The sequence below is a fragment of the Wolbachia endosymbiont (group B) of Villa cingulata genome (genome assembly GCF_964028285.1).
GTDB lineage: Bacteria > Pseudomonadota > Alphaproteobacteria > Rickettsiales > Anaplasmataceae > Wolbachia.
In genome coordinates, this window is record NZ_OZ034766.1 from 230,686 (window position 1) to 288,356 (window position 57,671).

Consider the following 57,671-nt stretch of genomic DNA (forward strand, 5'->3'; position numbering starts at 1 on the left):
AACCTCATGTTATAGGTGAAGTTTTTAATCGTCAGGCTATTGAAAATTTAGGCAAGTTTCTGGATAAACATAAGAATAGTCGGGATCTCAAAATGATTTTCATTGTTCAGGATAGAGTAGGTATGTCAAAAGTACTTAGTTATGCTAGAGCTACTTGCAAAGAAGCAGTGGATTTACTTCTAAAGGCAGGAGCAACTGATCCTAAAAAAGATGCAAATATGTGCAATAAGAAGAAAAAGTGTTTGCTTCCACCTAGGACTTTATGGAGTATCCCAAACCAACAGATAGTGCTAGGTGGATTTTTAAATGACATATCTCAAGTTGAAAGTATGGATCAACTGGAAAAAGTTGTAGATAGAGCTATAGATTTCGGAGTAATGTTAAATTTCGCTAAAAAATCTTCTCAAGGTGAAAAGTACAACTTTACAGATTATGTAATAAAAGAAATTAGTAGATTAGAAAAGAATCCTAAAGTTGCAAGTGATATAGTATGTAAGTTGGTATCGTGGGGAGCAGCGTGCTATACTAAAAACAGTATAGATGTAATTGGCGAACTGGAATTAGAATTTAAAGATCACAAAGCTAATATGATAAAAGCTCATGAAAAGTATGTTAATTGTACTCAGAAATTCCTGAAAATCGCAAAAAATGCGACCAACGGCAAGTTAAATCGTGCAAAAATGGATAACGCTACTTTTTACTTAGAATATTCAGAGGACAGTACAATAGATGTTGCACAAATTACAGATGGAACAAGGGATTTAGGGCTAACCCATGGAGATGTAAAGTGTGGAAGAAATATAGTAAAGATCGGTAATAGTGAAGTAGAGATTATCACAAAAGATGGTGTAAGGAATTACACAGATCTTACAGAAGGTGGTGATATAGTATTAACTTTCTATACCATTCAGGGGGAACTAGAGGTTAGGTTATATCCTGATACACAAAATAAAGATCTAATAAGAGTAGAGGTGAACGATCAAGATTTACTGGAGGAATTAAAAAATTGTAACGAAAAAATAGGTAAGAATTGCTTACTAGGGGGGTTACCAGTTGATCAAGCCATAGAACGAGGTTTCTTTACTAGATCAGGAAAACTTTGTCAATATTCCGAAACAGTTAGTTCAGCTGCTCAAACTGTAAATGAAAAGCAACAACTATTACAGGATTTACGCTATATTGAGTCTAATATTGTAAAAAAGGAGAAGAATTTTGACATAAAAACTCACCTGGTAGAAATCTTTAAAACTTTATCTAGATTCTGTGAAGAAAAAGGGGATATTTCTAAAACAGACTTAGCTAAAGCAGCAGAAAAGGAAAGTAAAAAATTGGGGTTAGAAGGTAAATATAACTGGAGTAAGATTTTTGGTTTAGAGAAAGGAGTTATTGAAAAAGCAGAAAAACAAGGTGATAAAGAACAAAAATCAAACATACCTGATAATTTCTATTTAGGACAAGCAATTGAAGATGGAAACTGTTTTTTTGATTCGTTTAGACAAGAACTAGAACAACAATTAGGAATAAAAGCTACTGTTGAGCAATTGCGACAATATTGTAAAGAGTTTGCACGAAATAACCCACCAGAATGGTTCATAAATGCTATTACTAACAGTCATGATAATAATGGCGTGGTGCGTAGGGAAACTCCAGATTTTTATGCAAAAAATATTCTAAATAACAATAGATGGGGTGATCCTGAGGTTGAAGGTAGAATACTTTGCGGAAAGTATGGTGTAAAATTGCATGTTGTAGAGAGTAATCCATTACATGCTACTGATGAACAACAAGATCCATCCTTGCATCAACTAATAGATAGTTTAGGATCAAGAAGTACAGGTGAGTATAATATGATAGATTATGATGACAATAATGTCTTACATATAGTAAATAAGGGACATGATCATTTTGAACCACTGTTTAATAGTAATAAAATCTTGGCAAAATGCTATTCAAGCTTACCAAGGTGTAGTATGGACGAGTTAAAGATAGAATCTCACCAACATAAGTCACTACTTGTAAGTGGATCATAGCTCCGTATATGACTTGTTACACAGCAATGATGGAGGAAGTTTATTTAGATGGTTAAAAAAGAATTTACTTAGCACTTATGAATTTTCAAGTACGCTTTCAGGTTCAAAGGAAGCTGTAGATTAGTCCACATGTACTACTTTCTCGAGTTGTATGCTGGGATTTAGAGTATTGTACGTTGCATTTTTCGATTTCTATAGAATTTTTCCCCAGATCTATTATTAAAATGTGCAGCTAAAATTCGATACATTTTCTGCCATTGTCGTATCTAGCATGCTAAAATCTTCGTCATTTATATTGATATTTTTGCATAATTGAGTGTCAGCTTTTATAACATTGATTTGCTTTTTTACATCAATCTTGACTTCCTCAACATCTTTTGGCATGGCCCTTCGTATCAGCTCCTTCTGGCACGTACTCTTTCTGTTACTTTTGTAAATTAAGACGCCATTCCTTACAATTTTTCCATCTGCTCACTCCACAACACCGGTATTTCCCTCAAATCAGCTAACCTCAAGCCACTTGGGTGTCTCCCATTTACTGTATCTTCTTTAATCTTTGGTGCTAAATAATTTCACCTTTTCTTTCCCTATTAAGAACTTCACAAACTCAAGATTTTCATGGTTATAACTGACAGCATGGTGCACAGCCATCTTCTCGACGTACATAATTAACATTAGCCCCTTTATCAAGTTGAGCTTCTACTCCACTGCGGTCTTTTCTCTTGACAGCATCAAGAAGTAATTCATTTCTTAGTAAACTTTCAACTTCTTCATGTCCTCCATCATTTGCAAGTTCCAATGGTGATCTATTATTGGAATTTTTAATATCAATTCTTGCTCCTTTTTCTATGAGAAACTCTACAGCTGATAAATGTCCTTCCTTGGCAGCATAGTAGACTGATCTGTGGTTTTAGAATTAATAAATGATTCTTGTTGTTGCTTTTCTATTAGAAGCTTTACAATCCCTAGATATCCTTTATTGGTAGCATAATGCAAAGGAGTCCAATTGTTTTTACCTTTTGTACCAACTTCTACTCCCTTATTAAGAGAAAACTTTACAATATCGATATTTCAAAAATCAGCTGCAATATGAATAGGCTTGTTTTCGTCATTAGTTTTAGTGTTAAAACCTACACCTTTATTATTTACTAAAAATTTTGTTACTTCTAAGCTATCAAACTTAGCTGGATGGTGCACAGCCATCTTGACCAAAAAATCATCCCCCTATCGCGTTCTTATCATTATGCCTTATACCCTGTATTACACCTTCAGATATAGTCATTTCTAACCTCCAACATCCTTGCTAATAAACCCTTACTAAAACTGCTGAAAAGACTTTATAAGTTAATATTCTAAATCTCAATATTTTATGGTGCAAGTTTTTATTTTTAAAACATTATACTTTGTGTAGGGTATAACTACACGCATCAAAGTTAAAGAAAATCGAAAGCAAAATGATGAAGAAAATGAAAGTTTAAGTTTTATTCAACAAGTCAAGGAGAGAATTTACCCATTTGTGCTTTAAAGCCTGTGTTAGCAAGAGCCTTAATCACTAAATGAACAATGTCACGCAAAGTTTCATCTTGAATTTTTCTATACTCTCTTACTAATCTTGATATTTCTTCGCTGCCCACATCGCTACGGAAGGCTTTATCATGCAAGTCTTCAGAGGCTTTGGTAAAAAAATATGACATATCAACAGACAAAGCTTCTGCTAAATTATACAATCTATCAACTACAAGCCTTACCTCTCCAGTTTCATATCCTTGTATATGCTGAAATGAAATTCCAAGCTTTTTTCCTAAATCTCTTTGAGTAAAGCCACACATTAACCTTCTTTTCCTTATTCTTTCACCTATTTGTTTATCAATAGGGTACTGTTCAGCTTGCACAATCGTTTATTAACATCTTAATTTATATATCAAAGCAATACTAACTCTCATTGTAATTTTGAGAAAAAGATTTTACTAATATATAAACCGCACTACGTAACCTTTTGCTCTTAATCTCATTATATCCTTTGACTAGCTTTAACACCTCTTCATCGTAAACTTCATGTGAGCCGGCATGCACATCAGTAAAAAAGTTAGCAACATCAATCGATAGGGCTTTTGCTAAATCATATAATCTACTAGCCAAAACACAATTTGAGCCATTTTCGTACCTTTGTATCTGTCTATATGAGACACCTATTCTTTTTCCCAATTCGGTCTGCGTTAAACCATGATCTAGCCTTAATTGTTTTATCTTTTTACCTAATTGCACTTTTCACCTCTTGTTCAAATTTACAACAAATTTTATGAAAAAGCTAGCAAAGTAATTGCTTTAATAATTTCTGCCTCTTGCTAATTAAATCGTTTGGTCTTATGTATTTTTTCTCAATCTCCCTCATCTCTTTTTCTCGTTCTGCAATGCTATTTCGTGTTACTTCAGCAGAATATCTACTTTTGCCACTTGCAAACTCCGATCTTAATCTCCTTACCTTATATTCGAGCTCAGCAAATTTTTCATGCTGCTCGAGAAGTTCTATCATGTGACTGATTTTAGAACTTAACTTTTCTTCCTTAACATCTTTCATAATAAAAGAAAGCAGAAGCTTATCTATTTGGTAATCAATATTTGGTTGAACAGCAAATAGATCGATTATGGCCTTTACGTCAGTAGGATTTGCAACTAATAAGTTAAAATTACCACATAAAAAGCTATAGAGCTTTATCGTCTTTACAAGATAATTTTTCATATCTTGTGATAATCGCAATTCTTTGTGAATTCCTGATAACAATATTTTTAATTCTTCCAAGTATTTCGTGTCAAAATTACTTACTTCTTCAGGTAGAAGAATCATGAGCAGCTTTTTTACGAGCTCAACATCATTTGATTTTACTGCATTATAAAGAGCTTTTTCTTTATCTTCTTTTAAATTATAAAGTTCTGATGAGTTATCTATGCTGAACAGATATTCAGTATTTCCCTGAGGAAAGTAGATTAAAATGTCCACTTCTCTTAGCGGGTGATCATCATTAAACTTTTCTAGTAACTGCTTATCAGTGGTTTTCTCTATTGCTACAGCAGCTTTACTGATCTTTTTCAGTTCAGAAACATTATCTCTTGAATTTTCAAGTATGTCTTTAGCCTTGTCTAGCAGCTGCTCATATAGAATTATTTTTTCCTCGTTATCAAGTAGCTGGCAATGCTTCTTCAACTTTTCAGTGGAGTAAGACAGGAGATCCATTTCTTTCAACTTTACAATCACAATACCCCATTTTTGTTGAAACTGAAATAATTTTTACAAGATATGTTTTTGTAGTGTAAGTACCCGTTAAATTTGTTATTATAATTTACAGTAAATCAATAAGTCGTATAACGTTAACAATTAAATAACATTTATCACGATATGATTGAATGTTAATAAGATTAAGTGAGGGTTACAATGAAAAAGATAAAAAGTAAAAAATTGTCTAGTAAAATGTTAAAAGCGGTAGAGCGAATAGCAAAAGAAGGGTTATTACCTAATTTTATAAAAGCTGTTCCAACAGCAAATAAAAAGATTAGTAAATTACCTGTATTGGAATATCCTGAAGAGCTCAATCCATTTCGATCAGCTTTATGCAAGATAAGGCTAAGTGAATATGAAAATATGAAACTAAATGAATTTTTGGAGAAAACCATTGCAGCTAGAAATGTAAACGAGTTAAGTAAAGTTATCGATGAAGCTTTGGACTTAGGGATAAGAATAAATGCTTGCAACAAAGATGGCTTTAGCCTTGCTAACGTTACAATGTTTAAGATGTATCGTGATGAGTTCAAAGGAAATAAACAAGAAGATATAATCAGGAAGTTAGCCTTAAATGGAGCAGATTTTAATGTACAAGTTGATAAGAAAATAACTGAAATTCATCAAAAGGTACAAAAAGAAATTGAGCCACAAATATATAGTAGGCTCAAAAAACTCAGGGAAGTTGGAGAGAACGCTACTATAGAAGGAACTGTTGAAAATGTAGAAATCGATAATAAGACCTTCTATATGGAATTTTCGCATAGCTGCATAGTTGATGTTGCAAAAGTTGTAGAAGGTGCAAAAAATTTGGGTCTAAGCAAAGGAGATTTAAATCTCGGTGGCAATATTATAAAAATAGGTGACGGTGAAGTTGAAGTAAAAACTGGGAAGGACGGCAAAAGAAATTACGTGGATATATCCGATAACAGCGCTTTTACAGTAACACTTTGCACTAGCCTAGGAGAACTAAATTTAATGGTATATCATGACACAGAAGACTATCATCAAGTACAAATTGAGGTAGAAGATGAAGAAATGTGGAATGAGTTGTAAAAAATAGGAGAAATCATAGGACAAGGTTGTTTATTTGGTGGAATGTCTGTTAAAGAAGTAGTGGAAAAAGGCAGCTTTACTAGATGTGGAAGGTGGGGAGACCAAAATTCTAAAAGTAGTGAGACCTTTTCTTGGGTGAGTAAATTAAAAGACAACAAAACGACATCCGTAGGGCGTTCTTGATCGGAGGCTATGTTTTTACATAGCCTTAGCTATTGCGAAGTAAAGTAGTTTTTAACATTCAATCAAGTTTACCATAAATAATTTACTTTAACCAATAATTTTCTTGTAAAGGTGAGTTGGAAATACACTTAGGCATTAGTACTTATTGGCAAGCGCTTTTATTACTGAATGAACTATATTACACAATATTTCATCTTTAATTTTTCTATATTCTCTTACTAATCTTGATATTTCTTTGCTGCCTACATCGCTACGGAAGGCATTATCATGCAAGTCTTCAGAGGCTTTGGTAAAAAAATATGACATATCAACGGACAAAGCTTCTGCCAAATTGTACAGCCTATCAACTATAAGCCTTACCTCTCCAGTTTCATATCCTTGTATATGCTGAAATGAAATTCCAAGCTTTTTTCCTAAGTCCCTTTGGCTAAAACCACACATTAGCCTTCTTTTCCTTATTCTTTCACCTATTTGCTTATCGATAGGATGTTGTATGGTCATTTTACGTATCAGATAATATACTTTGAGAAAAAGATTTTACCAATATATAAACTACACTACGTAACCTTTTGCTCTTAATTTCGTTATATCCTTTGACTAGTTTTAGTATTTCTTCATCATAAGCTTCATGTGAGTCAGTATGCATACCAGTAAAGAAATCAGCAACATCAATTGATAGGGCTTTTGCTAAGTCATATAGCCTACTGGCTAAAATGCAATTTGAACCATTTTCGTACCTTTGTATCTGTCTATATGAAACGCCTATTCTTTTTCCTAATTCAGTTTGTGTCAAACCACAGTATAACCTAAGTTCCTTTATTTTTTTGCCTAATTCCACCTTTCATTACTAATTTTAGCTGTTCAAGCTTACATTGAATTTTGTAATTTATGAAGTAGAAAAAAAAGAAGGAGAGCTAGAGAACTCTCCCTCCGGTCTATAGGTTACAATAAACCACTGTCATAAAAACTAAAGTGGCTCTTCTGTGTTACAATTATATGATCTATCAATTTCATTCCTACATTTTCACAGGTTGCAGCTAATGTAAGTGTGTTATCCTCATCCTCCTTTGACGGTTCTATATCTCCACTTGGATGATTATGTGAAATTGCAACAGATGCTGCGTCAATCAGTAATCCCTGTTTTATTATTTCCCTCACATATAGAGGTACTCTGTCTATAGTTCCACAATCTTGAATATACTCATATATTAAATGACCACTTCGATCTAAGTATACCACTCGTAAGCTTTCCTTTCGTGACTGCCCTATTGCTGCTTTAAAGTATTTTAATAGCTCTTCTCTATTATCAAGAATCGACAGCTTTTTTAACTTACCTTTCAATATCCTATCGAAAATCTCTTTCAGGCAAAAGATACTTGCTATTGCTCCATCGTTCATTCCTGTAACATTTTTTAGCTCATGAAAATCAGCATTAATTATCCTTCCTAAACTACTAAAAAGCTCCATTAGCCTTTTGGCGACTTCTCTTCCTTCTGTACACGCGGATAGATTACGTTCCAGTAGCTCATGGTCAAGTAAAGACCTACCTCTACTTGATAGAATACGAGTTTCTAATTTCTCTTTTCTCTCACTATTATTCATAAAAACCTCCAAGATCAACATTATATACAAATTCAGCGCCAGCTTTCTGACGCAGTAGTTCTCGAGGAATAACCCTTTTGAACTCTAAATTTGCAATGTTGTCCTTGTTGCTTTAAAAGCTGGAATACCATTTGCCATGTGAATTTGTGCATTAACATTTACTGTGCTGGTTCCCTGAAGTGCACCGGTATTTATATTTGCAATCATACTATATTATATAAAGTTATTAATATAATATATTGACAAAGTAACGAAGTAAACAGTAGCTGTTAAAAGTGGTTTAATTTAGCAAAAAAGTGTAGTACTCTATCACTTTGCTGATTATATATGTTTATAAGAATAATCGCTTTTCTTTTGCTATATTCAAGCGCAGTTTTCTGTAGTGATTGTAACTTTAACTTACCATATCGTGGGCTCAGTTGTAATTTGGATCTATCATATAGAAATTTAAGTAATATAAAGAAATTATTGAATAACAAAGATAAGTTTGTTGCACTTACGTTTGATGATGGACCGTCTTATAATAGAGCAGGAGATATTATTAATATTCTGGAGAGCAATAAAACAAAAGCGACATTTTTTGTGCTTGGTGAGCGTATAAATAAAAAAACATCTGAAATAGTAAACAAAATCCATAAAGCAGGTCATGAATTAGGTAATCATTCTTGGTCGCATAGGAAGTTGACATCACTTTCAAGTGAGGAGCAATTGCAAGAACTGGAAAAGACAAATGTGGCAATTAAAAATGCAACAGAACAGAATGTAAAATGGTTTCGTCCACCATATGGATGTCACAATGATAATTTGGTCGAAAATACTAATCGATTAAATATGTGTTCCATACTATGGACAGTTGATTCTCTGGACTGGCAAGGCGATAAATCAGAGATTCTGGTTGAAAGAGTTTTGAGCAATGTACATAATGGAGCGATTATATTGTTCCATGATCACGATAACAAATCAAATACAGTTGAAGCTTTACCTCAGATTATTAAAATACTAAAAAAATGGGGTTATGAGCTTGTTACCTTAAGTGATTGGGAAAAGAGGATTTGTGATGTGGTGAAAGCTAGAAATATGCCAATAAAAGGAGAAGGAGTGCATTCTAAAGGAATTCTATGTGGACAAAAAACAAGGTCTTCAACCGCAGGGCATTCATATTAGGTGGTATTCAGCTTACTATTTCTGCTATTTTTAGTTATAGGTTGTATACTTTACAAGTACGAGATAGACAAAAATATGAAGTGCTATCCAATAATAATAGGATAAAAGTTGTTACTATTGTGCCTAAACGAGGCAGGATTTTGGATAGGAATAGTGTTGAACTCGCAGTAAACAAAATTTCGTATATTGTTTTATTTGATGGGCAAAAAACCTTTACTAGGGAGGTTGATTTGCAGATGTTATCAGAAATTAAACCTGATGCAACAAAATCATCAGATACAAAAATAACTGCTCTTTATAAACGTTATTACCCGTTTGGTTCGATATGTTCTCATATAATCGGATATACAAAAAGACAGCAAGACATAAATGAATCAGGGGTTAGTGGAATTGAATATACATATGATCATGTATTAAAAGGCAAGACCGGAAAATCTGAGCAGGAAATAAATTCTAAGAAGCGTATCATGAGAGAGTTATCTAGCATACCGCAGCAAGACGGACAAGATATACAGCTGACAATTGATGTTGATTTACAGAAGAAAATTGCAGAGATATTTAAAGACCACCAAGGTTCCACAGTGGTAATTGATGTAAATAACGGAGAAATTTTAGCATTATATAATTCACCTTCTTACGATAATAATCTTTTCACTAGCAGATTATCAAGTGAAACTTGGAAAAATTTAAACAATCCTTCATTGCCGCTTGTAAACCGTGCATTATCATATCAAATTCCACCTGGTTCAATATTTAAAATAATAGATGCGCTTGCGGGTTTAAAAGATGGAATAATAACACCAGAAGAAAAGTTCTCGTGTAGGGGCTATATGAAAATAGGTGAACGAAAATTTCGTTGCCTAAAAAGCAAAGTCCATGGATATGTATCTTTAAACGAGGCAATGTCCTTCTCATGCAACACTTACTTTTATAATATAGGAAAAAAAATAAATGTAGATTCTCTACTAGAAATGGCTAGCAAATTTGGTATAGGAAGTGGACCATTAATTGGAATGTTTAAGGAAGAAGCTCCGGGATTGTTGCCTGATGTGGATTGGCGTGCACGCAAGCTATATTCAGAGTGGTATTTAGGTGATACCATTAACTTAGTTATAGGACAAGGGTATTTACTTACAACACCACTACAGCTTGCGGTTCTTGCAGCGAGGGTTGCAACAGGAAAGGAGGTAATTCCCCACATTGAGATGAGTAAACCAGGGCAAGACTTTCTTGATATTGATGTGAATCATGAGCATCTTAGTGTGGTTCGAAAAGCTATGTTTGACGTGGTGAATTCTAACTATAGAAAAGGACTAGGCAGTATACAAATTGCTGGCAAAACCGGTACACCAGAGATAAACTCTAAAGGTGAAAGTCATAAATTGTTTATCGCTTATGGCCCCTACCATGATCCGCGCTATGCAATCTCAGTGTTTATAGAACATGGCAAAACTCCACGCCAAGATGTTGCAATTGCTAGTGAGATATTGCAATATATGCTTGAAAAATGAACTTATGAAATTGCCATATATGTTACTTGTAATTTATGTATTCAAATCAGAGCTTTAAGGTTAAAAAAAAAGAAACGAAAATTGCATAAACCTTTTCAATTTAGTGCTTTAATGTTTCTAACGCAGAGAAGGTACTATCTTTATTTTCTATGGAGGAAGGTAGACTATTTTGACTATCACCATCAATTGAAGTAATAGGGCGAGTTAAAGCAATTTTTATAACTTCATCAATATTCTTAACAAAAATTACGTTGATCCCTTCTTTAATATTTGCGGGAATCTCCTGCATATCTTTCTCATTTTCACTTGGTATAATCACAGTTTTGATTGATCCTCTTAGCGCAGCAAGCAATTTTTCTCTCAAGCCCCCGATAGCCAAAACTCTACCGCGCAATGTTACTTCGCCTGTCATAGCAACACTTTTGTTAACTGATATATTTGTCATGAGAGAAACAATAGACGTACATACTGCACTGCCAGCAGAGGGACCATCTTTTGGCACAGCACCTTCAGGTACATGCAAATGTATATCATTATTTTGGAATTTTTCGGGCTTTATACCGAAAAATAAACAATTTGATCGCACATAACTATACGCAGCTTTTATAGACTCTTGCATAACTTCTCCAAGCTTTCCTGTATATTTTATCTCCCCCTTACCAGGAATTAGGACTGACTCTATCATCAAAATATCACCACCTGTTTCAGTATAGGCAAGACCAGTTACTATCCCTACCAAACTCTCATTTTCTGCAATGCCAAAGGTATACTTACGTACCCCTAGATAATCTTGTAAATTACCAATCTCTACGGATATTTTATTATTTTTATCAGTTAATATTGCTTTAACTGCTTTTCTCATGAGTTTTGCAAGTTCCCTTTCCATGCTTCGCACGCCGCTTTCACGTGTATATAAACGTATCAACTCGTATAATGCTTCATTGGTTATTCCCCACTCCTTCTGATGCAAACCATGCTCTTTTTTTAATTTTGGAATAAGGTGATGTGTAGCAATACTGATCTTCTCGTCTTCGGTATACCCAGATAATTGTATAATTTCCATCCTATCACGCAAAGGATGCGGTAAATTTAAGCTATTTGCTGTGGCTACAAACATTACACTTGAAAGATCAAACTCAACTTCCAAGTAATGATCTGTAAAATGTTTATTGTGCTCAGTATCCAAAACCTCAAGTAATGCAGATGCAGGATCACCACGCGAATCAGAACCCATCTTATCTATTTCATCAAGAAGGAAAAGCGGGTTGCATGAATTAGCTTTTTTCATGTGTTGAATGATTTTACCAGGCATTGAGCCAATATAAGTTTTCCTGTGTCCTCGTATTTCAGACTCATCACGTATACCACCAAGAGATATGCGAACAAAATCTCTTCCTACTGCTTTTGCCATAGACTTAGCTAAAGAAGTTTTACCAACACCAGGTGGTCCAACTAAGCAAAGTATAGGACCTTTTATCTCTTTTACTCTCTTTAATACTGCTAAAAATTCTATTATTCTATCTTTTACTTTCTCTATGCCATAATGATTTTCATCTAAGATTTTTTTAGCCGCATTTAAGTTAATTTTTGCACCTTTGTACTTTCCCCATGGCAAATCAAGCAACCAATGCAAGTAACTAGATATAACTGTTGCTTCAGGAGAAATGGGATTCATTTTCTTATATCTCTTTAAGTCAGTTATGGCTTTCTCTTTTGCTTCCTCAGAAAGCTTTGTTTCATTTATCTTTTTTTCAAATTCATTGAGTATATTCCCTTCATCTCCATTTTCAAACTCACCTAATTCTTTCTGTATAGCTTTTAATTGCTCATTAAGGTAGTAAACTTTTTGAGTACTTTCAATCTGTGATTTAATTGTCTTATACAAGCGGTTTTGTGCACTCAAAATACTTATTTCTCTCTCAATAAGAGCAAAAACTTTTTTTAAACGCTCTTTTGGGTTATAAACTTCAAGTATGTTTTGCTTATCTGATACCTTTATATTTAAGTGCGAAGCTATCATATCTACAATTTGATTAACCTCTTTAACTTGATCAATGGGGTCAATAATAATCTCGGGCCGACTTTTCTTGCTTAGTTTACACCAATTGTCGAATGCATCTATAACAGAACGCCTTAAAGCTTCTAAATCAATATTATCTTCATTTTCTCCATACTCATAATGACCATCCAACGCTACTCTGGCCTCTAACAAAGTGTGAGAGCTAATATATTCTATAACTCTTCCCCTTCTTACCCCATGAATCATGACTTTTACTGCATTGTCAGGCAGTTTTATTAATGGTTGTATAATATTTGCTAACACGCCTACTTCATAAAGATTCTCTGGCTCTGGATTATCAATAGAACCATCTTTTTGTGCTATGAGAAAAATCTCGTTTTGGTGACTACTGCTACTTATTGCATACTCTAGTGCATGAACAGATTTTTCTCTACCTACGAATAAAGGCAACATTATATTTGGAAAAATTACTACATCTCTTAGAGGTAATACTGGTAATACAGTAGAATTAAAGTTTACAGCACGTCCAATACTCATAATATATGCCTCAAATTAATCATTAACCGTTATAACACTACCCTTATTATTATGATTAATCGTCGCTTTGCCTAATTCTACCATTTTCTTAGTAACCGTTATAGTGCTACCTTCAAAACCTCCGTTGCCGGATATATACATAACATCAAGCAAAAGTGACTCTAAGATAGCACGTAACATCCTTGCGCCTGTTTTATAGCTTATAGCTTTTTTAGCAATAGCTGATATTGCTTCATCTGAAAACTCAAGGTTTACTTTACTAAATGCAAGCAATGCTTTATATTGTTTTACTAGCGCATTTCTTGGCTCTGTCAACACATGTATTAAATCCTCGTGATCCAGCTCATCTAGAACAGCAGTTATTGGAACCCGTCCTACAAATTCGGGTATCAAACCGAATTTGATTAAGTCCTCAGGTTGAGCATCGCGTAAAGCATTTTTTTTCTTTTGTGCTTTAGACTGACTTATATCCGCCCCAAAGCCAACTGATGTTCCCTTTTTTCTTGCCTCAATAATTTTATTTAGGCCTTCAAAAGCTCCTCCACAAATAAATAGTATGTTACTAGTGTCTACTTGTATAAACTCTTGTTGCGGGTGTTTTCGCCCTCCTTGTGGAGGAACATAAGCAACCGTACCTTCCATGATTTTTAGTAGAGCTTGTTGGACCCCTTCACCTGAAACATCACGGGTTATTGAAGCGCTTTCAGACTTTCTTGTGATCTTGTCTATTTCATCGATAAACACTATACCATGCTGTGCCTTTGCAACATCATAATTTGCAGCTTGTAATAGACGTGACAACACGCTTTCTACATCATCACCTACATAACCTGCCTCAGTCAAAGTTGTCGCATCGGCCATAGCAAATGGCACATCTGAAACTTTAGCAAGTGTTTTTGCTAGCAAAGTCTTACCAGAACCAGTAGGGCCAATAAGCATTATATTTGACTTCTCAATTTCAATATCACTTATAGAATGAAGTTGCACCATGGATTGACAATGGTTATACATAGCCACAGATAAAACGTGTTGCGCATGTTCCTGACCTACAACATGCTTACTAAGAAAATTTTTTATATCTTCAGGTTTCTTTAGTAATAGCTTCATATCAGATATATGATCTGAATTAAAAGCTCTCTCTTTCTTTTGACTTATTGCTTTATGGGATAACTCTATGCATTCATTACAAATGAACACCTTTAAACCATCTGAAGAGTTAGTAATCAATTTATCTACTTCGTTTTGTGCCTTGTTACAAAAAGAACAGTAGTGTAAATCATTATTGTTATCCATTAAACTACCTTTTGTTTAACTTTAATATTTTCAATCTTCATATCTTTACGCTCAGCTATTACTCTGTCAATTAAGCCAGTTTTCATTGCTTCTTCAGGATCCATGAATTTATCTCTTTCCATCATTTCTTCAATTTTCTTTAGTGAATTTCCAGTATGTTTTTCATAAATTTGATTTAATTTTTTCTTAACTCGCAAAATTTCATTAGCATGTATTTCTATATCAGTTGCTTGCCCATGATAACCACCAGATGGCTGATGTATCATAATTCTTGAATGAGGTAGCGAGTAACGTTTACCCTCCGCACCAGCTGTAAGCAACAAAGAACCCATAGATGCAGCTTGACCTATACACAAAGTTGAAACGTCTGGATTTATATACTGCATTGTATCGTAGATCGACAAACCAGCAGTTACAACACCACCTGGTGAGTTAATATACATACAAATGTCTTTATCGGGATTTTCCGATTCTAAAAATAAAAGCTGTGCTACTATTACGCTGGCCATGTTGTCTTCAATAGGGCCAGTTACGAAAATTATTCTTTCTTTTACTAGCCTTGAATATATGTCATAAGCCCGCTCACCGCGACTAGTTTGTTCAACTACAATTGGTATAAGAGTCATACCTTTTCCTATCAAATATTATCAAATAATTCCTTTAATTCTTTCACAGAAACAATCTGTTCTTCTTTACTAGCTTTTTCTATCATATAATCTGTCACTTTATACTCAAGTGCTTGCCCTCTAACTAATTCCTGAAATTGTCCGTCTGATTTAAAATGTTTAAATACTCTGTCAAATGATACATCTTTACTGACATATTGATTTACAATAACATTCATAATATCACTTTGAGTTAATGATATTTCATGTTCTTTACTGAACTCCATAAATAGCATTGCAAGCTTTACGCGTCTTTCAGCTTCTTTACAAGAATCATCTTTAGCATTCAACTCTCTTTCCACTCTCTGCTGTTCCTGTTTTACTACTTCTATAGGCAAATCAAAACTATAACTAGCATCCAAACAATCAAATAGCTCTTTCTTAATTAAGAGATCTCCCATTTCTTTACACTGATTATCAATTACTTCTTTTACATGATTTATTAGCGAAGAATGATCTTCAAAACCAATTCTCCTAGCTATTTCATTATCACTTTGCAAATCTTTGGCAATCTGAATATCATTAACTCGAACAGAAAAAGCAGCCTCCTGCCCCGCAAGGGAAATTACCTGGTAATCTTCAGGAAATCTCAACTTAAAGCTTTTTGTTTCCCCTTTTTTCATGCCAATTAATTGATCTTCAAAACCATTTATAAATGTTCCAGATCCTAAATTAACAGTAAAATTTTTGCCACTTCCACCTTGAAAGAGCTTATTTCTAATTCGCCCTTCAAAGTCAATTATCAGTTTATCCTCGTTTTTTGCTTGATAAGAAGCATCATTAACAGAGACAAAGTTAGGAAATTTTGTTTTTATAGAATCAATAAATTCTTTTATGTCTCCCTCTTTGATTTTTGCCTTAACTTTCTTCAAATTTATTTTATCAAGATCTATTACTGGCACTTTTGGCATCGATTCAAAAGATAATTTGTACAGAAAGTTGCCTTTTTCATCCTTTTTATCCAGGTTTGGTAATGACATAATATCAACCTTAGGATGGATGTGAGACTTAACTTCGATTTTTTTCATTAAATCACTTGAGCAATAGTCAATCGTATCTTTTATCACATATTCCAAAGCTTCGTTTTTATAATTTGTAACAACAAGATCGTAAGGCATCTTTCCGGATCTAAATCCAGGCAGTTTTGCATCCTTCGCTATTTCTTGTAATCTAGAGTTTATCTTTTGTTCTATATAATCACTACTAACTGTGATTTCATACTCATACTTTAGTTTATCTACACTAAGTTCCTTATAGGTATATATATTACTTAATGTATCTGCTTTGACTGCATTTTGAGTTATATTACTAGACATTACAACCTGTTATCAATATTTTATTTATGTTTTAATAAAGCCATTTTACCAGAATTTAAGTTAAATACAATCCTTAAGAACAGGTTCTTATACAAACAAAAGTGTACTTAGTAATTATAAATTTTCTCTTAAAACCTGAGTTACATGACTTTAAGTGCGGATAGAGGGACTTGAACCCCCACGAGCAAGCTCACCAGGACCTAAACCTGGCACGTCTACCAATTTCGCCATATCCGCAAGAACCCTTCATTAACTTATAGATAACCACTTCTGTCATCTTATGCAATTTAAAGATTAGATTTTAATACCACAGACTGAACTTATAATACTGGTTAACTCCACTATGAATCTAAGCCTGAATTACTTTAACTAACATTATTAAGATAAGTACTGTCTTAGAAATATTCAAGGCTTATTCAATTTATAGTATTTACACAATAAAAAAAGCTTATTAATATTCTTTAATTAAAGCTCTAAACTCTGGAAATTAATAATGAGATTAATAGCAAGCTTCTTACTCGCAATTTTTCTGATTACACAGAGTGGCTGTACGACTCTTGTGAGTGGTATAGTGGTAACAGCAACTGCAGCGGCTACAGCAATAACAATGCAAGATAAATCCTTGGGAAACATTATTGATGATACAACTATAGTAATAAGAATCAATAAGGGACTCTTAAAACACGGACTGTTCTCATCTATAAAAGTTAAAGTGAGTGAAGGAAGAGTATTACTCATTGGAAATGTTGATAATCATGAAAAGCAACTCACGGCAGAGAAAATAGCTTGGCAGCAAAAAGAGATTAAAGAAGTGATAAATGAAATAAGAGTCACACCAATTAAAATGGCTTCTATGCTAGATGTTACTGTGGATGGTATGATAACAGCAGAGATAAGCACGAGACTTCTGGGAAAAAGAAATATTAAATCAATTAATTATAGCGTTAATACAGTTGATAGAGTCGTTTATTTGATGGGTATAGCTCAAAATAAGGCGGAATTAAAAGCTGTAATAGCAATTGCAAGAAAAGTAAAAGGAGTAAAGCAAGTTGTAAGCTATGTGAGATATAGACATAGCAAATTGCGTCATTGATGAAAATTTACTTGAGTGTTAGTATCATGTAGCTAAGCCATAAAACTCCTTTACAAATTTCGTCAGTTCACTCTTATGGTATGTATAACAATGTTACAAAAAATAATATCATAGAATTCAATAGAATAATTCCTAGAAAATCTCTACATACTAAAAAAAGTAAAATGCTATTTAAATAAGCTTAAGAATAAATAGCAAACATCTATATCTTGTGCGATATGGCGTTTTATTCCTGAGATTTTTTTACCAGCGTCATAGCCTTTTTCTTCATCAGTGTCTGCGTTCTTTACACTCTGAGCGTCAATTATGCAAAAGCTGGTTTTTTCTTTCCAAACATTGTTTTGTCGGACCACACTAACTATTTTTTTAACATGCACTCCAAAATACTTTTTTTTTATTTCCTTTTACTTTTTCACTCCATTTTTGAAATAATCATAACAATTGCGCCGTTTTGGAAACTCTTTTGGTAGCATCCTCCACTGATAACCACTTTTTAGGGCGTACAACACTCCGCAAAATATATCATACAAATCAAGTTTTCTTGGTTTTGTTTTTTCCACAAGACTCCAGATCTGGTGAAATAATCTCAAACTTCTCTCGACTTATGTCACTTGGGTATACACTCCTCATATATCCTAATTTATACACTCTATTTCTTACTTTATGCCTTTCTTGAGATTATGAACAGGTTCTTAGAAAGCTAGCGTTCTACTAGTCATGTTCTTTATCTTGCTTTACAACAATGCATCTTTTCATTCCAGCCAAGTCGTATACGTATTCCTGAAAAGCCAGTCCATATAAGGGTATTGTTTTGTCAATATTGCTTTGATCTTCGCCTATTTCCAGTATCGCAAACCCATCTTTTTTAAGGCACTTTTTCAATATTGGAAAAATACTCAGGTAACAGCTCAATCCATCGATACCACCATCAAGAGCAATTCTTGGCTCTTTTTGCACTTCAGCTTGCAGATCTTTTAACTTACTTCTTTTAATATATGGAGGATTGCTTATTATGAGATCAAATAAATCTCTACATTCTGTCCACGAATTTGGAAATATTTTAGCTCTGTTGAGAAGATTATGTTTCTTTGTGTTCTGGCAGGTAATTTTGTATGCTTCCAGGCTTTTTTCAAAACCAACTCCAATAGCATATTCATACTCACTAAGTATGGAGATCAACAAACAGCCTGTGCCTGTGCCAAAATCTGCGATTTTTATTTTTTGCTTCTTATTTTGGTAATATTTTAACACTGTTGAAATTACTGTCTCACTATCTGGTCTTGGATCTAGAACATGTTGGTTAACTATAAAATTTTTACTCCAGAATTCACGATTACCTATTATTTGCGATATTGGATATCTTTCTGCTCTTTTTTTTGTTAATTTCCAGAATAGAAGTTCTTTGTTTCTTGGTACCTGATTGGTGTGATTCATTATTGTGAATGATCTTTCTACTCCAAGTACGTACTGCATGATGATTTCACAATCCAAATATGGTGATTCAATTCTATGTGATGATAGTAGCTTTGACCCTTCTTTAATTAAAGCGCTGATTGTTTTCATTATTCTAAAAACGTGTTCCTTGTATGCAAGAACAGCAAAATTAAGTATAGAATTTTGAACTTAGGGTAGCTGCATTAAATCTAAGTGTCAAGAGTAGGATTGTAAAAATCATCTGGCTTTACTGGTAATTCGGTTAGTTCGGTTGGTATTTTTGCATTAATGTTAGAAGCTCTTGGCTCTATTATAAGGATTATTTTCTGCATATTCTTTGATAGCCATCACAGTATATTACTTGTTCCATATCTATATTAATTCGACCACAGCAAGTGATAATTTCTTAATATTAAAACCAATATGCGCTTTAGCATATAATTATCAGTAGCTTTCAAAGCAATTAGGCTGAGATTATTAGAGTAGTAATGTTTATTTTATATTGACTATTGAGGTTTATTATTTTATAATTAAGACTTAGTTATTTTTAGAGTTTTAAATTTACAGTATATGCCTACGATAAATCAATTAATATGTAAAGGTAGATCAGGGTTAACTCGCAAGAAGAAGGTGCCAGCTTTGGGAAAATGCAATCCTCAAAGAAGGGGTGTTTGCACTAAGGTATATACTACAACTCCTAGAAAGCCTAATTCAGCACTACGTAAGGTAGCTAGAGTAAAGATTAGTGGATACGGTGAAGTGACGGCTTATATACCTGGCGAAGGTCATAATTTACAGGAGCATTCCGTTGTTTTAATACGTGGTGGGCGAGTTAAGGATTTGCCGGGTGTACGTTATCACATAATAAGAGGTGCTCTTGATCTACGTGGTGTGCAAAATCGAAAGAAAGCTCGTTCAAAATATGGTGTAAAGAAATCTGGTTAAAATTTATGGCACGTCGTAATAAAGCAAAAAAAAGAACAAGCCCTGACTCTCGTTATGGTAGTGTCTTGCTTATGCGTTTTATTAATATAATTATGAAATGTGGTAAAAAATCTATTGCAGAAAAGATTGCTTATAGTGCTTTGTCCTTAGCTGAAAAGAAAATAGGCAAAGATGCCTTATCAATTTTTGAGACAGCAGTAGAAAATGTTACCCCTTCTATAGAAGTACGCTCTCGGCGTATTGGTGGTGCAACTTATCAAGTCCCTGTTGAAATTCGTCAAGATAGAGCAATTTCTTTGGCATTAAGGTGGATTGCTAGAGCAACTTCTGCTGCTCGAAAAAAGAGCGGTAGAACTACTGTTTATTGTTTGCAGTCTGAAATATTAGATGCTTATAATAAATGTGGTGGTGCATTTAAGATGTGTGAAGAAAAGTATAAAATGGCTGAAGCTAATAAGGCATTTTCTCATCTTCGTTTTTAATATTAGCTGATTGATTGTGGTATGGAAGTTTTAATATCTAGGTATAGAAATATAGGGATAATGGCTCATATAGATGCTGGCAAGACCACCACAACAGAGCGTATTTTATTTTATACTGGTAAACAAAATAGGATTGGTGAAGTGCACGATGGTGCAGCTTCTATGGATTGGATGGAGCAAGAGAAGGAGCGTGGCATTACAATTACCTCTGCTGCAACAACATGTTTTTGGAATGATCATAGGATTAATATAATAGATACTCCTGGTCATGTTGACTTCACTATTGAAGTTGAGAGATCTTTGAGGGTTTTGGATGGTGCGGTTGCTGTATTTGATGGAGTTGCTGGAGTTGAGCCTCAGTCTGAGACAGTTTGGCGTCAAGCTGATAAATATACCGTTCCTCGTATCTGCTTTGTTAATAAAATGGATAGAATCGGGGCAAATTTTTATCGATGTGTCGATATGATAAAAACGAAGCTTGGCGCATCACCTTTAGTTATTCAGTTGCCAATAGGAAGTGAGAAAGATTTTAAAGGCATAATCGATCTTATTTCTATGAAAGCTATTATATGGCAAGAAGAAACATTAGGCGCTAAATTTTCTTATGAAGATATTCCTTCTGATTTGCTTGATAAGGCTCAAGAGTATCGAAATCTTTTATTAGATGCTGCAGCTGAAATGGATGATGAGGCGATAAATACTTACTTTGAATCTAACAATCTGCCAATTGATTTATTGAAAAAGTGTGTGAGAAGCGGGACCATTAAAGGAAAATTTGTCCCTGTATTATGTGGGTCAGCTTTTAAAAACAAAGGCGTGCAATCACTTTTAGATGGTGTGGTTGATTTTTTACCCTCTCCTATTGATGTTGATGTAATTATTGGAACTGATCCTAAAGATTCAGAAAAGAAAATTGAGATCAAACCTTCAGAAAAAGAGAAATTCGTTGCTCTTGCGTTTAAAGTGATGACGGATAAATTTGTAGGTAGCTTGACGTTTATTCGTATTTATTCCGGTAAGTTAAAATCTAAATCTGCTGTGTTAAATGCTGGAAAAAATGAGACTGAAGGAATTGGTAGAATGTTGCTTATGCATGCAAATAACAGAGAAGATATAAACGAAGCTAAAGTTGGTGATATAGTTGCCTTAGTTGGATTAAAGAAAACAATTACTGGTGATACTTTATGTTCATCTGATTTTCCTATACTATTAGAGCGTATGGAATTCCCTGATCCTGTTATTGAAACTGCTATAGAACCGAAAACCACCTCAGATCAGGAAAAATTAGGTGTTGCTTTGAATAGATTGGTTGCAGAAGATCCTTCTTTAAGGATGTCAGTAAATGCGGAGAGTGGGCAGACTATATTGAAAGGTATGGGTGAGCTGCATCTTGAGATTATTATTGATAGAATGAAGCGCGAGTTTAATGTTGAAGCTAACGTTGGTGCGCCTCAAGTTGCATATCGTGAAACTATCACTAAATCTGTTGAAATTGATTACACTCATAAAAAACAATCAGGTGGTGCTGGTCAGTTTGCTAAAGTTAAAATAAAATTCGAACCTCTTGAGCCTGGTTTTGGCTTTCAGTTTGAAAGTAAAATTGTAGGCGGTGCTATTCCAAAAGAGTATATACCTGGAGTGCAAAATGGCTTAGAGTTGATAAAAGAAGGTGGTATAATTTCCGGCTTTCCATTGATTGATTTTAAGGCTACTCTTCTTGATGGTGCTTTTCATGATGTTGATTCTAGTCCTTTGGCTTTTGAACTTGCTGCTAAAGGTGCTTTTAAGGAAATGGCAAATAAAGCTGGTCCAAAAATGCTAGAACCTATAATGAAAGTGGAAATCATTACTCCTGAAGAATATATGGGTGATGTTATGGGTGATATAAATAGTAGAAGAGGCAGTGTTGTTGATATGCTGGATTTAGGTAATAATAGCAAAATAATTACTGCTTCGGTTCCTCTTGCAAATATGTTTGGTTATATAAATGTTTTGCGTTCTATATCTCAGGGAAGAGCTCAGTATAGTATGCATTTTTCTTGTTATGAACAAGTGCCACAATATGTGGTTGATGAGTTAAAGTTAAAGTATAATTAAAGGTTAGTAATTATGACAGCGATAGTAGAAGCATTTGGAAAGCCGCATGTAAACGTGGGAACGATAGGACATGTGGATCATGGGAAGACAACGTTAACAGCGGCGATAACAAAGCATTATGGTAATTTTGTAGCATATGATCAAATAGATAAAGCGCCAGAAGAAAGAAAGAGAGGTATAACAATAGCAACAGCGCATGTTGAATATCAAACAGAAAAGAGACACTATGCACACGTTGATTGCCCTGGACATGCTGATTATGTAAAGAATATGATAGTAGGTGCAGCACAGATGGATGCAGCGATATTGGTAGTGTCAGGGGTTGATGGGCCGATGCCACAAACGAGAGAGCATATATTGCTGGCAAAACAGGTGGGTGTTGGATATATCGTGGTATATATAAATAAAGCTGATGTTGCTGATGCTGATATGATAGATTTGGTAGAAATGGAAGTGAGAGAGTTGCTGAGTAAGTATGGATTTCCAGGTGATGAAGTGCCTATGATAGTTGGGTCTGCGCTAAAAGCATTAGAGGATGATAGTAGTGAGTATGGAAAGAAATCAATAGATAAATTGATGGAGAAGTTAGATGAGTATGTGGCAGTACCTCCAAGGCCTGTAGATTTGCCGTTTTTGTTGCCAATAGAAGATGTATTTTCAATATCGGGCCGAGGGACGGTAGTAACAGGAAGAATAGAGAAGGGGGAGATAAAGACAGGGGATGAGGTAGAGATAATAGGTCTGAAAGCGACGCAAAAGACGATATGTACTGGTGTTGAGATGTTTAAGAAGTTGCTAGATAAGGGAAGTGCAGGACTCAATGTAGGAATACTACTAAGAGGAACAAAGAGAGAAGAAGTGGAGAGAGGGCAAGTATTGGCAAAACCAGGGACAATAACCCCGCATAAGAAATTTAATGCGGAGGTGTATATATTGAAGAAAGAAGAAGGAGGAAGGCATACACCATTTTTTGGAAATTATCAGCCACAGTTTTATTTAAGGACAACGGATGTAACTGGGAGTATAAAATTGCTAGATGGAAAGGAGATGGTAATGCCAGGGGACAATGTAAGTATAGAAGTGGAGTTGCAAGTACCAATAGCAATGGATAAAGGATTGCGTTTTGCGATAAGAGAAGGTGGTAGAACTGTTGGTTCTGGCGTTGTTTCGGAAATTTTAGAGTAAACTTTGAATTATAGGAGTGTAGCTCAATTGGTAGAGCGCTGGTCTCCAAAACCAGAGGTTGTAGGTTCAATTCCTATCGCTCCTGCATTAATATTATGGTAGAAATGTTAAAAAACCTGTATGTTTTTTTTTGCGATATAAAGCAAGAAATAAGGAGAATTGCTTGGATAAAAAAACAGCAGGTATTGTCATCTTTGTTTATTGTAATAATTGTTATATTATGCTTTTCGATTTTCTTTTGCTTCGTAGATTTTATGTCTCTTTACATAATTAAGACTTTATTTGGAATTATTTATGGAATATAAGTATAAATGGTATATCATTAAAGTCGATTACGGGTATGAGAAGGATATATGCGAGTTGGCAATCAATACTGTTTACTTTAAGGAGGTGTTTATTCCTTATCAGACAGTATGTGATGTAAAATCTGATATAAAAGAGTTATGTGAAGTATATATATGTATGCATCTGTGTGATGAAAGCAAAAATATTTTGAATCAAATGACTGGGTTTTGTGGTGATGAGTCTGGTCATTTTGAGATGATTTCAGATGATGAGGTAATTTTAAAACGTAAGGAATTTAATAGGTATAAGTGGTACATTTTAAGAGTTGCCTCTAATTATGAAGAGAAAGTGCGCCAATATATATTAGAAAATTCTATGAGATTGAATATTAATAATTATTTTAATAGGGTTTTTATTCCTTGTGAAGAATTAAGTGAGATGGATTTAAAATCTAAAAAAAATGCTAAACGAAGGAAGTCCTTTCCTGGTTATGTCTTTTTATACATGAATTTATGCGATGAGGTATTAAATTTTATTAATAATATACCAAAATCTCTTAAGGTTTATGGATTTTTGAAAAATGGTAATGTTCCAAAGGTGATTGAGGATAATGAGATTCGTTCAATGTGTAGTGCGCTTTACAATGCTCAAGAAACGAAAAAGTTGAGTTATGGTTATGAGAAAGGTGAAAAAGTAAAAATTAATGATGGTCTTTTTCAAAATTTTACTGGTAAGGTAGATATGGTAAATGATGAGAAAAAAATTATTAATGTTGAAGTATCAATCTTAGGTAAGCCAACAATAATAGAGCTTGATTTGGCTCAAGTAGAGAAAATAGAGGATTAATTATGAGTAATGTAGTTGCTAAGATTAACTTGCTTATGGAAGCTGGAAAAGCAGTTCCAGGACCGAAAATTGCTTCAGTACTTGGCCCGCGTGGTATACCTGTTCCTAAATTTTGTGAAGCTTTTAATAAAGCTACTAGCGCTGCTAACGCTAGTTATAAAGTAGGTGATTTAGTAACAGTGAGAATTTCCATAAAGGATGATCGCTCTCATGATTTTACTGTCAGCGGTCCGCCTGTGGCTTATTTGCTTAAGCAGGAAGCTAAATTAAGTAAAGGTTCTGGTAATTCTGGTAAAGAATTAGTGGCTAAATTATCTATGTCTGCTATCATTAAAGTGGCAAAGTGTAAGATGGTTGATATGAAAGTGGATAATGAAGATTCAGCAGTGAAGATGGTTATAGGCACTGCAAAATCTATGGGTATAGAAGTTGTGGAAGGTTAGGTAAATGAGTACATATAATGATGATTCTAAGCAGTGTTTGGAGAAGATTGTTGAGTCTGCTTCAGCAAAATTTAATGAATCAGTTGATATCGCAGTCAATTTAGGTGTAGATTCACGTAAATCTGAAGAGCAGGTGCGTGGTACAGTAGTGTTGCCTAAAGGTATCGGGAAGAATATTAAAGTAGCTGTTTTTGCTCAAGATAAACATTTATTAGAAGCTGAAAAAGCTGGTGCTGATATTACAGGAGGAGAAGATTTAATTGAAGAGATAAAAAAAGGTAGAAAGTTGAATGTTGATTGGTGCATAACTACTCCTGATTTCATGGCAAAAATCACTCCTATTGCAAAAGTATTGGGTGCTAAAGGGCTGATGCCTAACCCTAAATTTGGTACTGTGACTTCTAATATTGCGGAAGCTACTAAAACCATTAAGTCTGGTCAAATAAAATTCAGGACGGATAAAAATGGGGTTATTCATGGTAAATTAGGAAGTATTAAATTTGATATTGATGATTTGCTGGAAAATTTAAAAGCCTTTCTTAAAGTAATTAGAGACAATAAACCTGCTTCTGTGAAAGGAGTTTACTTTAAAAGCGTTTTTTTAAATTCAACTATGGGTAAAGCTCATAAAATAAACAAAGTAGAAGATATAATTTAAGGGAGCGAAATTGTGAAGCGTAAAGATAAGGATGAATTTATACAAAACATAATGAATGTGTTTGTAAATAATGATTTCTTAATATTGGTAAATTTCAAGTCTATGAATGTTAGCAATTCATTAATTCTTAGGAATAGTCTAAAATCTGTAATGGGTGGGATGTTAGTAGTTAAAAATACTCTAGCTTGCTTGGCTTTGGAAAGGACTGGTAAATTTTCTTATTTATCAGGTAAATTTTCTGGTTCTGTTGCTATTATATATTCTAGTGCTATAGTAGAAGCTGCAAAGTTAATAGTTGATTTTATTAATGCTAACAAAGAAAAAATGTCTGTGATTTGTGCGGCTCATATAAATGAATTGTTAACAGTGGAAGATGTTAACAAATTGGCTAAGCTTCCCTCTCTGGATGAATTGCGTGTTAAAATTATGCGTTTAATATCTTATGATATTCCTGCTCGGTTAGCATTGTCTATTAATTCATCTTCTATGAGGCTTATGAGAGTTTTGGATTACTATAGTTCTAAAAAATAAATTTGTTGTTAAATGGTGGTAAGTATGAATAATGTAACAAGTGATTTGGTTGATAAAATATTATCTTTAAATCTATTAGAAGCTTCTGAACTTGTAAAAGTTCTAGAAGAAAAAATAGGGTTGCCTAGTGGTTCTTTTCTTGGTGGGGCTGTTGGTGCTGGGGTGCCTATTAGTGATAATGCTAATGCTCCTGTTGCTCAAGAAAAAGCTGAATATAAAGTTGTAATCAAAGAGATTGATGCAAGCAAAAAAATAGGAGTGATTAAAGCTATTAGAGAAGTTAATTCTACATTGAATTTAAAAGAAGCGAAAGAATTAGTTGAGTCTTTACCCAAAGATTTGACTGCTAATGTTTCTAAAGACGAAGCAGAAAAAATAAAGCAAAAACTTATTGAAGCAGGAGCAACTAAAGTTGAGCTTGAATAAAATGTTAGTATATTAATTTTATGTTGATATAGCTCTTTTAATTAGTGAAGGTATTTTAATGGTTGATTCTTCTTATATGTGTACTTCTAGTGCTTTTGTTCCTAGAGTTTCTTATTCCAGGTCGATTGATTTAAAAGATTCTTTGTTGGATTTGGTTAAAGTCCAAAAGGGGTCATATAATTCCTTTACTCCTAATAATGAAAGTAATGAAAGACTTGAAGCTATCTTTCATACAATTTTTCCAATATCTGATCCTTTGCATAGGGCTACTATCGAATTTTTGAATTGTAGGGTAGATGATCTTAAGTATAGTGAATCTGAATGTATAAAACGTGGTATAACTTTTTCTGCTCAGGTTATTGCTTCTATACGTCTTGTTATTATGCAGGATGGTGTTTCTCTTGAAAAATATCAAGAGATTAAAGAAGATGATGATCATTCTAAGCTTGCAACTGTTATAAAATCTGCTGAAGAGCAGGAGGTTCGCTTTTGTGAACTGCCTATGATGACTGATAAAGGTACTTTCATCATCAATGGCGTAGAGAAAGTTATCGTTTCACAAATGCATAGATCTCCTGGAGTGTTTTTTGATAGTGATAAGGGAAAAACTTACAATTCTGGCAAATTGATCTATTCTGCTAGAGTTATTCCTTATAGAGGTTCTTGGCTTGATATTGAGTTTGATGTTAAAGATCATTTGTATTTTCGTATTGATAGAAAGAGAAAGTTGCCAATATCAGTTTTATTAAAGGCTTTGGGCTTATCAAATAATGACATACTTAATAAATTTTATGAAAAAATAGAGTATATAAAACATAAAAGTGGCTGGAGAGTACCTTTTTCCCCTGATAAATTCAAGGGAGTGAGGCTTCCTTTTGATTTAAAGAATGTTGAAGGCAATGTGTTACTTAAAGCTAATGTTCGTATTACTTCAAAATTAGCTAAAAATCTATATGATAACGGATTGAAAGAGTATCTAATTCCTTATGATTCTATATGTGGTTTATTTCTTGCAGAAGATTTAATAGATAGTGCTAGTTCTACAAAAGTCTTATCTGCTGGTGAATCTATAAAATTAGAGGATATAAAAAAGCTTGAATTATTATCTATAGATAAAATATCAGTGTTGAACATAGATAATGTTTCTGTTGGACCTTACATATTAAACACACTTTTCTTAGATGAAAACATGTCTTATGAGAACGCTCTATATGAAATATATAAGGTCTTGCGTCCTGGTGAAGTTCCTGTTTTAAAGATAGTAGAGGAGTTTTTTCGCAATCTTTTCTTCAGTCCGGAATATTATGATTTGTCTAACATTGGTAGATTAAAACTTAACTCTTGCCTTGGGTTAAATTATGAGGAAAATTTAACTACTTTAACACATGAAGACATTATTGAAATTATAAGAAAAATAGTATTGTTACGTGATGGTCAAGGATCTGTAGATGATATTGATCATTTAGCAAATAGAAGAGTCCGTTCAGTTGGAGAGTTTATAGAAAATCAATTTAGAACTGGATTATTAAAATTGGGACGGGCAGTAGTTGATTCTATGTCTACTTCTAGTTTAGATAAAGTCTCTCCATCTGATTTTATAAATCCAAAAGTGTTAACCAATGTCTTAAGAGATTTTTTCAACTCTTCCCAATTATCTCAATTTATGGATCAGACTAATCCATTATCTGAAATAACACATAAAAGAAGGTTGTCAGCGTTAGGTCCTGGTGGTTTAACAAGAGAGAGGGCGGGATTTGAAGTGCGTGATGTTCATCCAACTCATTACGGAAGAATTTGCCCTATTGAAACTCCTGAGGGGCAGAATATAGGCTTAATTAACAGCTTAGCTATATACGCTCGTATTAATAAATATGGGTTCATTGAAAGTCCTTATAGGAAAGTAGTTAATAAGGTTGTTACTGATCAAATTGAGTATCTGTCTGCTATAGATGAAGGTTTATATTATATAGCCGATACCAGCGCAAAGCTTGATGAGAACAACTGCTTTGTTGATGATATGTTATACTGTAGGTATGCTGGTACCTTTGTAATGGTAAATAGTAATCAAGTAAGTTACATTGATTTATCTCCTAAGCAGGTAATATCGGTTGCTGCTTCTTTAATTCCATTTTTAGAAAATGATGATGCTAATAGAGCGTTAATGGGTTCAAATATGCAGCGTCAAGCTGTACCTTTATTGAAGCCTACTGCTCCTTTGGTTGCTACTGGCATGGAATCTTTCGTAGCTTCTGGCTCTGGTGCTGTAGTTTTAGCAAAACGTGGTGGCATAGTTGACAGCTCAGATAGTAACTCTATAGTTATACGTGCTTTTGACAAAGGAGGAATTAACTACTTGGATGTAGATATTTATCATCTAAGAAAATTTCAGCGTTCTAACCATAATACTTGTATTAACCAGAAACCACTGGTGCATGTAGGTGATTGTGTTAAGGAAGGTGATGTGATAGCTGATGGTCCTGCTATTAATAACGGTGAATTGGCACTTGGCCAAAACTTGCTAGTCGCTTTTATGTCTTGGCAAGGTTATAATTTTGAAGACTCAATCATTATTTCTAGTGAAGTTGTTAAAAAAGATCTATTTACTTCTATTCATATAGAAGAATTTGAATGTGTTGTACATGATACTCCTTTAGGGTCGGAAAAAATAACTCGTGCCATACCCGGTGTTAATGAAGAAAATCTTTATCACTTGGATGATAGTGGTATAGTAAAGGTTGGTACAAGAGTTGGTCCAGGTTATATTTTGGTGGGGAAAGTTACACCTAAGCATTCTCTTTCATTGCCTCCTGAGACAAAATTGTTAATGACAATTTTTGGTGAAAAGTCATTTGATTGTGTGGATTCCTCTTTATATACATCTCCAGATATTGAAGGGATAGTGATTGATGTGCAGGTCTTTACACGCAGAGGGGAAGAAGAAAACGAAAGGGCGTTTCTTATTAAACAAAAAGAGGCAAACGACTTTGAGAAAGAACGAGACCATATAATCAATGTTATTAATCAATATTTCTATGATGAATTAAGAAAAATTCTTATTAATTCTGGCTCTCAAGATCGAGAAAGTATTAATTTTATTGAACGTGAGGGATGGTGGGATATAGGATTGAAAAACCAATCTATTTCTAAGCAAGTTGAGAGCTTAAAAAAAGATTTTGATGAAAAAGTATCACATGCGATAGCAAACTTTAAGCGAAAAGTAGAAAAATTGCATGAAGGCTATGATCTGCCTCAAGGTGTGTCGATGTCAGTAAAAGTTTTTATTGCTGTAAAACATAGTTTGCAGCCAGGGGATAAAATGGCTGGTAGACATGGAAATAAAGGTGTGATTTCTCGAGTTGTTCCAGTAGAAGATATGCCTTATTTAGAAGATGGTACTCCTATTGATATTATTCTTAACCCTCTTGGCGTTCCTTCGCGAATGAATGTAGGTCAAATATTGGAAACGCATGTAGGTTGGGCTTGTAAAAAATTAGGAGAAAAAGTAGGCAATATTCTTGATGAGATCAATAAAATCAAACGTGCTTTTTGTGAGGCAATTAGATCTCTCAGTGATGATGATTTTGAAAAATTTGCAGCATTATATCTTGATAATAAAAAATTTGAGGATATTAATGATGATGAAATAACGGCTTCTATTTTAGATACGCCTAATAAGGATGAATTAAATAATGAATTGACTACATTAGTAGAGAATTATTTCAACTCTTGTAAAGATGCACACAATAGTTTACGTCACTTCCTGATTGAGGTTTATAGTTGTGGCAGTAATTTATCTATTTGTAATAACATTCGCGATATTAATGATAATCACCTCATTGAATTTGCGTATAAGTTGCGTGATGGCATTCCTGTTACTGCACCTGTATTTGAAGGTCCAAAAGATGAACAAATAGTAAAGCTATTTGAACTTGCTGGATTGGATAACTCTGGGCAAGTTGTATTATATGATGGTTGCTCGGGTGAGAAGTTTGATCGCAAAGTTACAGTTGGTTACATGTACATGCTTAAGTTGCATCACTTAGTAGATGGTAAAATTCATGCGCGTTCAGTAGGACCTTATAGTTTGGTTACTCAACAACCTCTTGGAGGAAAGTCTCATTTTGGTGGTCAGCGTTTTGGTGAAATGGAATGTTGGGCACTGCAAGCCTACGGTGCTGCTTACACTTTGCAGGAAATGTTAACTGTGAAGTCTGATGACATTAATGGCAGGGTTAAGATTTATGAATCGGTAATAAAAGGTGACAGTAACTTTGAATGTGGAATTCCTGAATCCTTTAATGTCATGATAAAAGAGTTGCGTTCCTTGTGTTTTAATGTGGATTTGAAGCAAAATGACATAGTAATTGAAGATATATCTCACACTAATATCGCACAATCTTTTAATGAGGTTAGCATTTCCATTGCTAGCCCTGAAAGTATTAAACGTATGTCTTATGGAGAGATAACAGATGTTTCAACTGCAAACTACCGTACATTCAAAGTTGAGAAAGGTGGATTATTTTGTCCTAAAATTTTTGGTCCTGTCAATGATGATGAATGTTTATGTGGAAAGTACAAAAAAAGAAGACATAGGGGCCGTATATGCGAAAAATGTGGAGTAGAAGTTACATCTTCTAAAGTAAGAAGAGAAAGAATGGGTCATATAGAGCTTGCATCTCCTGTTGCTCATATATGGTTTTTGAAGTCACTTCCTTCAAGAATTGGAGCATTATTAGATATGTCTCTTAGAGATATCGAAAGTATTTTATATAGTGATAATTATGTTGTAATAGATCCCCTTGTTTCCTCTTTTGAAAAAGGTGAAATTATTAGTGAGAAAGCTTATAATGAAGCTAAAGATAGCTATGGGGTCGATAGCTTTATAGCTATGCAAGGTGTTGAAGCTATAAGAGAATTGCTAACACGCCTTGATTTACATGAAATTAGGAAGAATTTAAGACAGGAGTTAGAGTCTGTTGCTTCTGAAATGAGAAGAAAGAAAATTATAAAGAGATTACGTATTGTTGAAAATTTTATCAAGTCTGGAAACAGACCTGAGTGGATGATACTTACAGCTATACCTATTTTACCACCTGACTTGCGTCCCTTGGTATCGCTTGAAAGTGGTCGACCTGCAGTTTCTGATTTAAATCATCATTATAGAACTATTATTAATAGAAATAATAGATTGAGAAAATTGTTAAGTTTAAATCCTCCTGAGATTATGATTCGTAATGAGAAAAGAATGTTACAAGAGGCAGTTGATTCTCTTTTTGATAATAGTCGTCGTAATGCTCTGGTAAATAAAGCTGGCGCTACTGGATATAAAAAGTCTATTAGCGATATGCTGAAAGGAAAGCAAGGTCGTTTCCGTCAGAATCTTTTAGGAAAAAGGGTAGATTACTCTGGACGTTCTGTAATAGTTGTTGGTCCAACTTTGAAACTAAATCAGTGTGGATTACCGAAAAGAATGGCTCTTGAGTTATTCAAACCTTTTGTTTACTCAAGGCTTAAAATATATGGAATGGCTCCAACTATTAAATTTGCTAGTAAGTTAATAAGAGCAGAAAAGCCAGAAGTCTGGGATATGCTTGAAGAAGTAATAAAAGAGCATCCTGTTTTGCTAAATAGAGCGCCTACGCTACATAGGCTTGGTATTCAGGCTTTTGAGCCAGTCCTTATTGAAGGTAAAGCAATACAGCTTCATCCACTTGTTTGTACAGCATTTAACGCTGACTTTGATGGTGATCAAATGGCGGTACATGTGCCAATTTCATTGGAAGCTCAACTTGAAGCTAGAGTGTTGATGATGTCAATTAATAACGTTTTAAGTCCTTCTAATGGAAGACCGATTATAGTTCCTAGTAAAGATATAGTGCTTGGTATATACTACCTAACTTTACAGCAACTTAAGGAGGATGATTTACCACTTTTCTGTGCTTTTTGTGAAGTTGAGCATTCCTTAAACAACGGTACTCTACATATTCATTCTCATATAAAGTACAAAATGGAATACATCAATAGCGATGGAAACATTCAGTATAAAACTATTTTTACAACTCCTGGACGTTTAATATTATGGCAGATTTTTCCTAAACATAAGAATCTAAGCTTCGATTTAATAAATCAGGTATTAACAGTTAAGGAAATAACTAGCATTGTTGATTTAGTATATCGTAGCTGCGGTCAAAGTGCTACAGTGGTATTTTCTGATAAATTGATGACACTTGGCTTTGAGTATGCTACATTTTCTGGTACTTCTTTTAGTCGTTGCGATATGGTCATACCTGAAACTAAAGCTACACACGTTGATTATACAAGGGGTGAAATTAAGAAATTTTCTGCACAGTATCAAGATGGACTAATCACTAAAAGTGAGAGGTATAATAAAGTTATAGATGAGTGGTCTAAGTGCACAGATATAATAGCGAATGATATGTTAAAAGCGATATCTCTGTATGATGAAAATAGTAAGTACAATTCAATATATATGATGGTTAGCTCCGGTGCAAGGGGTTCTACTTCCCAGATGAAGCAGTTAGCAGGAATGCGAGGGTTAATGACCAAACCTTCTGGTGAAATTATAGAAACACCTATAATTTCTAATTTTCGCGAAGGATTAAATGTATTTGAATACTTTAATTCTACTCACGGTGCGCGTAAAGGTTTAGCTGATACTGCACTTAAAACTGCAAACTCTGGATACTTAACTCGTCGCTTGGTTGATGTATCTCAAAATTGCATAGTTACAAAACATGACTGTAAAACGAAAAATGGCCTTATTGTAAGAGCTATAGTTGAAGGTAGTACTATAGTTGCATCTCTAGAGAGTGTTGTACTGGGTAGAACAGCTGCAAATGATATATATAACCCAGTAACCAAAGAGTTATTATTAAAAGCAGGGGAATTAATTGATGAAGATAAAGTAAAGCAAATCAACATTGCAGGTCTTGATGCTATAAAAATTAGATCGCCTTTAACTTGTGAAATAAGTCCTGGTGTGTGTTCTTTGTGTTATGGAAGAGACCTTGCAACTGGTAAAATTGTTTCAATAGGTGAAGCAGTTGGTGTTATCGCTGCTCAATCTGTTGGAGAGCCAGGTACTCAGTTAACGATGCGTACTTTCCATATAGGTGGGGTAATGACTAGAGGTGTTGAATCCTCAAATATTATAGCTTCTATTAATGCTAGAATAAAATTAAACAATAGTAATATAATTATAGATAAAAACGGAAATAAAATTGTGATAAGCCGTTCCTGTGAAGTCGTTTTAATTGATAGCCTTGGTAGTGAAAAATTGAAGCACAGTGTGCCTTATGGTGCTAAACTTTATGTAAATGAGGGTGAGTTAGTAAAAATTGGTGATAAAGTTGCGGAATGGGATCCGTATACATTACCTATTATTACGGAAAAGAGTGGTACAATATCTTACCAGGATTTAAAAGATGGAATTTCAATCACTGAAGTGATGGATGAATCTACAGGAATATCAAATAGAGTAGTAAAAGATTGGAAATTGCACTCTGGTGTAGCTAATTTACGTCCTCGTATTGCATTGCTTGATGATAATGAAAAAGTAATAACACTTTCAAGTGGTGTGGAAGCATGTTACTTTATACCAGTTGGTGCAGTGCTTAATGTACAGGATGGCCAAAAGGTTCATGCAGGTGATGTTATCACAAGAACGCCGAGAGAGTCAGTTAGAACTCGTGATATTACTGGTGGCTTGCCTAAGGTTATAGAATTATTTGAAGCACGTCGTCCTAAAGAGCATGCTATCGTTAGTGAAATAGATGGCTATGTAACGTTCTCTGAAAAAGACCGTAGAGGAAAACGCAGTATAGTAATTAAACCTGTAGATGAGCAAGCTTCTCCAGTTGAGTATTTAGTATCAAGAAATAAGCATGTAATAGTCAATGAAGGTGATTTTGTGCGTAAAGGTGATTTATTGATGGATGGCGATCCTGATCTTCATGATATTCTACGTGTGCTTGGGTTAGAAGCGTTAGCACACTATATGATTTCTGAAATACAGCAAGTTTATAGATTGCAAGGTGTGCGCATAGATAACAAGCATTTGGAAGTGATCTTAAAGCAAATGCTACAAAAAGTAGAAATTACCGATCCTGGTGATACTATGTACTTAATTGGAGAAAATATCGACAGGCTGGAAATTGATAGAGAAAATGATGCTATGAATAACTCTGGAAAACGACCTGCTCATTATCTTCCTATTCTGCAGGGAATTACTAGAGCAAGCCTTGAAACTAATTCCTTTATTTCTGCTGCCTCTTTCCAAGAAACAACAAAAGTACTTACGGAAGCAGCATTTTGTGGAAAGAGTGATCCTTTGAGTGGGTTAAAAGAAAATGTTATAGTAGGAAGATTAATTCCTGCTGGTACGGGTTTGGTTATGAATAAGGTGAAAGCACTTTCGCTTTGTGAAAATATAGATAAATATGAAAAATATTTTGATATTGAGACTTATGACGAAAAATTGCTGAGTGATAATAGTTATCAATTACATTCTGATGAAGAAGAGAGTGTGGTGGTATCGCACTATGATCAGTCAAGTTGAATATAGCTAATGAGGTAGTATGTTTAATCTGTTTTTAACTAAAAAAATCAATTATATTTTCTTTCACCTCTGTGCTGTCTATTATGTTATTTACTCTTACACGAAATTCAGATGAGTTTTGAAGCCCGCTACTGTACCATCCTATATGTTTGCGGGCCATCTTTATTCCTGTATCGCTTCCATAGTACTCAAGAATACTGTCATAATGCTTGAGTATTATGCTTAATCTCTCTGAGGCTGTTGGCTCAGAAACTTTATTTTCACTCAAAAAGTTTATTGCTTGATTAATCAGCCAAGGTTTGCCGTGTAATAGTTTAGACTTAATCTGACAAGCATGAATTATCTGACAGAAGAATCGACGAAGTCAAAACCGATATCAGAATCTGCTTTAATGTTATCAATATTTTTTTGGTAAGCAATATGCATACTGTCAAAAAAGGTCTGCATAGGAGTCTTACCGTAGCAATACTTACCAGAATGAGGTCTAGCTCTATTGTAAGAATGCAACCAATGATCAACATCTAACTGAAGCTCTTCCAAAGTACTATAAATCTTTTTCCTAAAGATAATATTGTAACATTCGTCTTGCATAGTTCTATGAAGCCTTTCACATATACCATTAGTCTGTGGAGAATAAGCTTTGGTTCTAGAGTGATCAATATTTTCTATTCCCAAATATAGCTGGTACGCATGATTCCCTGGTTTGCCACAATACTCCGTACCTCTATCGGTTAAAATGCGTAGCAATGGAACTTTCTGTTCATCAAAAAATGGTATAACTCTATCATTGAGAAGATCTGCAGCTGTTATGGCAGTTTTCTCCGTATAAAGCTTAGCGAAGGCCACTCTAGAGTAGGTATCAATAAAAGTTTGTTGATAAATTCGTCCAATACATTTGATATTGCCTACATAATAGGTATCTTGACTACCTAAGTATCCAGGGTGTTGTGTCTCAATTTCGCCATGTGCCTCTTTTTGTTCCTTAGCTTTTTCTAAAGCAGTAACTTGCTCCTCTGTCAAAATTATACCATCTTGTACTACCTTCGCTTCCAGCGCTTTCAATCTCTTTTTAAAATTTTCAAGATCGTTTCTTTGCCATATTGATCTTATCCCGCTAGCAGATATTAGAATTCCTCTCTTTTTCAGTTCATTTGCTGCTCTTTCTTGTCCATATGCTGGAAATTCTATTGCTATTTCAACTACTGCTTTTTCTATATTCTCTGATACTCTATTTGCATATAATGGCTTACTTTTACTTATCTCATGTAATCCCTCTTCTCCTCCTGTTTCATATAGTTCTTTGAATCGGTAAAATGTATCTCTCGAATATCCCATCACTTTACATGCCTGCGATACATTCCCTAATTGTTTTGCAAGTTCTAGCAATCCTAACTTTGGTTTTAATATTTTTTCTTGTGTTGTACTCATATCTGACACTCCTTTAAAATTTGTTTATATTTTTATCTTACTCTATTCGCTTGTCAGATTAAGTCTAAACTATTATATCTAGACCGCATTCAGGTAAATATTGCTATGCCTATGCAAACCTTTTTTGATAGTATGCATATTGCTTATCAGAAAAATATTGATAGCATTAAACAGGATGCTGATTTTGGTTTTGACTTTGTCAATTCTTCTGTCAGTTAATTCATGCTTGTCAGATCAAGTCTAAACTATTACAAGTTTATCAATTCTAGCAAATTATGAAGGTAAAATCAATATTAGCATTTATATGTAAAAATATTGAGCATTCAAAGCTTTTGAAGTAGAGTAATGATGTTAGTAATAGCACAACATATGCATGATATAGAACATATACGCAAAAACCCTAAAGGATTTGAAAAAGCAATAAAAAGCAGAGGGGTGAAAGAATTTACTGCAAAAGAAATATTAGAGATAGACCATAAAAAAAGATCACTGACTACTAAATTGCAAGCTTTAAATAAGCAACGAAACGAGGTCACGGAAGAAATAAAGAGGCTTAAAATGAACAAAAGCCCATGTGAAGAACAAGTAAAGTTATCAAAAAGCATCACAAGTGAGATAGAGACAATCAGCCTCAAGGAGCAAACAGAAAAAAATAAGTTAGTGGATATTTTATCTAACTTACCAAATATTTCTGCACAAAATGTACCAATAGGTGAAGATGAGAGCTCCAACGTAGAAATCAGAAAATATGGAGAAAAAAGGCAATTTAGTTTTATGCCAAAATTTCATTATGAACTCGGAGAAAGGTTAGGCTTGATGGATTTTGAGCAAGCAGCAAAAATTTCTGGATCAAGGTTTACAATATTAAAAGGACAGTTAGCTAAGCTTGGACGAGCATTAATAAATTTTATGCTGGAAACACATGTTAATGAATTTGCCTATACTGAGGTTTATCACCCAGCCCTGGTAAAAAACGAGGCGATGTATAACGTTGGTCAGCTACCAAAATTTTCTGATGACTCATATTTAACTACCGATAAATTAAGATTAATTCCCACAAGTGAAGTAGTTTTAACAAATTTAGTTGCTGACAAAATAATAGAAGAAAAAGAACTGCCTATTCGTTTTACTGCATATTCAGAATGTTTTCGTAAAGAAGCTGGCAGTGCAGGACGAGATACAAGAGGTATGATAAGGCAACACCAATTTGGTAAAGTGGAGTTGGTAAGCATCACAACTGAAGACCAGTCAAAAGATGAGCTTGAACGCATGACAAATGCTGCTGAGGAAATATTAAAAAAATTAGAACTACCGTATAGAATAATGCTGCTTTGTAGTGGTGATATGGGCTTTGCTGCACAAAAGACTTATGATATAGAGGTATGGTTACCTGAGCAAAATAAGTACAGAGAAATATCAAGCTGCTCAAATTGCGGTACGTTCCAGGCAAGAAGAATGAACACTAAATACTTCTTAGAAACTGACAGAAAAACAAAAAAATACGTTCACACTTTAAACGGCTCAGCTTTAGCCATAGGAAGAACAATTGTTGCCATAATGGAGAACTATCAAAATTCCGATGGGTCAGTTACAATACCAAACGTGTTGCAAAGATACATGAGTAATGATACTGTTATAAGCAAACAATAATTTTGACATATAAAAAAGCGAGGAAATAAAGATGAAGGTTTTGGTTATAGGTTCTGGTGGGCGTGAGCATGCTTTACTTTGGGCTTTAAAGAAGTCTCCTACCTTGACTAAGTTATATGTTACTCCTGGTCGCCCGGCCATGGAGAATTTTGGAGTTCTTGTGAATATAAATATTCAAGATTCAGTGGATGTTACACAATTTTGCAAGAAAGAAAATATAGAGCTAGTGATTATTGGTCCAGAGCAGCCGATAATTAATGGGCTTGCTGATGATTTAACTGCGGAGGGGATAAACGTTTTTGCTCCAAGTCAAGCAGCTGCAAAACTTGAGGCATCAAAGTCTTTTACGAAGGAACTATGTAAACAATATGGTATACCGACCGCCAAGTATGAACGTTTTATTGATGAAAGGTTAGCTAAAAATTTTGTCCGTAGTAATAAAATAAAATTTCCGCTTGTAATTAAAGCAAATGGAATTGCAGCAGGGAAAGGAGTCATAATATGCCACACAGAAAATGAAGCTTTTTCAGCAATAGATTCAATGCTAGTGGAGAAAAATCTTGGTGAGTCAGGTGAAGAAATAATCATAGAAGAGTTTTTAATTGGAGAGGAAGTAAGTTTTTTTGCTCTTATTGATGGGTTGAAGGTAGTAACCCTTGGGTGTGCAAAAGATTACAAGAGAGTTGGTGAAAATAACGAGGGACAAAATACTGGAGGCATGGGGTCATACTCATCACCTTCGATTATAAGTAAGGAGATGGAGCAAAAAATTATCCAAAAAATAATATATCCTACAATTCAAGCACTGACTAACATGGTAACATCCTATAAAGGAGTACTCTTTGCTGGTTTAATGATTTGCAAAGATAGTCCAAAGCTTCTTGAGTATAATGTTAGGTTTGGGGATCCGGAGATACAATCTATTTTACCTAGACTTGATCCAAATTGTGATTTGTTAAAGTTGATGTTGTCAGTTGCAGAAGGCAAGTTAAATACAAAAATGGTGGAGTTTAATCACAAAACTACAGTTTGTGTAGTTGTTGCAAGTAAAGGCTATCCTGGTGATTATCAAAAAGGAGAGGTAATTAAAGGATTGGATAAAATTGAAAACATTCCTGGTGTGCTAGTTTTTCATGCTGGTACTAAGTTGGATGAAAGTGGTAATTGGATTTCCGATGGCGGAAGAGTGCTAAATATAGTAGGAGAAGGAAACACTGTGGAAGAAGCTAAAAGTAAAGTGTACTCAGCGTTAAATTTTCTAGAATGGTCAGGTGGGTTCTTCAGGTATGATATTGGTAGTTAATTTAGCTCATGCAGAAACAAAAAAAGTCACTTTGTAAGCAGTAAACTAAAGAAAAACATGATATCTGTTCAGATTCATGTGAAACCAGTGCTTCTTTTCTTGTCATGAAAGTAGCTGACACTGGGATGGCTTTGTTGCATCACTCTTCGGATAGTAGGTAACGTGGAATAAATTCATGAAGCTATCTCAAATTTAGCCATGCCTATATCAGTAAATTTGTTAAGCAAATAACACTTGAGTAGCAGTTCTCTCTCACGATTAACCTCAGATTTGTTTCTAAAACTAAACCCAAATGTTTGCTTCAGTCGCGAGAAAAAACTTTCTATATAAGATCTCTTCCCATAATTTATCTCTTTTTTCCACCTCTTCATACCATCTTCATCATATGACTTTATGAGCTTGATTGTAGAATTTCTCTCATCCATATAATCCAACTTTGGATGCTCTACTGCATTATTTTGCGGAGGAATCCTTGTCTTTATGTCAAGCTCATCGCACAGTTTGTATAACTTCTTTCGATTATATGCCCTGTCTGCATATAGTGTGCTTATATTATATTTAACATCAATCCTTGCAATAAGATCACATGCTCCATAGTGGTCAGAATAAACTCCGCCACTGTATTTTGCTGCTATAACTTTTTTGCTACCTATCTCTAGCATTACATGCAGTTTTCTTGTTTGCTCATAGCGGCGATACTTTCTATCTGTACCATTTGCCTTGCTATGACCTGGAATATTATTGTAGATGCTTATTCCAGTACTATCTATGGCAATCTCAATATCTTCTGTATTATTTTTATCATGTCTTCGATCATTAATTTTGATGTTAAGTTTTTTAAGCCTTCTTGAGGCCTGGGAATAGCTAATAACTTGCAAGTTTTTCCTTACTTGCTCAAGGTACCCTGCTATAAATCCCGCTGTTTGTCTCAGACCTATTCTAAATAAACAAGTTATTATGTGAACCAGAATCACGACCTTATCGCTATAAATATAGTTGCCACCAGCCATTTTTGGACCTTTTTCGTACCAATTTTCTATGGCATCATTGACGTAATAAAAAATATTTCCCCTCTCTTGGAGAAATTTGTTATATTCATGGCAGTTACTGACTCTCATTTTTTGTGGCATATTTTTCTTTAGTAGGTTAAATGCTTGTCTTATAGTGAATTTTGTCAGTAACTGCCAGTTCTTTTTATTTGACCTATGCAACAAAGCCCACTGGAATCCAGAAATTTTTTGAGAACAAAAGTTATGCTAAGTTTTTGTTGGTAAGAAAGGCTGATGTCTGGGCACTGGGATGAAAGTGGTGTGAAATGGGGCTACTTGAGGATGACAAAAAAGAATGTACTGGGATGACAAGAAATAGGGCAAATGTATAAAAATAAATATTTCTATATTCAGGAAATTGTGGACTTTAATATATCGGAATTTAGTAACTTCAATAAATTGTGATATCTCTCTTACAGATTCATTCAAACTTAATTAAGTGGGAGTATTGTTAATGCGAAAAGGGTTTAATTAAAATGGTATGGCGTGTGAGGAAGACATACATCAATTGGTAGAAAGCGGATTTGATATTAACTCAAAAGATGTAAGCGGAGTCACTCTCTTGCATAAGTTTACAAAAGAAGGCGATTTAGTTGGAGTAAAATCATTATTAGAGCACGAAGCTGACTTTAATGTTGTGGACAATGAAAATAGAAATCCACTGCATTATGCTATTATGCATGGACACAAAAAAATTGCTAAACTTCTTGTTAATCAACTGACAATTAATTCTAGAGATAAAAATGGATTTACTCCACTTCACCTTGCTACACTACAAGATGACACAGAATTAATGGATTTTTTAATAACAAAAGGCGCAAAAATTAATGAAAAAGATGCTGAGGAAGGCTATACTCCTCTTCACATAGCTTCATTATACGGTTCTAAAAAGAGCGTCCAGATTTTAATTGATAGCGGAGCAAATCTTGAATGTGAAGATAACAACTTTCGTACTCCTTTATTTTTGACCATTTATCAATGTACTACACATTATGAAAGTAGAGCAGAGATCATAGAATATCTGATAAAGAAAGGTGCAAACATAGAAGCAAAAGATGCAGAAAATAATACTACGCTTTTTCTAGCAGCATATAACAACAAAATGCAACTGGTAAAGCTTATTGTAAAGCAAGCAAAAGCTAGGTTAAAAGAGTTTATTTGCACAAAAAACAAACATGGTTTTGATGCACTGGATTGCGCTATTAAGCATAATAATAGGCAAATGGTAACATTTCTTGTTTCAAAGGGAATAGAAGCAGATGACCAAGATTGTAGCGGTAACACCAGGTTACATAAAGCTAGCTATAATGGTGATACTAAAGCAGTTAAGTTCTTATTGGAGCTTAAGGTAAACGTTAATGCCGTCACTAGATACAACAGAACTCCTCTGCTACTTGCAGCTAAAAAAGGCCATGTAGAAATTGTAAGAATGTTGTTAGCAGTAAAAGCCAATATGAATATTTGTGATCAACAAGGTTTTTCACCTCTACATCTTACTATTCAAAAGGATTATTTTGATATAGCTCAGCTATTAATAGAAAAAGGGGCAATTAAGTATAGTAAAGATTATACTATAATAGGATTATTTATTGACAAGGCTCATAGCAAAAAAAATATTGAAGAAAATTACAAAAAATTTTGTAGGTTTTTGATGCTTTACTTGAAAGAGCTACATAGTAAACACAAAGCCTTGTGTGTACTTTCAATCCTAGCTCTAAGCTTAACAATTATAGGTTTACCATTTATTTTCAAGCCTATTATTAAATATAGAGAAAGAAGTAAAATATATAAAAAAATTAGGGCTATGCTGATTTATATTTAAGTATAACAGGAGAACTAAGCTAATATATGACAATTATCTGCTCGATAAAAATGGAATTAAATGTATCCGTTTAGCAGAGTGGCAAAATAAAATAGACAAAACCATAAAAATAAATGGTGTCATGCAATTTGAGCTTCGGCATAGATCCCACATAAATTTTTTGGTACATATTTTTTCAACATTAATTTCGTATTCCATTCAAAGAATATTAATATTAGCATATAAGTATGAATATTATGCTAATATAATTACTTTTTAGGTATACATGGCAAATTTATGCCTGGAAACAGTTTTTGGTTATTTCCTACACTTTCTTTATAAAAATCACAGGCGCCTGTTATTAGCTAAAGTAAAGGTCAAGTATCTGGAATTCTGGACATAAAATCCTCCTGTATAAAAAGATTAGAAAAAAAATGCAGCGCACATATGACAGATGTGTGTATACGCTGAAAAAGATACGCTACTTTTTCTGGGTAAGGTCACTACGATGAGTAAGCCTTTAACAGAATTAACAACTAAGATGAGTACGTCATCAGAACCAACGACAGTAGCTGAAACTATTGCGACTTCACAAGCAACTATGATTACTACAATGCCAACTAATGCGCCAACAACAAACTCAGAGAAAACTATACAAACATTGTCCATTATGCCAAGTACTAGAACAAAAGCAACAACTCCTCTGTTCACTACAACTTTACTTCCTCAAACTACTCCTTCACCACAGCCCGCTCAGCTTGCTATAGAGTCTAATAGGGCAGGAATGATAGGTGGGTCTTTGGTTGGAGCGATAATAAGTATTGCTGGAATTATAGGATTCATAGCATACAAATATGTTAAGGGTCGTAATTCTGCCCCTGTGTTAGAACTAACTAATTTCAATGATAGAAGGCGATCATCTTCAAGTGGCAATAGCGATGAAGAAATTTTTATCGCTAATAACAGAATGAGACATATATCTATGCGAACTATGGATCAATCTGAAACAGTGCTAAACAGTATATCGGTGGAGAGTAGTAGTCGGTCAAGAAGTAGCTCATCGTCTTCAAGCGGTGGACCAGGATCTTGACTGACTGAGCTAGAGTCTAAAAGTGAAAAAAGCTTATCTTGGGATAGCGATGATGTACCGGAATATCACCTTTAGCTATTTGTCTGAATGTTTTTAGTATGTAGACTGTTAGGAAATTTTCTTTTGCTTTTGTGATTTTAATGTTAAAGTATAATTTCTAGGTGAAATAAGTAGCTGCTGTTGTGTGATAAACACAGCAGAGGAAAGTCCGAGCTCCAAGAAAAGGTAGTGACGGGTAACGCCCGCCGGAGGTAACTCCAGTTATAGGGCTACAGAAAATTACCGCCTAAAATATTATTAGGCAAGGGTGAAAAGGTGTGGTAAGAGCGCACCATAACAATGGCAACATTGGTAGTCAAGTAACCAACACTAGGAGCAAGATTAAATAGAAGTAGATTTTATGTTTTTCTCATATCTACTCGGGTAAATCGCATGAAGTAAATGGTAACATTTACTCCAGATAAATAGCTACATAAACAGAACTCGGCTTATATTTCACCTAGGTGTAATAGTTTAGACTTAATCTGACAAGCATGAATTATCTGACAGAAGAATCGACGAAGTCAAAACCGATATCAGAATCTGCTTTAATGTTATCAATATTTTTTTGGTAAGCAATATGCATACTGTCAAAAAAGGTCTGCATAGGAGTCTTACCGTAGCAATACTTACCAGAATGAGGTCTAGCTCTATTGTAAGAATGCAACCAATGATCAACATCTAACTGAAGCTCTTCCAAAGTACTATAAATCTTTTTCCTAAAGATAATATTGTAACATTCGTCTTGCATAGTTCTATGAAGCCTTTCACATATACCATTAGTCTGTGGAGAATAAGCTTTGGTTCTAGAGTGATCAATATTTTCTATTCCCAAATATAGCTGGTACGCATGATTCCCTGGTTTGCCACAATACTCCGTACCTCTATCGGTTAAAATGCGTAGCAATGGAACTTTCTGTTCATCAAAAAATGGTATAACTCTATCATTGAGAAGATCTGCAGCTGTTATGGCAGTTTTCTCCGTATAAAGCTTAGCGAAGGCCACTCTAGAGTAGGTATCAATAAAAGTTTGTTGATAAATTCGTCCAATACATTTGATATTGCCTACATAATAGGTATCTTGACTACCTAAGTATCCAGGGTGTTGTGTCTCAATTTCGCCATGTGCCTCTTTTTGTTCCTTAGCTTTTTCTAAAGCAGTAACTTGCTCCTCTGTCAAAATTATACCATCTTGTACTACCTTCGCTTCCAGCGCTTTCAATCTCTTTTTAAAATTTTCAAGATCGTTTCTTTGCCATATTGATCTTATCCCGCTAGCAGATATTAGAATTCCTCTCTTTTTCAGTTCATTTGCTGCTCTTTCTTGTCCATATGCTGGAAATTCTATTGCTATTTCAACTACTGCTTTTTCTATATTCTCTGATACTCTATTTGCATATAATGGCTTACTTTTACTTATCTCATGTAATCCCTCTTCTCCTCCTGTTTCATATAGTTCTTTGAATCGGTAAAATGTATCTCTCGAATATCCCATCACTTTACATGCCTGCGATACATTCCCTAATTGTTTTGCAAGTTCTAGCAATCCTAACTTTGGTTTTAATATTTTTTCTTGTGTTGTACTCATATCTGACACTCCTTTAAAATTTGTTTATATTTTTATCTTACTCTATTCGCTTGTCAGATTAAGTCTAAACTATTACACCTTATTGGGAAGACAAGTAGAACATACGATAAATTAGCTTAAACCTTCGTTTATAGATAGAAAGCGCTCTTTTTTATTTGTCTCATTATCATTGAAAATTGGTATAACATTGTAAGTTTAGAAGTATCTATATAAATTTAAATCAAGGCATATATTGAGACACCTATAGTTAGGCTTTACATTCTTGAGAAAAGTCAAATAATTTACTTAATTAAATTACTATTTAGTGCTAAACTAGGCTAAGCTTATCTATATTGAGGATAAACATGACAAGAGGTAAAATTATTGGTGTTGCAAATCAGCAAGTAGATATTCACTCTTTTCCTGAGAAAGATCAAAATGAAACTCACTACAGTCCTAACACAATAACCAAATTAGAGTTTAAACTTACGCAACATCTACTCATTAAGGTAAAAGCAAACGAAAGTAATAAAGATGCAAATTCTGGTAACCAAGCTTATAAAGACCTACCTAGAATGAGTTTTATAATTAACGATAAACCTATAGATAGTCGTTTTGTTACACAATTATACGATGAACTCAATCAAAATGATAAACGTCAGATTGCAAAACATGTTTTTACAAAAATGTTCGAACATGCTAAAGCAGAAGTTCCAAATGACCATATACTAGAAGAGTTAATTACTCATTGTAATCAAGCGGGATATGAGTTTGCAATGTATGAACAGATGCATTCGATACTTGCCAAGTATAATTTGATACCAATAGTTTCTGAAAAAACAATACATATTTGTGATAGTAATGCAGATTCTGTAAACATTGAGTACCGTAAGATTATACGTGTAGCAGAGTTGAATAATCCAGAGAAAGAAATATGTAGGTCAAATAGCTCACTGAAATTCACACTTAAATTTCAAAGTGATCGAGTAGACTATGAAAATGGCAAAGTAATACTTACTATTCCTAAACAATTAAGCAATTACAAAGCAAACGACAACAGCCTACTTGACGATATTAATAAACATTTCAAAGATGCTGATAATGCAGCTGTTGAGTCCCTCATTGCAAATATTGGTGAAGGTCCTAAGTCGTTCATTGCAGATCAAGAAGATTTAAATAATGATAAAGAATCATCACTTGTTATTATTCCTGAAAATCCAACTCTGGATCTAGAGAGTGCAGTAGAATCAGTAAAAGGAGCAATAAATGTTAAAAATGTTGATGCTTTGAGTGATTGTGTAGATGTTGTTCGGGATAATGTTATTTCTGTATCCCCTCAAAAAGGTTTGAAAGTAGTAGAAAAAATATTAGAAATGGTAGGTAACTTTACTAAAGAACAAGATAAGGCGTGGGTTACTTATCCTACTAACCCTATTATAGGGGTTATATATTCTACCAGCCAGTATTGTTATGGTTATATCTCTCAAGAAGATTATAAAAAAGTTAAAAGCCTTGAGGACATTCTGCGTAAGATCCAGTCTAACCTAATAAAAGGAACGAACAATGACTCCAATAAAGGATTACCTATCATAAATGTTGAAGATGTTTCATTGACTGTAACAAATCAAACTGAATTGTTAAACTTAGTGAATGAGAATTGTTCTGCAAGTTCTATAAATAGTTTTGATAATAGGTTAGTTGATCGAGATTACCATACTACACAGGATTCTCAGTACATTATCGAACAAACAACAGATAAGAAAATTACTCCTATTTCTGCAAATAGTTTATCAGTTTCAGATAAAAAAAGTATGTTCACAGAAAAAAGTGACAGTATGATAAAAATAAGTTGTTCCCAACAGAACCCGGTAAGCGATAGTTACAAGGAGACAAAAATGCCTAATTCCGGTCAATTCATTAAGTTTTCAGATAGAAATAATGAAAACGAGAGCCCAAATATAATGAAGCCAGTGGCTAAACAATCCACTCAAGTAACTAGTAAAAGGAGGATATCTAGGGTGTGTAACTCAAAATTCAATCCTACCTTACCCTCAGAAAATTTAAACAAAGTTTCAAGTTGGAGCAAACCAAATAAAAAGTCCTCTCTTACTCAGGAAAGATTTTCTGCAAGCACTCACGCAACCTCAAATGTAGAAAAAAATATTCATAGGTTAAAGCCGAAGTTGAATAATCCCAGGCAAAGCTTGACCGAAAAAACTAATGAACTTACGAGAGTAAAAGGTCAGCTTACAGAGAAGGAAAAGGAGCCAAACAATGCAAGTCAAAGAGTTTCACAGATAGAGAAAGAAAAGAATTTCGAAAAACAAAAACTAGAAGAACTGAAAAATGGCAAAATCCAAGAGACGCAAGGTAAAATCACCCAATTAATAGTAGTTGAAAGTAAAAATAATGATCTGAAAGCACAAGTGCAGAAATCTGAGAGTACAAATGAACAGTTAGAGAATCAAATCAAGAATCTAGAAAAACAACTAAAAAGTAAAAATAAAGATATCGAAGGCAAAAAAGAAAAAGATCTAACCGTAAGTACTAGGAAAACAAAAGATAAGATAAATTACGCATCCGCGTTTTTCATACTTTCTGTGGTATGTACTGTTGGTGCAAATTTACCAATACCTTACTTAATAATACGTATTACATTTGCTGTAATTGCATCAGCTTCCCTTCTAGTAGGGCTTTACTGTTCATGTAAAGCTAATACAGCTCTTAAAAATGTTGAAGTTGACCAGCAAAGTAATTTAGCAATTGCTTGAAAGTAACCTTTAATAATTTAAGAGTTTTCTCAGGAAGGTATCTTGTTTGGCCTTCTTAAGGTTTATTATCTTTTAAGTATACGCTTTTATGCCATGATCAGTAGAACGATCAATAATGGTACTGTAATAGTTTAGACTTAATCTGACAAGCGAATAGAGTAAGATAAAAATATAAACAAATTTTAAAGGAGTGTCAGATATGAGTACAACACAAGAAAAAATATTAAAACCAAAGTTAGGATTGCTAGAACTTGCAAAACAATTAGGGAATGTATCGCAGGCATGTAAAGTGATGGGATATTCGAGAGATACATTTTACCGATTCAAAGAACTATATGAAACAGGAGGAGAAGAGGGATTACATGAGATAAGTAAAAGTAAGCCATTATATGCAAATAGAGTATCAGAGAATATAGAAAAAGCAGTAGTTGAAATAGCAATAGAATTTCCAGCATATGGACAAGAAAGAGCAGCAAATGAACTGAAAAAGAGAGGAATTCTAATATCTGCTAGCGGGATAAGATCAATATGGCAAAGAAACGATCTTGAAAATTTTAAAAAGAGATTGAAAGCGCTGGAAGCGAAGGTAGTACAAGATGGTATAATTTTGACAGAGGAGCAAGTTACTGCTTTAGAAAAAGCTAAGGAACAAAAAGAGGCACATGGCGAAATTGAGACACAACACCCTGGATACTTAGGTAGTCAAGATACCTATTATGTAGGCAATATCAAATGTATTGGACGAATTTATCAACAAACTTTTATTGATACCTACTCTAGAGTGGCCTTCGCTAAGCTTTATACGGAGAAAACTGCCATAACAGCTGCAGATCTTCTCAATGATAGAGTTATACCATTTTTTGATGAACAGAAAGTTCCATTGCTACGCATTTTAACCGATAGAGGTACGGAGTATTGTGGCAAACCAGGGAATCATGCGTACCAGCTATATTTGGGAATAGAAAATATTGATCACTCTAGAACCAAAGCTTATTCTCCACAGACTAATGGTATATGTGAAAGGCTTCATAGAACTATGCAAGACGAATGTTACAATATTATCTTTAGGAAAAAGATTTATAGTACTTTGGAAGAGCTTCAGTTAGATGTTGATCATTAGTTGCATTCTTACAATAGAGCTAGACCTCATTCTGGTAAGTATTGCTACGGTAAGACTCCTATGCAGACCTTTTTTGACAGTATGCATATTGCTTACCAAAAAAATATTGATAACATTAAAGCAGATTCTGATATCGGTTTTGACTTCGTCGATTCTTCTGTCAGATAATTCATGCTTGTCAGATTAAGTCTAAACTATTACATAAGATCGTAGTCCAGAGCAAACCAAACACAAATTTGCTCGCTTAGTCCAAGTTTGCTATCTATTAAAGAAGGTAGTTCATTATGATTTCTAACTGATGGTAAATCTCCTGAGTACCACATATCATTCATCAGCTCATTTAATAAATGTTCTTTAGATGATAGATGTTCTATAATGGATTCATATTCAATATCATATAATTCTGATTTGGATTTTGGTTGATTGATGATAGATTTCATCATCCCAGTAAAATCACCCATACTTACCCCTCTAAACTAATATATTATATGCAATATATAACATTAAGTCAATACCATAATCTTTTTACTACTCATATCGTTAAGCTCTTGTTAAGTTTTTATGGTGAGTAACAATGGAGTATGTAGATAGGTTAAAAGTTGCTTATGACTGCAAATTTGAGCTAATTTTACTATAAATTAACATGGTTAAGACCTATATTTGATATCACTACTATAAGAGCATGATGGATTATGCTTTAAAGGAGTGGAAAAACTGCTGAAGATTATACAGTAACCTGCGGAGCCACTTCAGCAGAATAAAAAACACATGCCAGTATTAGTAGAGAATTATTTATAAGTCAACTAACTTTTTCAAAAAATACTTTAGTAAAAGTACCATGCTAGTTAGTGTTATAAAGAATTGAATTATTGACTTTCTCCAAAAACATAAAAAACATCGTATATTTGTGAGAACAAGCAGCGTAAAAATAAGGTTATAAAAATAGAATTTTGAAATCTTTGCAACAAAGTTAGGCAAAACAGTTCGTATGTAGATATGGATGAAATGGGCTAATATGGCTAGTTTTAGCGTATAGCAAAATCATTATATTGAAAAGTTCGTATGTTACAGATGGTAGACCAACAGATTCCAAAACGAACAGTTCTCACAATAGCTTGGTTTAGTTGTTGCAAATAGCAAGATTATCAATTTTTTAATAAAATATATTCTAAAATTAAAGAATATCTTAAAAAAGATAGGGATCAATCTGATCATTGTTACTGCTGTCATCTTGGCTAAACAATTGATCACAATCCTGTTGTTGAGGTTCATCAGTCTTTTCGCCAATAAACCAAAACAAACATGAGAAAAGACTACTGAAAAATATTATAAACAATGGAATAGTATGCATAAGCATGCTAAAAAAACTTTCAGAAGTGCTTGTCTGTTCTTCTGTTTGCATAGGTGCATTATACTCTTCAGATGTGCTAATGTAATCTACAGCTGTAGTCTTTACATCAATATCTTCGTAATCTTTCTTTCCTGTATTGTTATCTTGATCATCTCTTTCTGCATAGTTAGTTGATTGTGGAGAATCTTTTGAATTTTTGTCTAATTCAGATTGTGATATATCGATTTGATTATCTACTATTCTAATAGTAAATTTGTCTGCTCCTTTTTTGAGGTGTTTTAGTGATTGATAGTTTTTGTCATCATAATTGATACAGTTTAATAGCCCAAGTTCCTCAGAAGTCTTACCAGGCGTATAAGGGGATAATAAACCCATACCAAAATGTGAATTATTATTAAGTATCTTGTGCAGTATAACATCTATCCCTTGCTCTGTATTCTTAAGAATTGAAATGATATAATCTTTATTACCTATAATATCGTCTTGACCTATAATAAAGTCCCGACCATCATCTAATTTCAGAGGTAATCCATTGTAATATAAAACTATTGTTTGTTTTTCACCGTTCCACTTTAATTTTAAGTCATTACTACTCGGTATTTTTACCCTACCAAGATGTGAATCAATAACATAATTATTATTATCAATAAATGATCTATAATATGGAGTAGGAGTTTGATCCTGGTTATCTTTAACTATAATGGGTTCGTATTCTTTCATAATATTTCTTCTCAAAATTACTTTAACAACTTTTGTTACCTTAAATAGCCAACAATATTATAATTAATGGCACTTAAGCTCCTTGGAGGCGCTATATCACTAATAAAACTTCTTGGCATTTCATTTTCTGTTGATATTTTCTCAGTATCAATACAACCTACTTGTTGTTTATTGTTTTTTAATTCCTCTTTCATACTATCTTCAAAAGTATCCAAAAATTTACCTGTTTGTTTATAGTGTGGAAAAGCTTCTGCTGCAGCTGAACGCAAGAGTTTCAACAACTCATTAAGATTTACATCATTAAGTAGTACCTTACCTAAAATCTTTTTCTCTAGTTTCAATGGATCAAAATTTAAGCTTTTGTTCGCAATCCCACATTTTAAAGCTGTTTCTCCTAATACTTTTTGAAATCTTACCGCAATATCTGCTGCATTTACTATTTTTGCCACTTGATTAAGCTCATGTATTGTATTCTCTATTTTATATTCATCTTGTTTCACCGAAGGGTAAAAGTAATTTATTACTTGTGATATAAATGAAGTTGGTCTGCCTGCTCCACTTGTTGTTGGCAGATTATTTGATTTTTGAATTTCTCTTTTCTTTCTAGTCACATCACAAACTTGATTCACCGATTCTGGCTTACACAAGATATCTTTTACTTGACGATAAAGGGATTCAGTATTGGCCTTGGATACCTGTGCATTGCCTGCAAATTTTTCGGCATCCTTTTTTATGATTTCAGTTATGTTTTTCAACTTTGCTACTTTACTATGTAATTCTATAGTCCTGTTTTCAGCCTCTTGAGCTTTCTGAGCAGATTTTTCAGAAGCATTTTTAGCTACCTCTGCTGCTTTTTGAGCAACCTGAATTTCAATTTTTGTTTTATTGATCTCAAGCAAAAACTCACTGACCAATTCAGAGCCTATTACATCTTCTCCCTTTGGACCTTTAGGGCCAGTTTCTCCTTGTAATCCATCCACACCACGCTCACCTTTTAATCCTTGCAAGCCTTGAATGCCTTGATCACCTTTGTCTCCTTTAGTACCCACTGGACCACGATTACCTGTCTCACCTTTCTCTCCAGGCAATCCAACATCTCCTTTTCTACCTATATCGCCTTTAGTACCTACCAGACCTGTCTCACCTTGATTACCTTTAGGGCCAGTTTCTCCTTGTAATCCATCCACACCACGCTCACCTTTTAATCCTTGCAAGCCTTGAATGCCTTGATCACCTTTGTCTCCTTTAGTACCCACTGGACCACGATTACCTGTCTCACCTTTCTTTCCAGGCAATCCAACATCTCCTTTTCTACCTATATCGCCTTTAGTACCTACCAGACCTGTCTCACCTTGATTACCTTTAGGGCCAGTTTCTCCCTCTTTTCCTTTTTTACCTTGAGAACCAGGGTCACCTTTTTTTCCTTTAGGTCCTAGTTTGCCTTGTAAACCTGCAGGACCTTGCTCACCTCTAGGACCCTGAAGACCTAAGCCTACATCCCCTTTTTCTCCTCTCAACCCTGGTTTTCCCGGTTCACCTTTTGAACCTAGATAACCTCTCTCACCTTTTTCTCCTTGTGGCCCTCGAGGACCAGGCCAACCTGGTAATCCAGGAGAGCCTACTACTTGAGTCAAACTGTCCCTTAATGATTCAAAATCCTTTTTTAAAGTTTTAATCTTTTGTTCTAAGTTCATAAATTCTTTAACCTTCGTCACATTAGCCTCCAAAAAGTTATCAAAATTTTCTAAATTATAGTAATAAGGATATAAACCTGAATTGTTGTCACAGTTATATCCTTCAAACTCAGGTTTAAAATCATAAAAATTTTTACATTTATCATTTTTATCTGATATGCAGCCAACATAGTTATTGCCTAACTTTTCTGTTGTAAAATAGACTTCTCTCAACATTTCCGTTTCAAAAGTAGGGAAAAATTTGAGATTTCCATTTACAACATCAAATGTTGTAGCAACACTATTTAGTATGCCGATTCTATTATTATTGCAATCAAATATTTCAGCTCTTCTATAACCTACATATTCCTTAGTTGAGATTTTTTTTGGAAATATTTTGTTTCCAGGACGTATTGAAGGTGCACAATTATGACGTGCAAGATCTTGCATAATAAGCTTTATGTTTTTACTACTTATTATATCTTTTTGATCTATATAGACATTTGGGGTAAAATAAAGGTTGCATATCTCTTGACTACTTATTATCCCTTCTGGATTTGTGACATTTAAGGTAAAATAGATCTCGCGATTGATATCAGTAAGTTCACTAGGTATGAAATCTCTAGTAGAAATGTTAGTGTTATTGTTAGTTCTTGTCTTCGAATAACAGAGCCATTCGCCATTGTAATAATAATATTCTCTACGATCATTAACTAAAACTAGTTTATCATCGTCTAGCTTTATTTTTAACCCTCTAGGTGAGATTACTTTCCATTTTTGCGGGATAAATGTCAAGTTATATATAAGAAAAACAGGGCCATCAAAAGCATAAAATGTATAGGGCAACTCGATTCCTATTTCTTCATTTATTACAACAGATGCAAATTGCTCTTTCATCTGAGGAAGCATTATAGATGATGTTAAATCAAAACGCATTTTTAACTACTTCTAGATACAGTACTTTAGATGAGTATTTTATAAATATGAATTAATTGTTAATGGTAGTGACATGTTCAGGGTATTTGTGTAGTACAGGACCAATGGATCCCAAAGAAAAATGTTCTCACCACCCTTCGTTTTTAGCGCTGAAAGTAGTTATATTACTTAAGTTATTAGCAGATTATATTGCTAAATTATTAATAATTTATCTAAGAATAGTAACTTATAACAAAAACAGATCTCTATCCATCACGCCCTGAAACTATAATTTTTTCCTTTTGAGTACTTTTTGCTTGCTGATACTATTTTTTTAGTCATATGCTTTACACAACATAAGGGTTAGTTAGGCTGTATAGTGAGTTTACAATTTCTGGTAGCGCTTACGTTAGGTTAAAGGGTATACCTTAGATTAGATTTAGGATAAGGATTGGTAGCATAAATGCATAATGTTAAAACTAGAGTTATAGAAAACGAGTTAAAAAAAACTAGTAGATTCCCTAGTGGATTCCAAGTAGAAGGTAGTAAGCTTATTAAAAACATGAAAATCACAAATGATCTTGCTTTCTGGTCTTTGGCTAGGGAGAAAGAAGCTCATGGAGATATTTTGGCAAAAGAACTAGGGTTACTAAGAGATAAGATTTATTCAAAAATGGGAAAGACCCCTTTCACTATTTGTGAAATAAGTTACTTCTGCAAGAAAAATAATATTAATTTCTCTGAAAATGATTTGCTTCTCCTTATACCGAAAAAAGAATCAAAATATTATATAAACTATGAAGCACATTCAGTGAGAAAGTACGATAGTAGGTATTTAACTAGTAAAGTCAAAGTTGAAGTTTCATACAGGGATACAGATCTAGTTTGTCATCCGGATTATAAAAATTATATAGCAGATGCTACTATATATAAAGCATTCCTGGAATGCAAGTTAGCTATGGGAAAGGGGCTTTCTGCCTGTATTGGTAAGCAATCATCACAAGTAGAAAATGAGTCATTCACTTTTAAGGCTAAGGAAATTGAATATTATCCTATCAATATAGGATATACGAAAATAGAATTTAACTTGTTACTTGAAAAAATCTATAGTAAGCTTTGGTATACTCCTTTTAGCACTGATGAAATCAAGTTAGTGTACTCTAAATATAATATAAAGCCACCAATGGATATTGAGTTTGAATCAATGAAAAGCTTACAAGAGGAAAAAAGATCAATTGAGTTCCATGAGAAAGTGAAAGGTTTACCATCTCAAGGTGTAATCAATATAAAACTTATACAAGAGAGTACCAATAATCAACTTGATTTCAACATTGAGCTATTTCAGAATATGCCTCTTGAAGATTTGACTGATGACAATAAAGATGGTGTTATTAATAACAGGGGGATTTTAAAAGCTCTCAAAAGTACTATAGAACAATTTAATGCGAATTTTGGAATTGCACAGAATAATAGATCACTTCCGGCACATGAAGCAGTTGTTTATTTTAGGTTATTCTTGTTTGATGATAAGGGAAGTTACGAAAACAAAGTACAGTCCAGGAGGAGTGTGGGTGAAACTCAATTCTGTGATCATATCTACATTGCTAACATATACTCCCGTAACGACGATAGAAATTTTGGTGATTATAATAGTGATGGAGAAGTGAATTATAAAGATCGTAACTACGTTATTAAGCATGAGTTTGTACATGGTTTGACGTACTATGCAACTTCTAAATTCAATCTAGGAAAAGTTTTCATGGAAGGCTTAGCAGAATACATTTCAAGTCTAACAGAAGGAAAAAGATCGACTGATTTTGCGGCTCTTGTTAGCAAAACATATTATGAATATAACTTAGAAGAAATAATTGAAGGAGAAATTGATCCTTATAAAACGGGAACAGCAGTTGTTGCATATATACAGGAAATTTACCCCTATTTTATCGGTAATCTTCTTTATTCAGCAAAGGAAGCTCAAGAAACTCTAAATGGTCGTTTTTATTTCCGGCAGATGATACAAAAGCTCTACAATAGTGAAGCGGAGAAAGTAAAGATTGGAGAAGGGTTTGGTTGTTGGCTACAAACCCAATTAAGAGAAAAAGAAGTACCTTCAAATTACAGTAAGTGTGCTAAAGCTTATTCAGTTCAACCCGCTGCAAGTAATGCAAGAAAAGTGTCCTCGTGGATAAATGATTTATTTAGTTGGGTAAGAAGCTCTATAGGTGAGTTATTAAGTTCTAAGCCTGCATTATCTGAGGAAGCATCAAGCACTCCAAGTCCAATCTCACAAGTTGATGCATCAATGGATGTAAATGGTACAATAATGTTACTTGACGTGCTTGTTAGAAAGGTTAAAGGTCAGAAGTATATTTCTACAGCAGATCAGTATATATCTCCACTAGAAGCACAGGGATATGCACTCAATATTACAAAGGGATTTGAGAAAGTAGTAGAGCAAGCTGCAAAGGATAGTAAAATATCAATGCACCGGTTAAATATTGATTTTATGAAAGTGGAGAAAGAGATTACTGGAAAAATTATAGGTGGTAAATTTAATGAGATTGCAGGGGTTTTAAGTTCATATGTAGAGAAAGCATGTCCTGGTAGAGAAGCGGGATGTCCTGGTAAATTAAATCCTAAGAAGTTTGGTAAGTTTATAACTGAATTTAACAACACACTAGATGTAGCATTAAATCAATCAATGCAACAAATATTACACAGCAGAAGTAGTGCGTTAGAAGTTAGTGAAGTAAAAGAACAACAAATAAGCTTAGAACCTAGAAGTTATTTAAATAATACTTCTGTTCAAGGTCATTTAGCTCAAGGTAGAAATTTAAGACTGGGGTAAGATATAATTTTTAGCTTTTTCAAAAGGGCAGAGAAGAAAGTAAGGTGTTTTAAATATGTCAAATGGGAAAAATCTGCAATAGAATTTAAAGTGGTGGTGGTAGAAATAACTGAAAAATTGGGAAGATCAGTAGCAAATTTGAGGATGCTAGATGGATGAAGTAGGAATTAGTAACAAGACTGGAATTGGAAAATAAGTGGCAATGTACTCTCCATATCAAACTTACAGCGTGTAGCTTTGATACGGAAGGTTGAATAGAAGGGTTTCGTTATGATAGTAATTTATATAATTTTATGTGCAATCTTTATAGCTATTTTAGACAGTTCATTAGACTCTTAATTAAGGGGTATGTCTAACTTAGGAAAGATTTTCATAAATGTTAAAAAGTGAAGGGAATAAGTTGTAGTATTTATGTTTTTTCCCTAAGTTGTAAGATTTCAGAGTGAGAAAGGCCAGTAGATTCAGCTATTAAGTTGACAGATACACCTGCTTTTAGCAAGTTTTTTGCAACTTCAATTTTACCTTCAATTTTACCTTTTTCATGGCCGATTTGGATGCCTTCTTGTCTACCTTTTTCTTGACCTACTTTAAGACCCTCATCAAATTTTTGAGCAAAAGCAGCTATCTCATCCATTATGCGTTTCTTCATTTGTTCATATGCTAGTAACTCTTCTTCTGACCAATTAAACTTA

General features: G+C 34.0%; 46 protein-coding genes, 2 tRNA genes, 1 other RNA gene and 5 pseudogenes (2 of these 54 only partly in view). 26 read left to right on the forward strand and 28 right to left on the reverse strand.

Features of this window, described 5'->3' with window-relative positions:
* Positions 1 to 2,030, forward strand: partial view of an ankyrin repeat domain-containing protein gene (locus tag ABWU52_RS01260; RefSeq protein ID WP_353277152.1) — the 3' portion only. Its footprint begins 751 nt before the window's first position; the window shows 2,030 of its 2,781 coding nt (coding positions 752–2,781); the start codon falls outside the window, past its left edge; its stop codon occupies positions 2,028 to 2,030.
* Positions 2,031 to 2,249: 219 nt separating this feature from the next.
* Here the strand turns inward: ABWU52_RS01260 and ABWU52_RS01265 are convergent, their stop codons facing one another.
* The 8 genes and pseudogenes from ABWU52_RS01265 to ABWU52_RS01295 form a co-directional block, all read right to left on the reverse strand.
* A complete protein-coding gene (locus ABWU52_RS01265) occupies positions 2,250 to 2,414 on the reverse strand; it encodes a hypothetical protein (RefSeq protein WP_353277153.1) in 165 nt (54 codons plus the stop codon).
* 68 nt (positions 2,415 to 2,482) lie between these two features.
* A pseudogene (locus tag ABWU52_RS07295) lies at positions 2,483 to 2,602 on the reverse strand (recombinase); the annotation flags it as partial.
* 50 nt (positions 2,603 to 2,652) lie between these two features.
* Positions 2,653 to 2,829: a hypothetical protein gene (locus ABWU52_RS01270; protein ID WP_007552506.1), complete on the reverse strand. Its 177-nt coding sequence runs from the start codon at positions 2,827 to 2,829 to the stop codon at positions 2,653 to 2,655.
* 59 nt (positions 2,830 to 2,888) lie between these two features.
* Complete coding sequence (locus ABWU52_RS01275) at positions 2,889 to 3,098, reverse strand: ankyrin repeat domain-containing protein (RefSeq protein WP_353277675.1); 210 nt, start codon at positions 3,096 to 3,098, stop codon at positions 2,889 to 2,891.
* Positions 3,099 to 3,101: 3 nt separating this feature from the next.
* On the reverse strand, positions 3,102 to 3,242 hold the full coding sequence (locus tag ABWU52_RS01280; protein WP_353277769.1) for a hypothetical protein: 141 nt from the start codon (positions 3,240 to 3,242) through the stop codon (positions 3,102 to 3,104).
* A 281-nt stretch (positions 3,243 to 3,523) separates the two neighbouring features.
* Positions 3,524 to 3,922, reverse strand: coding sequence for a helix-turn-helix domain-containing protein (locus ABWU52_RS01285; protein WP_353277155.1), 399 nt, complete (start codon positions 3,920 to 3,922; stop codon positions 3,524 to 3,526).
* Between the two features lie 40 nt (positions 3,923 to 3,962).
* Positions 3,963 to 4,295, reverse strand: a complete 333-nt coding sequence (locus ABWU52_RS01290) for a helix-turn-helix domain-containing protein (RefSeq protein WP_353277157.1) — start codon at positions 4,293 to 4,295, stop codon at positions 3,963 to 3,965.
* 43 nt (positions 4,296 to 4,338) lie between these two features.
* Entirely contained in the window at positions 4,339 to 5,283 is a 945-nt protein-coding gene (locus ABWU52_RS01295; RefSeq protein WP_353277159.1) for a hypothetical protein, read from the reverse strand.
* Between the two features lie 177 nt (positions 5,284 to 5,460).
* Here ABWU52_RS01295 and ABWU52_RS01300 point away from each other — a divergent pair, with 177 nt between their 5' ends.
* Positions 5,461 to 6,360 carry a hypothetical protein gene (locus ABWU52_RS01300; protein ID WP_353277160.1) on the forward strand — a complete coding sequence of 300 codons (900 nt, stop codon included), beginning with the start codon at positions 5,461 to 5,463 and terminating at the stop codon, positions 6,358 to 6,360.
* A gap of 318 nt (positions 6,361 to 6,678) precedes the next feature.
* Here ABWU52_RS01300 and ABWU52_RS01305 read toward each other — a convergent pair whose 3' ends face one another.
* The 4 genes from ABWU52_RS01305 to ABWU52_RS01320 all read right to left on the reverse strand — a co-directional run bounded on the left by ABWU52_RS01305 (position 6,679) and on the right by ABWU52_RS01320 (position 8,352).
* Entirely contained in the window at positions 6,679 to 7,044 is a 366-nt protein-coding gene (locus tag ABWU52_RS01305) for a helix-turn-helix domain-containing protein (protein WP_353277161.1), read from the reverse strand.
* A 1-nt stretch (position 7,045) separates the two neighbouring features.
* Positions 7,046 to 7,381, reverse strand: coding sequence for a helix-turn-helix domain-containing protein (locus ABWU52_RS01310; protein WP_143689034.1), 336 nt, complete (start codon positions 7,379 to 7,381; stop codon positions 7,046 to 7,048).
* Between the two features lie 104 nt (positions 7,382 to 7,485).
* Positions 7,486 to 8,145 (reverse strand): RadC family protein, encoded by a 660-nt coding sequence (locus tag ABWU52_RS01315; RefSeq protein WP_353277163.1) that lies wholly within the window; start codon positions 8,143 to 8,145, stop codon positions 7,486 to 7,488.
* 84 nt (positions 8,146 to 8,229) lie between these two features.
* Entirely contained in the window at positions 8,230 to 8,352 is a 123-nt protein-coding gene (locus ABWU52_RS01320; protein WP_353277165.1) for a hypothetical protein, read from the reverse strand.
* A 120-nt stretch (positions 8,353 to 8,472) separates the two neighbouring features.
* Between ABWU52_RS01320 and ABWU52_RS01325 the strand changes: the two genes are divergently transcribed.
* Complete coding sequence (locus ABWU52_RS01325) at positions 8,473 to 9,309, forward strand: polysaccharide deacetylase family protein (RefSeq protein ID WP_353277167.1); 837 nt, start codon at positions 8,473 to 8,475, stop codon at positions 9,307 to 9,309.
* Positions 9,264 to 10,820 carry a penicillin-binding transpeptidase domain-containing protein gene (locus ABWU52_RS01330; RefSeq protein WP_353277169.1) on the forward strand — a complete coding sequence of 519 codons (1,557 nt, stop codon included), beginning with the start codon at positions 9,264 to 9,266 and terminating at the stop codon, positions 10,818 to 10,820. The genes ABWU52_RS01325 and ABWU52_RS01330 overlap by 46 nt, the downstream gene beginning before the upstream one ends.
* A gap of 100 nt (positions 10,821 to 10,920) precedes the next feature.
* Here the strand turns inward: ABWU52_RS01330 and lon are convergent, their stop codons facing one another.
* From lon to ABWU52_RS01355, 5 genes are all read right to left on the reverse strand, one after another.
* Positions 10,921 to 13,377, reverse strand: a complete 2,457-nt coding sequence (gene lon, locus ABWU52_RS01335; protein WP_353277171.1) for an endopeptidase La — start codon at positions 13,375 to 13,377, stop codon at positions 10,921 to 10,923.
* 15 nt (positions 13,378 to 13,392) lie between these two features.
* Positions 13,393 to 14,670 carry an ATP-dependent Clp protease ATP-binding subunit ClpX gene (gene clpX / locus ABWU52_RS01340; protein ID WP_010406852.1) on the reverse strand — a complete coding sequence of 426 codons (1,278 nt, stop codon included), beginning with the start codon at positions 14,668 to 14,670 and terminating at the stop codon, positions 13,393 to 13,395.
* A complete protein-coding gene (gene clpP, locus ABWU52_RS01345; protein ID WP_007301999.1) occupies positions 14,670 to 15,296 on the reverse strand; it encodes an ATP-dependent Clp endopeptidase proteolytic subunit ClpP in 627 nt (208 codons plus the stop codon). Before clpP ends, clpX begins: the two co-directional genes overlap by 1 nt.
* Before the next feature lie 11 nt (positions 15,297 to 15,307).
* A complete protein-coding gene (gene tig, locus ABWU52_RS01350) occupies positions 15,308 to 16,651 on the reverse strand; it encodes a trigger factor (RefSeq protein ID WP_353277173.1) in 1,344 nt (447 codons plus the stop codon).
* A 155-nt stretch (positions 16,652 to 16,806) separates the two neighbouring features.
* Positions 16,807 to 16,888, reverse strand: a tRNA-Leu gene (locus ABWU52_RS01355).
* Between the two features lie 256 nt (positions 16,889 to 17,144).
* Between ABWU52_RS01355 and ABWU52_RS01360 the strand changes: the two genes are divergently transcribed.
* The gene (locus ABWU52_RS01360; RefSeq protein ID WP_010406846.1) at positions 17,145 to 17,744 is read left to right on the forward strand and encodes a BON domain-containing protein; all 600 of its coding nucleotides are present in this window, start codon (positions 17,145 to 17,147) and stop codon (positions 17,742 to 17,744) included.
* A gap of 206 nt (positions 17,745 to 17,950) precedes the next feature.
* Here ABWU52_RS01360 and ABWU52_RS07300 read toward each other — a convergent pair.
* From ABWU52_RS07300 to ABWU52_RS01380, 3 genes and pseudogenes are all read right to left on the reverse strand, one after another.
* Positions 17,951 to 18,374 (reverse strand): annotated as a pseudogene (locus ABWU52_RS07300) (transposase); the annotation flags it as partial.
* Between the two features lie 81 nt (positions 18,375 to 18,455).
* Positions 18,456 to 19,307: a peptide chain release factor N(5)-glutamine methyltransferase gene (prmC, locus tag ABWU52_RS01375; RefSeq protein WP_353277178.1), complete on the reverse strand. Its 852-nt coding sequence runs from the start codon at positions 19,305 to 19,307 to the stop codon at positions 18,456 to 18,458.
* Between the two features lie 80 nt (positions 19,308 to 19,387).
* Complete coding sequence (locus ABWU52_RS01380; RefSeq protein ID WP_353277179.1) at positions 19,388 to 19,510, reverse strand: hypothetical protein; 123 nt, start codon at positions 19,508 to 19,510, stop codon at positions 19,388 to 19,390.
* A 238-nt stretch (positions 19,511 to 19,748) separates the two neighbouring features.
* On the opposite strand from ABWU52_RS01380, the gene rpsL reads away from it, so the two are divergent.
* From rpsL to ABWU52_RS01440, 12 genes are all read left to right on the forward strand, one after another.
* On the forward strand, positions 19,749 to 20,123 hold the full coding sequence (gene rpsL / locus ABWU52_RS01385) for a 30S ribosomal protein S12 (RefSeq protein WP_010406837.1): 375 nt from the start codon (positions 19,749 to 19,751) through the stop codon (positions 20,121 to 20,123).
* A 5-nt stretch (positions 20,124 to 20,128) separates the two neighbouring features.
* Complete coding sequence (gene rpsG / locus ABWU52_RS01390; RefSeq protein ID WP_006014699.1) at positions 20,129 to 20,605, forward strand: 30S ribosomal protein S7; 477 nt, start codon at positions 20,129 to 20,131, stop codon at positions 20,603 to 20,605.
* Between the two features lie 21 nt (positions 20,606 to 20,626).
* Positions 20,627 to 22,702, forward strand: a complete 2,076-nt coding sequence (gene fusA, locus ABWU52_RS01395; protein WP_264374992.1) for an elongation factor G — start codon at positions 20,627 to 20,629, stop codon at positions 22,700 to 22,702.
* A 12-nt stretch (positions 22,703 to 22,714) separates the two neighbouring features.
* Positions 22,715 to 23,887: an elongation factor Tu gene (gene tuf / locus ABWU52_RS01400; RefSeq protein WP_353276541.1), complete on the forward strand. Its 1,173-nt coding sequence runs from the start codon at positions 22,715 to 22,717 to the stop codon at positions 23,885 to 23,887.
* Positions 23,888 to 23,899: 12 nt separating this feature from the next.
* Positions 23,900 to 23,972 (forward strand) — tRNA-Trp (locus tag ABWU52_RS01405).
* A gap of 19 nt (positions 23,973 to 23,991) precedes the next feature.
* Entirely contained in the window at positions 23,992 to 24,192 is a 201-nt protein-coding gene (gene secE / locus ABWU52_RS01410; protein ID WP_353277181.1) for a preprotein translocase subunit SecE, read from the forward strand.
* Positions 24,182 to 25,018, forward strand: coding sequence for a transcription termination/antitermination protein NusG (gene nusG / locus ABWU52_RS01415; RefSeq protein ID WP_250120084.1), 837 nt, complete (start codon positions 24,182 to 24,184; stop codon positions 25,016 to 25,018). The genes secE and nusG overlap by 11 nt, the downstream gene beginning before the upstream one ends.
* A gap of 2 nt (positions 25,019 to 25,020) precedes the next feature.
* On the forward strand, positions 25,021 to 25,461 hold the full coding sequence (locus ABWU52_RS01420; RefSeq protein ID WP_010406829.1) for a 50S ribosomal protein L11: 441 nt from the start codon (positions 25,021 to 25,023) through the stop codon (positions 25,459 to 25,461).
* Positions 25,462 to 25,465: 4 nt separating this feature from the next.
* A complete protein-coding gene (gene rplA / locus ABWU52_RS01425) occupies positions 25,466 to 26,119 on the forward strand; it encodes a 50S ribosomal protein L1 (RefSeq protein WP_353277183.1) in 654 nt (217 codons plus the stop codon).
* Positions 26,120 to 26,131: 12 nt separating this feature from the next.
* The gene (rplJ, locus tag ABWU52_RS01430; protein ID WP_007301987.1) at positions 26,132 to 26,650 is read left to right on the forward strand and encodes a 50S ribosomal protein L10; all 519 of its coding nucleotides are present in this window, start codon (positions 26,132 to 26,134) and stop codon (positions 26,648 to 26,650) included.
* A gap of 24 nt (positions 26,651 to 26,674) precedes the next feature.
* Complete coding sequence (gene rplL, locus ABWU52_RS01435; RefSeq protein ID WP_007301986.1) at positions 26,675 to 27,076, forward strand: 50S ribosomal protein L7/L12; 402 nt, start codon at positions 26,675 to 26,677, stop codon at positions 27,074 to 27,076.
* A gap of 58 nt (positions 27,077 to 27,134) precedes the next feature.
* On the forward strand, positions 27,135 to 35,654 hold the full coding sequence (locus ABWU52_RS01440) for a DNA-directed RNA polymerase subunit beta/beta' (RefSeq protein WP_353277185.1): 8,520 nt from the start codon (positions 27,135 to 27,137) through the stop codon (positions 35,652 to 35,654).
* A 34-nt stretch (positions 35,655 to 35,688) separates the two neighbouring features.
* On the opposite strand, the pseudogene ABWU52_RS01445 reads toward ABWU52_RS01440, so the two are convergent.
* Positions 35,689 to 35,961, reverse strand: a pseudogene (locus ABWU52_RS01445) (tRNA-dihydrouridine synthase); the annotation flags it as partial.
* 32 nt (positions 35,962 to 35,993) lie between these two features.
* The gene (locus ABWU52_RS01450; protein ID WP_353276176.1) at positions 35,994 to 37,082 is read right to left on the reverse strand and encodes an IS481 family transposase; all 1,089 of its coding nucleotides are present in this window, start codon (positions 37,080 to 37,082) and stop codon (positions 35,994 to 35,996) included.
* Positions 37,083 to 37,159: 77 nt separating this feature from the next.
* Here ABWU52_RS01450 and ABWU52_RS01455 point away from each other — a divergent pair.
* The 3 genes and pseudogenes from ABWU52_RS01455 to purD form a co-directional block, all read left to right on the forward strand.
* Positions 37,160 to 37,301, forward strand: a pseudogene (locus tag ABWU52_RS01455) (IS481 family transposase); the annotation flags it as partial.
* 150 nt (positions 37,302 to 37,451) lie between these two features.
* Positions 37,452 to 38,732 (forward strand): serine--tRNA ligase, encoded by a 1,281-nt coding sequence (gene serS, locus ABWU52_RS01460; RefSeq protein WP_353277677.1) that lies wholly within the window; start codon positions 37,452 to 37,454, stop codon positions 38,730 to 38,732.
* A gap of 31 nt (positions 38,733 to 38,763) precedes the next feature.
* Positions 38,764 to 40,035 (forward strand): phosphoribosylamine--glycine ligase, encoded by a 1,272-nt coding sequence (purD, locus tag ABWU52_RS01465; RefSeq protein ID WP_353277187.1) that lies wholly within the window; start codon positions 38,764 to 38,766, stop codon positions 40,033 to 40,035.
* A 173-nt stretch (positions 40,036 to 40,208) separates the two neighbouring features.
* Here purD and ABWU52_RS01470 read toward each other — a convergent pair whose 3' ends face one another.
* Positions 40,209 to 41,246 (reverse strand): IS5 family transposase, encoded by a 1,038-nt coding sequence (locus tag ABWU52_RS01470; RefSeq protein ID WP_353276237.1) that lies wholly within the window; start codon positions 41,244 to 41,246, stop codon positions 40,209 to 40,211.
* Between the two features lie 319 nt (positions 41,247 to 41,565).
* On the opposite strand from ABWU52_RS01470, the gene ABWU52_RS01475 reads away from it, so the two are divergent.
* The 3 genes from ABWU52_RS01475 (at position 41,566) to rnpB (ending at position 44,482) form a co-directional block, all read left to right on the forward strand.
* Positions 41,566 to 42,906 (forward strand): ankyrin repeat domain-containing protein, encoded by a 1,341-nt coding sequence (locus ABWU52_RS01475; protein ID WP_353277189.1) that lies wholly within the window; start codon positions 41,566 to 41,568, stop codon positions 42,904 to 42,906.
* Positions 42,907 to 43,339: 433 nt separating this feature from the next.
* Positions 43,340 to 43,975 carry a hypothetical protein gene (locus ABWU52_RS01480; protein ID WP_353277191.1) on the forward strand — a complete coding sequence of 212 codons (636 nt, stop codon included), beginning with the start codon at positions 43,340 to 43,342 and terminating at the stop codon, positions 43,973 to 43,975.
* A gap of 157 nt (positions 43,976 to 44,132) precedes the next feature.
* Positions 44,133 to 44,482: RNase P RNA component class A (rnpB, locus tag ABWU52_RS01485), an RNA gene on the forward strand.
* 31 nt (positions 44,483 to 44,513) lie between these two features.
* Here rnpB and ABWU52_RS01490 read toward each other — a convergent pair.
* Positions 44,514 to 45,602, reverse strand: coding sequence for an IS481 family transposase (locus tag ABWU52_RS01490; RefSeq protein WP_353276176.1), 1,089 nt, complete (start codon positions 45,600 to 45,602; stop codon positions 44,514 to 44,516).
* A 344-nt stretch (positions 45,603 to 45,946) separates the two neighbouring features.
* Here ABWU52_RS01490 and ABWU52_RS01495 point away from each other — a divergent pair, with 344 nt between their 5' ends.
* Both ABWU52_RS01495 and ABWU52_RS01500 read left to right on the forward strand, forming a co-directional pair.
* Positions 45,947 to 48,352: a hypothetical protein gene (locus tag ABWU52_RS01495; protein WP_353277193.1), complete on the forward strand. Its 2,406-nt coding sequence runs from the start codon at positions 45,947 to 45,949 to the stop codon at positions 48,350 to 48,352.
* Positions 48,353 to 48,551: 199 nt separating this feature from the next.
* Positions 48,552 to 49,640, forward strand: a pseudogene (locus tag ABWU52_RS01500) (IS481 family transposase).
* A gap of 29 nt (positions 49,641 to 49,669) precedes the next feature.
* Here ABWU52_RS01500 and ABWU52_RS01505 read toward each other — a convergent pair.
* The 3 genes from ABWU52_RS01505 to ABWU52_RS01515 all read right to left on the reverse strand — a co-directional run bounded on the left by ABWU52_RS01505 (position 49,670) and on the right by ABWU52_RS01515 (position 54,152).
* Complete coding sequence (locus ABWU52_RS01505) at positions 49,670 to 49,933, reverse strand: hypothetical protein (RefSeq protein WP_353277195.1); 264 nt, start codon at positions 49,931 to 49,933, stop codon at positions 49,670 to 49,672.
* A gap of 725 nt (positions 49,934 to 50,658) precedes the next feature.
* Complete coding sequence (locus ABWU52_RS01510; RefSeq protein WP_353277197.1) at positions 50,659 to 51,543, reverse strand: hypothetical protein; 885 nt, start codon at positions 51,541 to 51,543, stop codon at positions 50,659 to 50,661.
* A 35-nt stretch (positions 51,544 to 51,578) separates the two neighbouring features.
* Positions 51,579 to 54,152 (reverse strand): hypothetical protein, encoded by a 2,574-nt coding sequence (locus ABWU52_RS01515; RefSeq protein ID WP_353277199.1) that lies wholly within the window; start codon positions 54,150 to 54,152, stop codon positions 51,579 to 51,581.
* 442 nt (positions 54,153 to 54,594) lie between these two features.
* On the opposite strand from ABWU52_RS01515, the gene ABWU52_RS01520 reads away from it, so the two are divergent.
* The gene (locus ABWU52_RS01520) at positions 54,595 to 56,979 is read left to right on the forward strand and encodes a latrotoxin-related protein (RefSeq protein ID WP_353277201.1); all 2,385 of its coding nucleotides are present in this window, start codon (positions 54,595 to 54,597) and stop codon (positions 56,977 to 56,979) included.
* Positions 56,980 to 57,388: 409 nt separating this feature from the next.
* Here ABWU52_RS01520 and ABWU52_RS01525 read toward each other — a convergent pair whose 3' ends face one another.
* Positions 57,389 to 57,671 carry the 3' end of an Rpn family recombination-promoting nuclease/putative transposase gene (locus tag ABWU52_RS01525; protein WP_353277203.1) on the reverse strand. It continues 635 nt past the right edge of the window, so 283 of the gene's 918 nt are visible here — the last part of the coding sequence; the start codon falls outside the window, past its right edge — the gene reads right to left on this strand; it ends in the stop codon at positions 57,389 to 57,391.

Excerpts from the sequence above, each read along its gene's own strand:
- ABWU52_RS01450 (WP_353276176.1), bottom strand. The coding sequence starts at position 37,082 with ATGAGTACAACACAAGAAAAAATATTAAAACCAAAGTTAGGATTGCTA.
- ABWU52_RS01360 (WP_010406846.1), top strand. The coding sequence starts at position 17,145 with ATGAGATTAATAGCAAGCTTCTTACTCGCAATTTTTCTGATTACACAG.
- ABWU52_RS01330 (WP_353277169.1), top strand. The coding sequence starts at position 9,264 with ATGTGGACAAAAAACAAGGTCTTCAACCGCAGGGCATTCATATTAGGT.
- ABWU52_RS01510 (WP_353277197.1), bottom strand. The coding sequence starts at position 51,543 with ATGAAAGAATACGAACCCATTATAGTTAAAGATAACCAGGATCAAACT.
- clpP (WP_007301999.1), bottom strand. The coding sequence starts at position 15,296 with ATGACTCTTATACCAATTGTAGTTGAACAAACTAGTCGCGGTGAGCGG.
- purD (WP_353277187.1), top strand. The coding sequence starts at position 38,764 with ATGAAGGTTTTGGTTATAGGTTCTGGTGGGCGTGAGCATGCTTTACTT.
- ABWU52_RS01420 (WP_010406829.1), top strand. The coding sequence starts at position 25,021 with ATGAGTAATGTAGTTGCTAAGATTAACTTGCTTATGGAAGCTGGAAAA.
- tig (WP_353277173.1), bottom strand. The coding sequence starts at position 16,651 with ATGTCTAGTAATATAACTCAAAATGCAGTCAAAGCAGATACATTAAGT.
- clpX (WP_010406852.1), bottom strand. The coding sequence starts at position 14,670 with ATGGATAACAATAATGATTTACACTACTGTTCTTTTTGTAACAAGGCA.
- ABWU52_RS01265 (WP_353277153.1), bottom strand. The coding sequence starts at position 2,414 with ATGCCAAAAGATGTTGAGGAAGTCAAGATTGATGTAAAAAAGCAAATC.
- ABWU52_RS01480 (WP_353277191.1), top strand. The coding sequence starts at position 43,340 with ATGTGTGTATACGCTGAAAAAGATACGCTACTTTTTCTGGGTAAGGTC.
- nusG (WP_250120084.1), top strand. The coding sequence starts at position 24,182 with ATGGAATATAAGTATAAATGGTATATCATTAAAGTCGATTACGGGTAT.
- tuf (WP_353276541.1), top strand. The coding sequence starts at position 22,715 with ATGACAGCGATAGTAGAAGCATTTGGAAAGCCGCATGTAAACGTGGGA.
- rpsG (WP_006014699.1), top strand. The coding sequence starts at position 20,129 with ATGGCACGTCGTAATAAAGCAAAAAAAAGAACAAGCCCTGACTCTCGT.
- serS (WP_353277677.1), top strand. The coding sequence starts at position 37,452 with ATGCATGATATAGAACATATACGCAAAAACCCTAAAGGATTTGAAAAA.
- ABWU52_RS01440 (WP_353277185.1), top strand. The coding sequence starts at position 27,135 with ATGGTTGATTCTTCTTATATGTGTACTTCTAGTGCTTTTGTTCCTAGA.
- prmC (WP_353277178.1), bottom strand. The coding sequence starts at position 19,307 with ATGAAAACAATCAGCGCTTTAATTAAAGAAGGGTCAAAGCTACTATCA.
- ABWU52_RS01490 (WP_353276176.1), bottom strand. The coding sequence starts at position 45,602 with ATGAGTACAACACAAGAAAAAATATTAAAACCAAAGTTAGGATTGCTA.
- fusA (WP_264374992.1), top strand. The coding sequence starts at position 20,627 with ATGGAAGTTTTAATATCTAGGTATAGAAATATAGGGATAATGGCTCAT.
- ABWU52_RS01475 (WP_353277189.1), top strand. The coding sequence starts at position 41,566 with ATGGCGTGTGAGGAAGACATACATCAATTGGTAGAAAGCGGATTTGAT.
- ABWU52_RS01380 (WP_353277179.1), bottom strand. The coding sequence starts at position 19,510 with ATGCAGAAAATAATCCTTATAATAGAGCCAAGAGCTTCTAACATTAAT.
- secE (WP_353277181.1), top strand. The coding sequence starts at position 23,992 with ATGTTAAAAAACCTGTATGTTTTTTTTTGCGATATAAAGCAAGAAATA.
- ABWU52_RS01320 (WP_353277165.1), bottom strand. The coding sequence starts at position 8,352 with ATGATTGCAAATATAAATACCGGTGCACTTCAGGGAACCAGCACAGTA.
- ABWU52_RS01305 (WP_353277161.1), bottom strand. The coding sequence starts at position 7,044 with ATGACCATACAACATCCTATCGATAAGCAAATAGGTGAAAGAATAAGG.
- rpsL (WP_010406837.1), top strand. The coding sequence starts at position 19,749 with ATGCCTACGATAAATCAATTAATATGTAAAGGTAGATCAGGGTTAACT.
- ABWU52_RS01315 (WP_353277163.1), bottom strand. The coding sequence starts at position 8,145 with ATGAATAATAGTGAGAGAAAAGAGAAATTAGAAACTCGTATTCTATCA.
- rplL (WP_007301986.1), top strand. The coding sequence starts at position 26,675 with ATGAATAATGTAACAAGTGATTTGGTTGATAAAATATTATCTTTAAAT.
- ABWU52_RS01515 (WP_353277199.1), bottom strand. The coding sequence starts at position 54,152 with ATGCGTTTTGATTTAACATCATCTATAATGCTTCCTCAGATGAAAGAG.
- ABWU52_RS01325 (WP_353277167.1), top strand. The coding sequence starts at position 8,473 with ATGTTTATAAGAATAATCGCTTTTCTTTTGCTATATTCAAGCGCAGTT.
- rplA (WP_353277183.1), top strand. The coding sequence starts at position 25,466 with ATGAGTACATATAATGATGATTCTAAGCAGTGTTTGGAGAAGATTGTT.
- lon (WP_353277171.1), bottom strand. The coding sequence starts at position 13,377 with ATGAGTATTGGACGTGCTGTAAACTTTAATTCTACTGTATTACCAGTA.
- ABWU52_RS01495 (WP_353277193.1), top strand. The coding sequence starts at position 45,947 with ATGACAAGAGGTAAAATTATTGGTGTTGCAAATCAGCAAGTAGATATT.
- ABWU52_RS01520 (WP_353277201.1), top strand. The coding sequence starts at position 54,595 with ATGCATAATGTTAAAACTAGAGTTATAGAAAACGAGTTAAAAAAAACT.
- ABWU52_RS01300 (WP_353277160.1), top strand. The coding sequence starts at position 5,461 with ATGAAAAAGATAAAAAGTAAAAAATTGTCTAGTAAAATGTTAAAAGCG.
- ABWU52_RS01505 (WP_353277195.1), bottom strand. The coding sequence starts at position 49,933 with ATGGGTGATTTTACTGGGATGATGAAATCTATCATCAATCAACCAAAA.